At 70.3% G+C, this 57,250-nt stretch carries 43 protein-coding genes, 9 tRNA genes, 2 pseudogenes and 2 riboswitches (2 of these 56 cut by a window edge); of the genes and pseudogenes, 24 read left to right on the top strand and 30 right to left on the bottom strand.

The window, feature by feature from the left end:
- From ACFYP5_RS17125 to ACFYP5_RS17105, 5 genes are all read right to left on the bottom strand, one after another.
- On the bottom strand, positions 1-999 hold the 5' portion of the coding sequence (locus ACFYP5_RS17125) for a M23 family metallopeptidase (RefSeq protein WP_389036120.1). The gene continues 120 nt to the left of window position 1, outside the view; only the first 999 of its 1,119 coding nucleotides appear in the window; its start codon is at positions 997-999; its stop codon lies beyond the left edge, outside the window.
- A gap of 11 nt (positions 1,000-1,010) precedes the next feature.
- A riboswitch (cyclic di-AMP (ydaO/yuaA leader) is annotated at positions 1,011-1,163 on the bottom strand.
- A gap of 248 nt (positions 1,164-1,411) precedes the next feature.
- Positions 1,412-2,596: a PP2C family protein-serine/threonine phosphatase gene (locus tag ACFYP5_RS17120; protein WP_389036205.1), complete on the bottom strand. Its 1,185-nt coding sequence runs from the start codon at positions 2,594-2,596 to the stop codon at positions 1,412-1,414.
- 238 nt (positions 2,597-2,834) lie between these two features.
- A tRNA-Met gene (locus ACFYP5_RS17115) sits at positions 2,835-2,908 on the bottom strand.
- A gap of 117 nt (positions 2,909-3,025) precedes the next feature.
- On the bottom strand, positions 3,026-4,222 hold the full coding sequence (locus ACFYP5_RS17110) for an SPFH domain-containing protein (protein WP_389036117.1): 1,197 nt from the start codon (positions 4,220-4,222) through the stop codon (positions 3,026-3,028).
- A gap of 74 nt (positions 4,223-4,296) precedes the next feature.
- On the bottom strand, positions 4,297-4,518 hold the full coding sequence (locus ACFYP5_RS17105; RefSeq protein WP_313938095.1) for a hypothetical protein: 222 nt from the start codon (positions 4,516-4,518) through the stop codon (positions 4,297-4,299).
- 161 nt (positions 4,519-4,679) lie between these two features.
- Between ACFYP5_RS17105 and ACFYP5_RS17100 the strand changes: the two genes are divergently transcribed.
- On the top strand, positions 4,680-5,096 hold the full coding sequence (locus ACFYP5_RS17100; protein WP_389036114.1) for an SHOCT domain-containing protein: 417 nt from the start codon (positions 4,680-4,682) through the stop codon (positions 5,094-5,096).
- Positions 5,097-5,131: 35 nt separating this feature from the next.
- On the opposite strand, the gene ACFYP5_RS17095 is transcribed toward ACFYP5_RS17100, so the two are convergent.
- Positions 5,132-6,286: a sulfite oxidase gene (locus ACFYP5_RS17095; protein WP_389036111.1), complete on the bottom strand. Its 1,155-nt coding sequence runs from the start codon at positions 6,284-6,286 to the stop codon at positions 5,132-5,134.
- Between the two features lie 149 nt (positions 6,287-6,435).
- Between ACFYP5_RS17095 and ACFYP5_RS17090 the strand changes: the two genes are divergently transcribed.
- From ACFYP5_RS17090 to cobM, 4 genes are all read left to right on the top strand, one after another.
- On the top strand, positions 6,436-7,821 hold the full coding sequence (locus ACFYP5_RS17090; protein ID WP_389036109.1) for an FAD-binding oxidoreductase: 1,386 nt from the start codon (positions 6,436-6,438) through the stop codon (positions 7,819-7,821).
- Positions 7,822-8,006: 185 nt separating this feature from the next.
- Positions 8,007-8,414: an SSI family serine proteinase inhibitor gene (locus tag ACFYP5_RS17085; RefSeq protein ID WP_389036106.1), complete on the top strand. Its 408-nt coding sequence runs from the start codon at positions 8,007-8,009 to the stop codon at positions 8,412-8,414.
- 187 nt (positions 8,415-8,601) lie between these two features.
- The gene (gene cbiE, locus ACFYP5_RS17080) at positions 8,602-9,888 is read left to right on the top strand and encodes a precorrin-6y C5,15-methyltransferase (decarboxylating) subunit CbiE (protein ID WP_389036204.1); all 1,287 of its coding nucleotides are present in this window, start codon (positions 8,602-8,604) and stop codon (positions 9,886-9,888) included.
- Positions 9,885-10,634 carry a precorrin-4 C(11)-methyltransferase gene (cobM, locus tag ACFYP5_RS17075; RefSeq protein ID WP_389036102.1) on the top strand — a complete coding sequence of 250 codons (750 nt, stop codon included), beginning with the start codon at positions 9,885-9,887 and terminating at the stop codon, positions 10,632-10,634. Before cbiE ends, cobM begins: the two co-directional genes overlap by 4 nt.
- 112 nt (positions 10,635-10,746) lie before the next feature.
- Here the strand turns inward: cobM and ACFYP5_RS17070 are convergent, their stop codons facing one another.
- Positions 10,747-11,862 carry a cobalt-precorrin-5B (C(1))-methyltransferase gene (locus ACFYP5_RS17070; RefSeq protein WP_389036100.1) on the bottom strand — a complete coding sequence of 372 codons (1,116 nt, stop codon included), beginning with the start codon at positions 11,860-11,862 and terminating at the stop codon, positions 10,747-10,749.
- A 15-nt stretch (positions 11,863-11,877) separates the two neighbouring features.
- On the opposite strand from ACFYP5_RS17070, the gene ACFYP5_RS17065 reads away from it, so the two are divergent.
- A complete protein-coding gene (locus ACFYP5_RS17065; protein ID WP_389036097.1) occupies positions 11,878-12,624 on the top strand; it encodes a cobalt-precorrin-6A reductase in 747 nt (248 codons plus the stop codon).
- A 9-nt stretch (positions 12,625-12,633) separates the two neighbouring features.
- Here ACFYP5_RS17065 and ACFYP5_RS17060 read toward each other — a convergent pair whose 3' ends face one another.
- The 3 genes from ACFYP5_RS17060 to ACFYP5_RS17050 all read right to left on the bottom strand — a co-directional run bounded on the left by ACFYP5_RS17060 (position 12,634) and on the right by ACFYP5_RS17050 (position 16,160).
- Complete coding sequence (locus ACFYP5_RS17060) at positions 12,634-14,130, bottom strand: precorrin-2 C(20)-methyltransferase (RefSeq protein ID WP_389036201.1); 1,497 nt, start codon at positions 14,128-14,130, stop codon at positions 12,634-12,636.
- A gap of 17 nt (positions 14,131-14,147) precedes the next feature.
- Complete coding sequence (locus ACFYP5_RS17055; protein WP_389036094.1) at positions 14,148-14,774, bottom strand: precorrin-8X methylmutase; 627 nt, start codon at positions 14,772-14,774, stop codon at positions 14,148-14,150.
- A gap of 69 nt (positions 14,775-14,843) precedes the next feature.
- Positions 14,844-16,160 carry a cobalamin biosynthesis protein CobG gene (locus tag ACFYP5_RS17050; protein ID WP_389036198.1) on the bottom strand — a complete coding sequence of 439 codons (1,317 nt, stop codon included), beginning with the start codon at positions 16,158-16,160 and terminating at the stop codon, positions 14,844-14,846.
- 102 nt (positions 16,161-16,262) lie between these two features.
- Positions 16,263-16,338: riboswitch (cobalamin riboswitch) on the top strand.
- 92 nt (positions 16,339-16,430) lie between these two features.
- Between ACFYP5_RS17050 and cobN the strand changes: the two genes are divergently transcribed.
- On the top strand, positions 16,431-20,030 hold the full coding sequence (gene cobN / locus ACFYP5_RS17045) for a cobaltochelatase subunit CobN (RefSeq protein WP_389036092.1): 3,600 nt from the start codon (positions 16,431-16,433) through the stop codon (positions 20,028-20,030).
- Between the two features lie 35 nt (positions 20,031-20,065).
- On the opposite strand, the gene ACFYP5_RS17040 is transcribed toward cobN, so the two are convergent.
- Positions 20,066-21,187 carry a lipid II:glycine glycyltransferase FemX gene (locus ACFYP5_RS17040; RefSeq protein ID WP_389036089.1) on the bottom strand — a complete coding sequence of 374 codons (1,122 nt, stop codon included), beginning with the start codon at positions 21,185-21,187 and terminating at the stop codon, positions 20,066-20,068.
- A 182-nt stretch (positions 21,188-21,369) separates the two neighbouring features.
- On the opposite strand from ACFYP5_RS17040, the gene ACFYP5_RS17035 reads away from it, so the two are divergent.
- On the top strand, positions 21,370-23,016 hold the full coding sequence (locus ACFYP5_RS17035; RefSeq protein ID WP_389036086.1) for an adenosine deaminase: 1,647 nt from the start codon (positions 21,370-21,372) through the stop codon (positions 23,014-23,016).
- A 99-nt stretch (positions 23,017-23,115) separates the two neighbouring features.
- Here ACFYP5_RS17035 and ACFYP5_RS17030 read toward each other — a convergent pair.
- The 6 genes from ACFYP5_RS17030 to ACFYP5_RS17005 form a co-directional block, all read right to left on the bottom strand.
- A tRNA-Lys gene (locus tag ACFYP5_RS17030) sits at positions 23,116-23,188 on the bottom strand.
- A gap of 90 nt (positions 23,189-23,278) precedes the next feature.
- Positions 23,279-24,799 (bottom strand): amino acid permease, encoded by a 1,521-nt coding sequence (locus ACFYP5_RS17025; protein WP_389036083.1) that lies wholly within the window; start codon positions 24,797-24,799, stop codon positions 23,279-23,281.
- 139 nt (positions 24,800-24,938) lie between these two features.
- Positions 24,939-28,064, bottom strand: a complete 3,126-nt coding sequence (locus ACFYP5_RS17020) for an FG-GAP-like repeat-containing protein (protein WP_389036080.1) — start codon at positions 28,062-28,064, stop codon at positions 24,939-24,941.
- A 265-nt stretch (positions 28,065-28,329) separates the two neighbouring features.
- Complete coding sequence (locus ACFYP5_RS17015; RefSeq protein WP_389036078.1) at positions 28,330-30,582, bottom strand: DEAD/DEAH box helicase; 2,253 nt, start codon at positions 30,580-30,582, stop codon at positions 28,330-28,332.
- Between the two features lie 209 nt (positions 30,583-30,791).
- Complete coding sequence (locus ACFYP5_RS17010) at positions 30,792-31,403, bottom strand: hypothetical protein (RefSeq protein WP_389036077.1); 612 nt, start codon at positions 31,401-31,403, stop codon at positions 30,792-30,794.
- A 153-nt stretch (positions 31,404-31,556) separates the two neighbouring features.
- Positions 31,557-31,907: a metallopeptidase family protein gene (locus ACFYP5_RS17005; protein ID WP_030929660.1), complete on the bottom strand. Its 351-nt coding sequence runs from the start codon at positions 31,905-31,907 to the stop codon at positions 31,557-31,559.
- A 101-nt stretch (positions 31,908-32,008) separates the two neighbouring features.
- Between ACFYP5_RS17005 and ACFYP5_RS17000 the strand changes: the two genes are divergently transcribed.
- From ACFYP5_RS17000 to ACFYP5_RS16985, 4 genes are all read left to right on the top strand, one after another.
- The gene (locus tag ACFYP5_RS17000) at positions 32,009-33,589 is read left to right on the top strand and encodes a metallophosphoesterase (protein ID WP_389036075.1); all 1,581 of its coding nucleotides are present in this window, start codon (positions 32,009-32,011) and stop codon (positions 33,587-33,589) included.
- Between the two features lie 170 nt (positions 33,590-33,759).
- Positions 33,760-33,832: transfer RNA gene (locus ACFYP5_RS16995), tRNA-Glu, on the top strand.
- A gap of 38 nt (positions 33,833-33,870) precedes the next feature.
- A tRNA-Asp gene (locus tag ACFYP5_RS16990) sits at positions 33,871-33,945 on the top strand.
- A 22-nt stretch (positions 33,946-33,967) separates the two neighbouring features.
- A tRNA-Phe gene (locus tag ACFYP5_RS16985) sits at positions 33,968-34,041 on the top strand.
- A 41-nt stretch (positions 34,042-34,082) separates the two neighbouring features.
- On the opposite strand, the gene ACFYP5_RS16980 is transcribed toward ACFYP5_RS16985, so the two are convergent.
- Genes ACFYP5_RS16980 through ACFYP5_RS16970 form a run of 3 tightly spaced genes read right to left on the bottom strand, consistent with a single transcriptional unit; the run spans position 34,083 to position 36,082 of the window.
- Positions 34,083-34,931 carry a cytochrome c biogenesis CcdA family protein gene (locus tag ACFYP5_RS16980; RefSeq protein WP_389036073.1) on the bottom strand — a complete coding sequence of 283 codons (849 nt, stop codon included), beginning with the start codon at positions 34,929-34,931 and terminating at the stop codon, positions 34,083-34,085.
- The gene (locus ACFYP5_RS16975) at positions 34,928-35,689 is read right to left on the bottom strand and encodes a DsbA family protein (RefSeq protein ID WP_389036072.1); all 762 of its coding nucleotides are present in this window, start codon (positions 35,687-35,689) and stop codon (positions 34,928-34,930) included. Before ACFYP5_RS16975 ends, ACFYP5_RS16980 begins: the two co-directional genes overlap by 4 nt.
- A gap of 60 nt (positions 35,690-35,749) precedes the next feature.
- Positions 35,750-36,082 carry a hypothetical protein gene (locus tag ACFYP5_RS16970; RefSeq protein ID WP_389036070.1) on the bottom strand — a complete coding sequence of 111 codons (333 nt, stop codon included), beginning with the start codon at positions 36,080-36,082 and terminating at the stop codon, positions 35,750-35,752.
- A 152-nt stretch (positions 36,083-36,234) separates the two neighbouring features.
- Between ACFYP5_RS16970 and hrpA the strand changes: the two genes are divergently transcribed.
- The 3 genes and pseudogenes from hrpA to ACFYP5_RS16955 form a co-directional block, all read left to right on the top strand.
- Positions 36,235-40,167 (top strand): ATP-dependent RNA helicase HrpA, encoded by a 3,933-nt coding sequence (gene hrpA, locus ACFYP5_RS16965; RefSeq protein ID WP_389036068.1) that lies wholly within the window; start codon positions 36,235-36,237, stop codon positions 40,165-40,167.
- 115 nt (positions 40,168-40,282) lie between these two features.
- Positions 40,283-40,357 (top strand) — tRNA-Asp (locus ACFYP5_RS16960).
- 138 nt (positions 40,358-40,495) lie between these two features.
- A pseudogene (locus ACFYP5_RS16955) lies at positions 40,496-40,631 on the top strand (DUF6274 family protein); the annotation flags it as partial.
- Between the two features lie 667 nt (positions 40,632-41,298).
- Here ACFYP5_RS16955 and bldC read toward each other — a convergent pair.
- Together bldC and ACFYP5_RS16945 are read right to left on the bottom strand one after the other, a co-directional pair.
- Entirely contained in the window at positions 41,299-41,505 is a 207-nt protein-coding gene (bldC, locus tag ACFYP5_RS16950) for a developmental transcriptional regulator BldC (protein WP_003949541.1), read from the bottom strand.
- Positions 41,506-42,042: 537 nt separating this feature from the next.
- Positions 42,043-42,888, bottom strand: a complete 846-nt coding sequence (locus ACFYP5_RS16945) for a hypothetical protein (protein ID WP_389036065.1) — start codon at positions 42,886-42,888, stop codon at positions 42,043-42,045.
- A 175-nt stretch (positions 42,889-43,063) separates the two neighbouring features.
- On the opposite strand from ACFYP5_RS16945, the gene ACFYP5_RS16940 reads away from it, so the two are divergent.
- Positions 43,064-44,146 (top strand): Leu/Phe/Val dehydrogenase, encoded by a 1,083-nt coding sequence (locus tag ACFYP5_RS16940; protein ID WP_389036063.1) that lies wholly within the window; start codon positions 43,064-43,066, stop codon positions 44,144-44,146.
- Positions 44,147-44,482: 336 nt separating this feature from the next.
- Positions 44,483-44,740 (top strand): DUF3073 domain-containing protein, encoded by a 258-nt coding sequence (locus ACFYP5_RS16935; RefSeq protein WP_030929682.1) that lies wholly within the window; start codon positions 44,483-44,485, stop codon positions 44,738-44,740.
- Positions 44,741-44,905: 165 nt separating this feature from the next.
- Here ACFYP5_RS16935 and purM read toward each other — a convergent pair whose 3' ends face one another.
- Positions 44,906-45,979 (bottom strand): phosphoribosylformylglycinamidine cyclo-ligase, encoded by a 1,074-nt coding sequence (gene purM, locus ACFYP5_RS16930; protein ID WP_389036061.1) that lies wholly within the window; start codon positions 45,977-45,979, stop codon positions 44,906-44,908.
- Positions 45,980-46,039: 60 nt separating this feature from the next.
- Complete coding sequence (gene purF / locus ACFYP5_RS16925) at positions 46,040-47,566, bottom strand: amidophosphoribosyltransferase (RefSeq protein ID WP_389036058.1); 1,527 nt, start codon at positions 47,564-47,566, stop codon at positions 46,040-46,042.
- A 479-nt stretch (positions 47,567-48,045) separates the two neighbouring features.
- Between purF and ACFYP5_RS16920 the strand changes: the two genes are divergently transcribed.
- Positions 48,046-48,138 carry a putative leader peptide gene (locus ACFYP5_RS16920; protein WP_385032981.1) on the top strand — a complete coding sequence of 31 codons (93 nt, stop codon included), beginning with the start codon at positions 48,046-48,048 and terminating at the stop codon, positions 48,136-48,138.
- A gap of 232 nt (positions 48,139-48,370) precedes the next feature.
- A complete protein-coding gene (locus ACFYP5_RS16915) occupies positions 48,371-49,810 on the top strand; it encodes a sulfatase (protein ID WP_389036054.1) in 1,440 nt (479 codons plus the stop codon).
- A gap of 1 nt (position 49,811) precedes the next feature.
- Here ACFYP5_RS16915 and ACFYP5_RS16910 read toward each other — a convergent pair whose 3' ends face one another.
- The 5 genes from ACFYP5_RS16910 to purS all read right to left on the bottom strand — a co-directional run bounded on the left by ACFYP5_RS16910 (position 49,812) and on the right by purS (position 54,842).
- Complete coding sequence (locus ACFYP5_RS16910) at positions 49,812-50,600, bottom strand: META domain-containing protein (protein ID WP_389036051.1); 789 nt, start codon at positions 50,598-50,600, stop codon at positions 49,812-49,814.
- A gap of 61 nt (positions 50,601-50,661) precedes the next feature.
- On the bottom strand, positions 50,662-51,462 hold the full coding sequence (locus ACFYP5_RS16905; RefSeq protein ID WP_389036049.1) for a sterol carrier family protein: 801 nt from the start codon (positions 51,460-51,462) through the stop codon (positions 50,662-50,664).
- Between the two features lie 196 nt (positions 51,463-51,658).
- Positions 51,659-53,908: a phosphoribosylformylglycinamidine synthase subunit PurL gene (gene purL, locus ACFYP5_RS16900; RefSeq protein ID WP_389036046.1), complete on the bottom strand. Its 2,250-nt coding sequence runs from the start codon at positions 53,906-53,908 to the stop codon at positions 51,659-51,661.
- Positions 53,905-54,585 (bottom strand): phosphoribosylformylglycinamidine synthase subunit PurQ, encoded by a 681-nt coding sequence (gene purQ, locus ACFYP5_RS16895; protein WP_030929707.1) that lies wholly within the window; start codon positions 54,583-54,585, stop codon positions 53,905-53,907. Before purQ ends, purL begins: the two co-directional genes overlap by 4 nt.
- Positions 54,582-54,842, bottom strand: coding sequence for a phosphoribosylformylglycinamidine synthase subunit PurS (purS, locus tag ACFYP5_RS16890; protein WP_030929711.1), 261 nt, complete (start codon positions 54,840-54,842; stop codon positions 54,582-54,584). Before purS ends, purQ begins: the two co-directional genes overlap by 4 nt.
- Before the next feature lie 382 nt (positions 54,843-55,224).
- Here purS and ACFYP5_RS16885 point away from each other — a divergent pair, with 382 nt between their 5' ends.
- The 5 genes and pseudogenes from ACFYP5_RS16885 to ACFYP5_RS16865 all read left to right on the top strand — a co-directional run bounded on the left by ACFYP5_RS16885 (position 55,225) and on the right by ACFYP5_RS16865 (position 56,888).
- The gene (locus ACFYP5_RS16885; RefSeq protein WP_389036043.1) at positions 55,225-55,560 is read left to right on the top strand and encodes an Lsr2 family protein; all 336 of its coding nucleotides are present in this window, start codon (positions 55,225-55,227) and stop codon (positions 55,558-55,560) included.
- A 126-nt stretch (positions 55,561-55,686) separates the two neighbouring features.
- Positions 55,687-55,758, top strand: a tRNA-Gly gene (locus ACFYP5_RS16880).
- An 81-nt stretch (positions 55,759-55,839) separates the two neighbouring features.
- Positions 55,840-55,912, top strand: a tRNA-Gly gene (locus ACFYP5_RS16875).
- Between the two features lie 307 nt (positions 55,913-56,219).
- Positions 56,220-56,790 (top strand): annotated as a pseudogene (locus tag ACFYP5_RS16870) (DNA-binding response regulator).
- Between the two features lie 22 nt (positions 56,791-56,812).
- Positions 56,813-56,888, top strand: a tRNA-Gly gene (locus tag ACFYP5_RS16865).
- A 44-nt stretch (positions 56,889-56,932) separates the two neighbouring features.
- On the opposite strand, the gene ACFYP5_RS16860 is transcribed toward ACFYP5_RS16865, so the two are convergent.
- Positions 56,933-57,250, bottom strand: partial view of a phosphoribosylaminoimidazolesuccinocarboxamide synthase gene (locus ACFYP5_RS16860; protein ID WP_389036040.1) — the 3' portion only. It continues 582 nt past the right edge of the window; only the last 318 of its 900 coding nucleotides appear in the window; the start codon falls outside the window, past its right edge; its stop codon occupies positions 56,933-56,935.

Raw genomic sequence — 57,250 nt, 5'->3', positions numbered from 1 at the left:
GATGGTGTCACCGGTGGTGACCTTCTGGCCGACGCTGACGTCGATCGACGACTGGTGGCAGAACCACAGCTCCGTACCGTCCTCGAGCTCCAGGACCGTGCGGTAGCCGTACGAACCGGACCAGCCCGCCGACTTGATGGTGCCGGTGTGGATGGCCTTGATCGGGGTGCCGGTCGGCGCCGCGAAGTCGAGGCCGGTGTGGTAGCCGGAGGACCACATCGAACCGGCTTCACCGAAGGTCGAGGTGATCGTGTACGAGGAGGTGGGGATGGCGTAGGAGGCGGCGAGCTTGGCCAGCCGCGCGGCCTCGGCCTTCGCCTTCGCCGCTTCCTCCGCCTTCTTCTTCTCGGCGGCGGCCTTGGCCTCGGCGACGTCCTGCTTCGCCTTGGCCTCGGCGGCGGCCTTCTCCGCGGCGGCCTTCTCCTCAGCGGCCTTGATCTCCGCTTCGGCAGCGTTCTGCTGCTGCTCGGCCTGCTGAAGGATGCGGGCGCGCAGCGCCTCACCGGCGTCGGTGGTGCCCTGCTCGGCCTCGGCGGTGGTGATGCCGGCACTGGTGAGCGGGGCGGTGGCGGCCACGGACTTCGCCTGGTCGGTGGCGGACTCGTCGGAGAACAGGGCGCCCACGCCGGGAAGGGACTTGGCGTCGGGGAGGTTGTCCGCGAGGGAGTCGGGAAGGGAGATGGAGACCGGCGGCTTGCTCTGCGCGGTGGCCATGCCACCCGCACCTACGGCCGCGATGACGCCGACGCCGAGCACCGTGGAGCTGCGGGCGAGCCCGTTGCGCTGCTTGACGACGCGGTGTCTGCCGCGTACGGGGCGGACGGACTCCTCGGTCGGGTTCCATTCGTCCCACGCCCGGTCGGTCTCACCGAAACCGTCGGTCGCGAACTCAGTGGTGAACTCGGCGCCGAAATCGGTTCGCTGCTCGGTTCCGTACTCGGTCGTGAAGTCGGATCCGAACCGGGAGGGGGCTTCGGGGGCAGGCTTGTTGGACGCCACGGGGGCGCACTCCTTTCCTTCCTTCTCGCCTACCGGGTTAGCTGACGGGTTCGGAGCAGGAAGGTCTCCTACGGATCCCTCTGTCTCTCACGAGACACAGGTGTCCGATTCACCCCATGTAGGTGGTTCCCCGGTTCCCTTGCGGAATTCGGCGCTTGCGCACGGTGCCGCCACTGACGACGGCTGGGACAACCGCGCTGCGTTATCGAACGTTAATAGACGGACGGGTCCGATTCCAAGCCGTTCCCACTGATCGTTAACGGCTTTGGCCTGGACTTTCCGGGACACAATCGGGCGGAAACGGGCGAGTTGATCACCACTCAGCCCATACTCGTTTTCTGACGTTGCGTCAAATGTTATGCGGAGTGATGCCTTTCGATTACGCACGGTGGCATCGTCCTGCGAAGCCCCTTCACCGACTCGCCCCTGCCTCACTCACATCCCGGCCCACGATCTTCACAGTCCTGCGCCGCTTCGGCTGCCCCCGCGCGGGGCGTGCGACCGCGAGCAGCGCCATGTCGTCGGTGGACCTGCCACCGGTGTGCAGCCGTACGTCGTCGGCCAGCGCGGACAACAGCTCCTCGGGCTCGGGAAAGATCCGCCCACGCAGCCGGACCGCCGGATCGTAGAAGACGCCTTGGGCGTCGCGTGCCTCGGAGAGTCCGTCCGTGTATGCGAGCAGCGTCATCCCGGCGGCCAGCTCCCATGCATCGGCCCGGTCCGTCCACACCCCCAGGTCCATGCCGAGCGGCAGCGCGGGCACTGTCGGCACCAACACGTCCAGTGAGCCGTCGGGGTGGAGCAGCAGCGGCTCGGGGTGGCCGCGGTTGACGATCCGCACCTCGGCCGCGCCGGGCGGGATCTCGGCGAGCACGGCGGTGACGAACCCTTCGACCGGATCGATCCCGCCCCGCCTCGCCCCCTCCCGCGCCAGCGCCCGCTCGAGCCTCCGCGCCACGCCCTCCAGCGAGTCCTCCTGCTCGGCGGCCTCCCGGAACGCGCCGATGACCACCGCCACCGTCCCGACCGCTTCGAGCCCCTTGCCCCGCACGTCCCCGACCACGAGCCGTACCCCGTACGAGCTCTCCGCCACGGCGAACAGGTCACCACCGACGAATTCGTCCGCCTGGGCCGCCTCGTACCGCGCGGCGACATGGAGTCCCCCGATCCGCTCGGACGGAATCGGCAGCACGGCCCGCATGGCGGTCTCCGCGATGACCCGCGCCGAAGCCAGCTGCTCGTTGCCGCGGCGTACGACCTGGTTGATGACGACGGCGAGGGCCGAGACCGTGATCACGGTGGAGAGCTCGATGGACGGCACGACATCCCGCAGAGTGCCGCCGGACGTCCGCAGCACGACGATCGAGAGAATCGCGGCAACGCCGATACGGACGGTGCTGGCCAGCGAGAAGAACGGTGCGGCGATCAACGGAGCGGCCACGAACATCGGCACGGCGGTGAAGGGCGGTGGGCTGAGGTAGTCGAACACGAGCCCACCGACGATCATCAGGAACGGCAGCGCACGCACGAACCACCAGGCCCAGCCGCGCACCACGGCACGCCCCCGGGCCCGCCCCCCGCGCAGCTCCTTCGCCATCCCCACCTGTGGTCTCCTGCCCGGCGCGCCCTGTGCTGTCCTGGGCGGTGCGCCCTGTGGTCTCCTGCCCGTGCACGCACGGCTGTCCTGACCTGCACGCGCACGGCTGCGGACACGCGCCCCGCTTCCCAGGCTTGCCGCAGCGGCGTCGCGCGGCGACTCCTCGTCGGCCAAAGGGGGGACGGAAAACACGAATCAGGCCCGGCACGCTCAATGCGTGCCGGGCCTGATCCTTCAGTAGCGGGGACAGGATTTGAACCTGCGACCTCTGGGTTATGAGCCCAGCGAGCTACCGAGCTGCTCCACCCCGCGTCGGTGAACACAACTCTACGCCATCAGGAACGGACTGCTGACCACCAATGGAATGGCTGCCCGATCGAGCGGCCCGGGCGCCTTTCCCGCAGCGTTCCCGCCCCGGCCCCGCCCGGGTCAGTTCGAGTCGGTGATGTGTGGCGCCCGCTTCGCGTCGACCGCCGGTTTCCCCGCGCTCGCGCTGCGCTGGAGCGAGTGGAGAATGGCCAGCCCCTGGCCCACCACACCCGCCGCCATCTCATTGACCCCGCTGGTGCCGTTGAGCACGGTGAGGTCGGCCCCCTTCATCCCGCGGGCGGCCGCGTCGGCCAGCGCCGGCAGGTTCTCCACGATGCGGTTGGCCGCGATCAGTTCCTGGTTGCCGTCCCGGAGCGAGGCGGCGCGGGCGGTGTTGGCGTCGGCCTGCGCCTGGGCCAGGGTCCGTTCGGTGTACGCGTTGCCGTCGGCCTGGAACTTCGCCCGGTCACGGGCGGCCTCGGCGAGCGTGCGCTGCCGGTACGCCTCGGCGTCCGCCGGACGCCTGACCTCCGCCTCCAGCCGCTGTGCGGCCAGCCCGGCCTGCCGCTCGGCCAGAGCCGTCTGCTCCTCGATGACCTCCTGCGACGCCCTGGCCTGCGCCAGTGGTCCGGCCTGGGCGGCGCGGGCGTTGTACTGCTCGGTCTCGGCGAGGAAGCCGGCCCGCTTGATCGCGGTGTCCCGCTCGTACTCGGCCTTGAGCGCCGCGGCCTGCTGCTCGCGCTCGGCCGCTTCCTGGTCGGCCCTGGCCTGGGCGATCCGGGCCTGGCTGGCGACGGCTGCCGCGTGCGGGGCGGCGAGGTTGTTGATGTAGCCGGTGGCGTCGTCGATCTCCTGGATCTGTAGGGCGTCCACGACGATGCCGAGTTTCTCCATCTCGCCGTGGCTGCCCGCGATGACCTCCTGGGAGACCCGGTTCCGTTCCCGGATGATCTGTTCGACGGTCAGCCCGCCGATGATGGAACGCAGGTGACCGGCGAAGATCCGGCCGGCGAGTTCCTCCATCTGCTCCTGCTCCGACAGGAAGCGGCGGGCGGCGTTGGCGATGGAGACGGCGTCGTCACCGACCTTGAAGACGGCGACTGCGCGGACGTTGAGACGGATGCCCTGCTGGGTGACGCAGTCCTCGGTGATCTCGGCCTCGCGCAGCGCCAGGGAGAGCATGCGCGCCTTCTGCTTCACGGGTACGACGAAACTGCCGTGGCCGGTGACGATCCGGAACTGGGTGTCCTGCGTCTGCCGCTTCGATCCGGAGATGAGCATCGCCTCGTTGGGCGCGGGAACGTGCCAGAACAACATGAGCGAACTCCTGCCGTTAGGTCATTTCATCGGCGTTCGTCCCTGGCGTCGGGTCGCGGCTCCGCTTCCTGCCTTCAGGCCGGCAGCCGTTCGACCATCACGCTGCGCGCCGAGACCGAGTCGACGACGACCACACGTTCGTCCCGGTCGATCGACGTCGTCGACCATGCGGTGTATGCCTCCGACCCACCACGGACGGCCACCAGCACTTCGCCCGGGCCGTCCTGCGGGATCGGCACGGTCACGCGCCCGATCGCCCCGACCGGGCTCAGGGCGGACTCATCCACGGCTCTCATACGCCCTCGCCCACGCCTCCCTCATGATTCCAAGGTACTCCGCACCACCCCTTGAGGAACGGCCTCGAACGACGACGAGCAGGCGCCTATATGTGGTGGTATGACTGATTGAGAATTCAGACATTCGACGCTGCGCCACAGCGACGGCCAGGGAGCCGAACATGGACGACTACCCCCTGCTCAATCTGTTCTGGACCATGCTCTGGTTCTTCCTCTGGATCATGTGGCTGTTCCTCCTCTTCAGGGTCATCGCGGACATCTTCCGCAGCGACGACCTGGGGGGCTGGGCCAAAGCGGGCTGGCTCATCCTGGCCCTGGTGCTGCCGTATGTCGGTGTCCTGATCTATGTGATCGTGCGCGGCAGATCCATGGGGAAGCGCGACCTCAAGGAGGCCCAGGAGAGAGAGGCCGCCTTCAAGGCGTACGTGCGCGAGGCCGCAGTCGCCGGTGACACGGGCGGCGGCCCGCCGAAGGGCCGCGGCAGCGTCGAGGAGCTGGCGAAACTCGCCGACCTCAAGGACCGGGGCGCCATCACGGAAGAGGAGTACCGGCAGGCGAAGACGAAGCTCCTCATCTGAGCCGCGTCACCCCTCCGGCCCCTGGGCCGTACTCCTCATCCCAGCTGTCCCGGCCCGCAATGGACCGGGATCCGCTGGATGCGGTTGTTCCCGAAGCCGCCGCGGTTCCACGGCTGGGCCAGCGGCTGGACCCGGCCTGCCGCATCGGTGGCGCGGGCGGCCAGGACATGGTTTCCGGGCGTGGCCGTCCACGTCGACTGCCACCGCTGCCAGGCCCAGGGGTGCGCCCCGCCCCTGTCCGGCGGGGCGAGTTCGGCGTCGCACCAGGAGCGGCAGTCGTCCGTGGTCACCTCGACCCGGGTGACCGGCGGCCACCCCGACCAGGCCCTTCCCTCCAGCAGAACGCGGCCGGGGTGTACGAAACGGATCCTGGACATGAAGTCCGGGCACCCCGGCGGGACCATCAGCGCCCTGGGGGCCATCCGGGTGACGGGCCGGCCCGGATCACCGGGCTCCTGGCGGTAGCGGTAGGCCGTCGCCTGCTGGAATCCGGTGAACGGGGTGCCGGTGAGCCGGATCTCGCGCAGCCACTTCACATGCGCCATGCCGTACCACCCGGGCACCACCAGCCGGAGCGGATGGCCGTGCTGCGGCGGCAGCGGCCCACCGTTCATCCGGTACGCCACCAGCACTTCCGGGTCGTCTCCGGTCGCCACGTCCAGCGGCAGGCTCCGCCGGTAGTCCTGCTCGACGCCCCGCTCGACCCCGTGGTCGGCCCCGCCGAAGACGGCCTCGACGGCGTCCGGCTCGATTCCGGCCTCGGCGAGCAGCAGCCGCAGCGGCACGCCGGTCCACTCCGCCGTACCGACCGCCTCGACCAGCCACGGCTGGCTGACGGGGCGCGGTGCGAGCAGGGCCCGGCCGTTGCCCGCGCACTCCATCGTGACGCGCAGGGTGACGGCCGGGAACGACCTCAGGGCCGCCACGTCCAGCGCCAGCGGTCTGCGGACCCGGCCGTGCACGGTGAGCTGCCAGCGCGCGGCGGAGGCGTCGGGGACGTACGGGATGTCGTAGTGGACGAGTACGTAGTGCAGTCCGAGCGGGGTGAGGTCGTGGCGCAGTGCCTCCAGCGGCAGTCCGTGGTTGCGCGCCGCGAGGGCGAGTTCCTCCGGGCTGATGTCCTCGCCGGGCCCGGCGAGGCGCCCCGGTGGGCTGAGCTCGTCGGTAAAAGGCCCTGGGCCTTCGTCCATGGCTTCATGGTGCGCCCGCCGGCGTCCGGCGCCCACCGCTCACCTGCACCGCATGTCGCTCTTTGCGCGGCCCCGGGCGATTGCACGGCCCCCCGCCGGGCGGGAGCGTGGAGGCATCGGCGGTCCGCGCGCCCGGCAAGGAGACGACCATGGACGGCACCACTCTCGAAGCGATGCGAACCGCGCTGCGCGGCCCGGTCATCGGCCCGCGGGACCCGGAGTACCGCGAGGCCCGCACGGTCTACAACGCCATGATCGACCGGCGTCCGGCTGCCGTGGTGCGGTGCGCGGACGCGGCGGACGTCATGGCCGCGGTCGGCTTCGTCCGCGCCGAAGGTCTCGAACTCGCCGTCCGGGGCGGCGGACACAGCGGTGGCGGACTGTGCCTGGTGGACGACGGCGTCACCCTCGACCTGTCGCCCATGCGCTGGTCGCACATCGATCCGGGCACCCGTACCGCCCGCGTCGGCGGCGGCAGCAGGCTCGCCGACCTCGACCACGCCGCCCACGGCTTCGGGCTGGCCACCCCCGCCGGGATTCAGTCCACCACAGGCATCGGCGGCCTCACCCTCGGCGGCGGCCACGGCTATCTCACCCGCAGCTACGGCCTGACGGTGGACAACCTGCTCGCGGCGGACGTCGTACTGGCCGACGGCAGCTTCGTCACCGCGAACGAGAGCGAGAACGCCGATCTGTTCTGGGCGCTGCGGGGCGGCGGCGGGAACTTCGGCGTCGTCACCTCGTTCAGCTTCCGGCTGCACCCGGTGGACACCGTGGGTGTGGCGATCACCGTATGGCCGGTCGACCGGACCCGCGAAGTCCTGGAGTGGTACCGGGACTTCCTGCCGCAGGCGCCCGAAAAACTGAACGGCTTCTTCGCGGCGCTCAGCGTGCCACCCGGCCCGCCGTTCCCGGAGGAGCTGCACGGCCAGAAGATGTGCGGCGTCGTCTGGTGCTGGACCGGCGACCCCGATCTCCTCGAAGCGACCCTCGAGGTCGTGAACGAACCGGGCCCGCCGGCCTTCCACTTCACGGCACCGATGCCGTACCTCGCACTGCAGGGCATGTTCGACGACCTGCTCCCGGCCGGTCTGCAGTGGTACTGGCGCGGCAACCTCTTCGACCGGATCACGGACGGCGCCGTCGACGTACACACCAAGTACGCCGAGAACCTCCCCACCGATCTGTCGACAATGCATCTGTACCCGGTGGACGGAGCCGCCCACCGGCTGGGCCCCGACGACACGGCCTGGGCCTACCGGGACGCGGTCTGGTCCGGTGTCATCGCGGGCATCGACCCGGACCCGGACAGCGCCGAGAGACTCAGGCAGTGGTGCGTGGACTACTGGGAGGAGCTGCATCCGCACTCGATGGGCGGTACGTACGTGAACTTCATCGGCGCGGGTGAGACGCAGGACCGGGTGAAGGCCACCTACCGCGGTCACTACGACAGACTCGCGAAGATCAAGCAGGCCTACGACCCGGACAACTTCTTCCACGCCAACCAGAACATCCCGCCGGCCGGACAGCACTGACCGGCTCCGGCTCCTCGGTGGTGGAAAACCGACGATGTGCGCGGCCGGGTGCCCGGCGGAGTGCGGCAGCCCACGGACGGGGGCTGCCCCCGGACGCGTCGAACGCTATGCCGGAACCTTCCGTTCAACCCGCCTGGAAGGGACACCATTCGTGTCCTCGTGACCGGCGGCTCGTTACCCCCACTGTGATCGTCTCCACCGTCGCCCGGCGCCTGGCCGCCGCCTCGCTGACAGCAGCCGCCCTGGCCGCACCCCTGCTCATGTCCCCGACCGCGCACGCCGACTCCCGGGAGACCGTCCTTCTGCTGACCGTCTCCGGCAGCGAGAACACCTGGATCCGCGGCATCGCCCTCCAGTGTCCGGCCACCTCCCAGGGACACCACCCGAGGGCGGCGGAGGCGTGCGCCGCGCTGGACGGGGCCGGGGGCGACTTCGACAGGCTGCCCGGCGATCCGCACCTGTGCCCGCTGATCCACGACCCCGTCACGGTCACCGCGAAGGGAATGTACGACGGCGGCACGGTGGACTGGCAGCACACCTACCCGAACGCCTGTGCCATGGAGGCGGCCGCGGGACCCGTCTTCGCATTCTGATCCGGGCTTCGAGTCTCGAACGTCCTTGCCCTGCCCCACGCGTCGGGCAGGGGCGTAGCCCGTGTCCGACCCAGGGCTTTCCCGCGTATGTATGGCGATGCTCACCCGGCCGCAACGAGCTCGCCGGTCGGCGCGAACAGTAGAGTTTCGGCTGCGTCAGCCCCCGAACACCGAGGTATCGGCCGTGATCCCCGCAGAGCTCGCAATACCCCCGTCACCTGCGCCGACCGTGGTGGGGATCGGCGCCGACGGGTGGGCGGGGCTGCCGGAGAGCTCGCGTGCGGTGCTGCTCAACGCGCAGGCGGTGATCGGCGCTGCGCGGCAGCTGGATCTGCTGCCGCCGGTCTGTACGGGGCGCCGTGTGCCCTGGCCCTCTCCGCTGCGGCCCGCCGTGGCCGGTCTCCTTGCCGCACAGCGGGGGCTTCGGGTCGCCGTGCTGGCCAGTGGCGACCCCATGTTCTACGGCATCGGGCGCACGCTCTGCGAGGAGTTGGGTGCCGGGAACCTCCGCATCCTGCCGCATCCGTCGTCCGTCTCCTACGCCTGTGCCCGGCTCGGCTGGCCGCTGGAGGACACCGAGGTCGTCACGCTGGTGGGCAGACCCACCGCCCGGCTGGCCGCCGCCCTGCACGAGGGCCGGCGGCTGCTGGTGCTGAGCGCGGGTGCCGGAACGCCCGGTGAAGTGGCCGCGCTGCTGCGCGAACGCGGCTTCGGGCCCAGCCCGATGCGGGTGCTGGAACAACTCGGCGGCGAGGCCGAGGACTGTGTCACGGGGACGGCCGACGGGTGGGCGCATCCGGCCGGCGATCCGCTGAACGTCATCGCGGTCGAGTGCCGGCGGGCCCCGGACGCACTGCGGCTCGGCGCCGTACCCGGGCTGCCGGACGACGCGTACGAGCACGACGGACAGCTCACCAAGCGTCATGTCCGCGCCGCCACCCTCGGGGCGCTGGCCCCGGCGCCCGGCGAACTGCTGTGGGACATCGGCGGCGGTTCCGGATCGATCGCCGTCGAGTGGAGCCGTACGCACCCGTCCTGTCGTGCCGTCACCGTCGAGCGCGACCCGGTACGGGCCGGGCGCATCGCCCGTAACGCGGACCGGCTCGGCGTCCCCGCTCTGCGTGTGGTCACCGGCCGTGCCCCCGAGGCGCTCGCCGGACTGCCGGTGCCGGACGCCGTGTTCATCGGCGGCGGGCTGACCGTGCCGGGACTGCTCGACGCCTGCTGGGACGCGCTGCCGCCCGGCGGACGGCTGGTCGCCAACACCGTCACGCTGGAGTCCGAGGCGCTGCTCGCCGAGCGGTACCGGCGTCATGGCGGTGATCTGGTGCGGCTCGCGGTGGCGCACGCCGTGCCGGTCGGCGGCTTCACCGGCTGGCGGCAGGCCATGCCGGTCACGCAGTGGTCCGTGTGCAAGCCCGTCGGCACCTCCCCGGTACCGCCCTCACCGTCCTCATCAGGAGAGAACAGATGACCGTGTACTTCATCGGCGCCGGGCCCGGCGCCGCCGACCTGATAACGGTGCGCGGTGCCCGGACGCTCGCCGCCTGCCAGGTCTGTCTGTACGCGGGCAGCCTGGTCCCCCGCGAACTGCTCGCCGAATGTCCGCCGGACGCCCTCCTCGTCGACACCGCGCAGCTCAACCTCGACGAGATCACCTACGAGTTGGTACGCGCACACGAGGACGGGCACGACGTGGCCCGGCTGCACTCCGGCGACCCGTCCGTCTTCAGCGCGGTCGCCGAGCAGATGCGGCGTCTCGACGCGGCTGGTGTGCCGTACGAAGTGGTGCCCGGCGTCCCGGCGTTCGCGGCCGCCGCGGCGGCGCTGAAGCGGGAGCTGACCGTGCCGACCGTCGGCCAGACCGTCATCCTCACCCGGATCGCCCACCGCGCCACGGCCATGCCGGACGGCGAGGACCTGGCGACGCTCGGGCGCAGCGGTGCGCTGATCGTGCTGCACCTGGCCGCCCGGTACGTGGACCGGGTGGTCGAGGAGCTGCTGCCGCACTACGGGGCCGACTGCCCGGCCGCCGTGGTGGCCATGGCGTCCCGCCCGGACGAGCTGATCCTGCGCGGTTCGCTGAGCGACATCGCCGAACAGGTGAAGGCCTCCGGAGTGATCCGTACCGCCGTCATCATGGTCGGCCGCACGCTGGCCGCCGAGCAGTTCCGCGACAGCCACCTCTACTCGGCGGAGCGCGACCGGCACGTCTGCTGACCCCGAGGGATACCGCCCGGACGCCGGCCCTCACTCGCCGGCCAGGCTCGAACACCGAGCCCGTCCCGCGATCGAGGGCACCCGGGAGCAGGCAGGGTGGGAGACCGGGCGGTCAGTGGACTCCGCTGCGGCCGACGACCGCGCCCGCCCGGTCGATGCAGATGACGTCCACGGCCACCGGCGCCCCGCGCAGCACCGACAGCGCCTGGTCGCGCGCGGCCACCGCGACCAGGTCACCCAGCGGGACCCCGGCCGCCGCGCACAGCTGGAGGGCGGCCAGGCCCGTGTTGGCGTCCGCCACTTCGGCGGCCAGGGCCGCGTCCGCGCCGCCCTGCCGGGCGAGTTCGGCGAGGAACCCCTTGTCGACCTGGGAGCGGGCCGAGTGCAGGTCCAGATGGCCCGCAGCGAGCTTCGACAGCTTCGCGAACCCGCCGCAGACCGTCAGCCGCTCCACCGGGTGCCTGCGTACGTACTTGAGCACCGCTCCCGCGAAGTCCCCCATGTCGAGCAGGGCGATCTCCGGCAGTCCGTACTCGGCGACGACGGTCTTCTCCGAGGTCGACCCCGTGCACCCCGCCACATGCGTGTGCCCCGCCGCGCGGGCCACGTCCACGCCGCGGCGGATCGAGTCGATCCACGCCGAGCAGGAGTACGGGACGACGACCCCGGTCGTGCCGAGGATCGACAGACCGCCCAGGATGCCCAGCCGCGGGTTCCACGTGGAACGGGCGATCTCCTCGCCGTGATCGACGGACACGGTGACCTCGACGTCGCCGGTGGCCCCGTGGTCCGCGGCGATCCGCGCGATGTGGTCGCGCATCATCTGCCGCGGCATCGGATTGATCGCGGGCTCGCCGACGTCGAGCGGCAGACCTGGGCGGGTCACCGTGCCCACCCCGGGACCGGCCCGGAACACCACACCCGAACCGGGCGGCAGGCGGCGCACGGTGGCCCGCACCAGCGCGCCGTGCGTCACGTCCGGGTCGTCCCCCGCGTCCTTGACCACGCCGGCCGTCGCCCGCTCCCCGTCGAGCTCTTCCACCGCCAGCGCGAACGCCGGGGTCTGGCCCTTCGGCAGGGTGATGGCCACCGGGTCGGGGAAGTCGCCGGTCAGCAGGGCCGTGTACGCCGCGGTCGTGGCCGCGGTCGCACAGGCACCGGTCGTCCAGCCGGGCCGCAGGCCGGTGTGTTTGAGTTGGGCGCTGCGCCCGCCCTTCGCCTCACTCATGTCTGGACCGATCCCATGCACGTACTCGTCCTCGGTGGCACGACGGAGGCCCGCCGCCTCGCCGAGCGCCTGGCGGGGGCGCTCCCCGCCGGGGCCCGGGTCACCAGCTCGCTCGCCGGCCGGGTGGCCAGTCCGAAGCTGCCGCCCGGCGAGGTACGGGTCGGCGGGTTCGGCGGAGCCGACGGACTCGCCGAGTGGCTGCGTACGCACCGGGTCGACGCGCTCATCGATGCCACCCATCCTTTCGCCGGGACGATCAGTTTCCATGCGGCGTCGGCCGCCGCCGCCGCCCATGTTCCCCTGCTCGCGCTGCGCCGGCCCGGCTGGGTGCCCGTCGACGGCGACCGCTGGCATCCGGCCGGATCGCTGGACGAGGCGGCTGCCGTCCTGCCTGCGCTGGGCCGCCGCGTCTTCCTGACCACGGGCCGGATGGGCCTCGCCGCCTTCGCCGGCCTCGACTCCCTGTGGTTCCTGATGCGGTCCGTGGACGCCCCCGACGGCCCGTGCCCGGCGCGGATGGAGGTCCTGCTGGACCGGGGGCCCTTCACCCTCGACGGCGAGCGGGAGCTGATCCGCCGTCACCGCCTCGACGTCCTCGTCACGAAGGACAGCGGGGGCCACGCCACCGCACCGAAGCTGGCCGCCGCCCGGGAGGCCGGCATCCCGGTGGTGGTGGTCCGCCGGCCGCCGGTCCCGGCGGGCATACCCGTGGTCGGTACGCCGGAACTCGCCGTGGACTGGCTGGCCGGCCTGCGCGGCTGAGGCCGGACCTCAGACCTCCGGGTACCGCCGCGGCGTCCACACGATCTGCCGGCCGTCCCCCCTCAGCACCGACCGCGTCTGCGAGGAACCGACCAGCAGGATCGTCCGCATGTCGACCTCGGCCGGTTCCAGCTCGGCCAGGGTGACGATCCGTACGTTCTCCGAGGGGCCGCCCACATCCCGGCCCACCACCACCGGGGTGTCCGGCGAACGGAGCTCCAGCAGCAGGTCACGGGCCTTGCCGACCTGCTCGGTGCGGGTCCGCGAACCCGGGTTGTACAGCGCCAGCACCAGGTCCGCCGCCGCGGCCGCGCGCAGCCGGGCGGCGATCACCTCCCATGGCTTGAGCCGGTCGGAGAGCGAGATCGTGGCGTAGTCGTGGCCGAGCGGCGCGCCCGCACGGGCAGCGGCGGCGTTTGCCGCGGTCACGCCGGGCAGCACCCGCACGGGCACCTTGGCGTACGCGTCCTGCGAGGCCACCTCCAGCACGGCCGTCGCCATCGCGAAGATCCCCGGGTCGCCGCCCGACACCACGGCCACGCGGCGGCCGCGACGGGCCAGGTCGAGGGCGAACTCGGCGCGCTCCGACTCCACCTTGTTGTCTGAGCCGTGGCGGGCCTGCCCGGGGCGGACCGGGACGCGGTCCAGGTACGTGGTGTAGCCGACGAGGTCGTCGGCGGCGGCCAGCGCCCCGCGGGTCTCCGGGGTCAGCCACAGCGGTCCGGCGGGACCGGTACCCACGACCACGACCTCACCGGTGCCGGCCGCGTCCGCACCTTCCGGACGGGGTGCGTCGATCCGGCTGGGCAGCACCGCGACGGCGAAGTACGGCACGGAGTCCGGGTCGGTGTCCGCCAGATCGCCGGTACGCTCCCCGGCCATCGTGGCGCGCTCCACGTAGTGCGCCTCGTCCAGCCGCCCCGACGCCTCGAAGGCGCGGCGCACCGCGGGGAACGTACGCCCCAGCTTCATCACCACGGCGGCGTCGGTGGCGGCGAGCCTGGCCGTCAGCTCCTCCTCCGGCAGCGTGCCGGGCAGGATCGTCAGCACTTCTTCGCCCTCGGCGAGCGGGGTGCCGAGCCGGGCGGCGGCCGCGCTGACCGAAGTGACGCCGGGGATCACCTCGGTGGGGTAGCGGTCGGCGAGCCGCTTGTGCATGTGCATGTACGAGCCGTAGAACATCGGGTCGCCCTCGGCGAGCACCGCCACCGTCCGTCCGGCGTCCAGGTGCACCGCCAGCCGGGCCGCGGCCTCGCCGTAGAACTCCTCCATCGCACCCCGGTAGCCCCCGGGGTGGTCGGTGGTCTCCGTCGTGACCGGGTAGACCAGCTTCTCCTCGATGTGGTCCGCGCGGATGTGCTCGGCGGCGATGGAGCGTGCGATGGACCGCCCGTGGCGGGCGCTGTGATAGGCGATGACATCGGCCTCGGCGATGATCTGCACCGCTCGTACGGTCATCAGTGCCGGATCGCCGGGCCCGAGCCCCACCCCGTACAGCCGGCCCATGTTCTGTTCGCTCACTCTTACTCTTCCTCGCTGGCGATCGCATTGAGCGCGGCCGCGGCTATGGCGCTGCCGCCGCGACGGCCCCGTACGACCAGGTGTTCCAGACCGGACGGATGGTCGGCCAGGGCGTCCTTGGACTCGGCGGCTCCGACGAAGCCGACGGGCACACCGATGACCGCGGCCGGGCGGGGAGCGCCGTCCTCGATCATCTCGAGCAGCCGGAACAGCGCGGTCGGCGCGTTGCCCACGGCCACCACCGCCCCTTCCATGCGGTCCCGCCACAGCTCCATCGCGGCGGCGCTGCGGGTCGTACCCAGCTTCGCGGCGAGATCGGGGACCGCCGGGTCCGACAGGGTGCAGATGACCTCGTTGTCGGCGGGCAGCCGCTTGCGGGTGACGCCGCTGGCGACCATGGCCACGTCGCACAGGATCGGCGCGCCGGACCGCAGCGCCCGGCGGGCGCCGGCCACCACGCCCGGGGTGAAGTCGATGTCGCGTACGAGGTCGACCATGCCGCAGGCGTGGATCATGCGGACCGCGACCTGGCTGACGTCGGCGGGCAGCCCCGCGAGATCCGCCTCGGCGCGGATGGTGGCGAAGGACTGGCGGTAGATCGCCGGTCCGTCCTTCTCGTACTGGAACACGGTGGTTTCGCTCTCTCCGGTCGATGGGTGGGTCGGGCTGACGAACTGTGGGGCCCTGGGGCCGGTGGTTCAGCTGCAGGTGCCGCGGGCGGCCGTCACCGCGGCGGCCAGGGCGGACGGGCTGCCGTGGACCGTCGCCGGGGTGCCCCGCACGTCTCCGCGCACCCGGGACACCCGATGCCCGCCGGGGACTGCGACGACGTCGACCCAGCTGCCCTTGGGGTGGCCGCACCGGCGTTCGCAGCCGGACCAGTACACGGGGAGTCGCGCGACGCCCGGCTCCCCCGTCGTCACCGCGGCCTCCGCGTCCCCCCGTACATCGGCCAGGGACTTCGCGCAGCCCGGCCGGCCGATGCAGGCCCCGATGCCGGTCCACGCGGAGTCGGGGCCGGCCACCAGTCCGGCCGCGCCCCACTCGGCCAGCCGCGCCGCCGCCCCGCCGCGCGCCACACCTGTAACGACGACGCTCCGCCAGGGGGTCAGCCGCACCTCACCGCCCGCGCGGGTCAGGCTCTGCCACTGCGCACCGGTGAGGCGTCCGAACGGCACACCCACACAGAGCGCGGCCGGTCCGGAGGTGCCGACGAGTCCGTACTCGGGTTCCTGCGCCGCCGCCGGCGGCGGTACGTGCTCCACGTGGCGGGCCGCGTCAACCCCGGCCACACGCAGTGCCGTTCCCACTGCCTCCAGCAACTCATCGCCGACGAGCGGCAGTTCGCCGACCCGCCAGGCACCGGTCTCCCGCGCCGCGTCCACGAACGTCTCGGCGGCAATGAGTGCGGCACGGGGCGCATCCGCCCCGGAGACCCTCAGAACCGCCCCCGCGCTCCCGGTCCGCAGCAGCGCACTGCCGTCGCTCCGCCCCAGCAACGTCACATCCGCACCCAGGGCGTCCACGTCACCGCGGCCGTCGTCGAGCGCGAACAGGAAGCGGCCGGACAGCCCGGCCGCTTTGTCACTTCCGCACAACAGCGCGTCCAGCTCGGTCAGCCACGGCCGGACGTCCGACCGGCCCCGGCCGTCCAGCCCGGAGAGCGGGGAGGCCACCACGTTACGTATCCGCTCATGGCGCCGGGACGGCAGCAGCCCTGCCCCGCCGAGGAGTTCGGCGAGCCGTCCGCCGCACTCCTGGCCGAGCCCGCGCAGCTGGACATTGCCCCGCGAAGTGAGATGCAACTCACCGTCGCCCAACTCCCGCGCGGCCTCCAGGAGCACGTCCGCCTGCCGGATGCTCAGCACACCACCGGGGATCCGTACCCGCGCCAGCGCGCCGTCGTCCGCCCGGTGCAGCCGCAGCGACCCCGGGCAGGCATCACCACGGTCGCGGGACGGGGGCTCCCCCGTGGCCGACGGCGGAGTGGGCGAAGTGGACATGGCGGCGAGCATACCGACCATCATCCTGAGCTGTATGAATCCCATTGATGTATGACCCTTACTATGCCTAGCAGCGGGCCACCCGGCCCGGCATCGCCAGAGACGGCGACATGGGAGGAAGCCCGGTGCGAATCCGGCGCGGTCCCGCCACTGTGAGTCCGACTGCAACGGCCGGGCGAGTCAGGAACTCCCTTCCCCACGCTCTCGATCCCGTTCGAGCAGGGGAGACCTCATTCCGACACCGCCCGGGGCGTGGACACCCCGAGGAAGGCCCGACGCCGCATGATCCTGCTCCTGTCGACGTCCGACACCGACCTGCTCAGCGCCCGCGCCGCGGACGGTCCGGTGACCTACCGCTACGCCAATCCCTCGCGCCTGCCGCTCGACGACCTCCCGGCTCTCCTCGACGGCACCGACCTCGTCGTCGTACGCCTCCTCGGCGGTGTCCGTGCCTGGCAGGCGGGGCTCGACCAAGTCCTCGCCACCGGCAGGCCGGTTGTCGTCCTCACCGGCGAACAGGCACCCGACGCCCAGCTGATGGCCGCCTCCACCGTGCCGATCGGGATCGCCGCCGAGGCCCACGCCTACCTGGCGCACGGCGGCCCGGCCAACCTGGACCAGCTGGCCCGGTTCCTCTCCGACACGGTCCTGCTGACCGGCCACGGCTTCGAACCCCCGGCACCCGCCCCCTCCTGGGGCCCCCTGGAGCGCACCGCGCGCGCCACCGACGGCCCGACCATCGCGGTGCTCTACTACCGCGCCCACCACATGAGCGGGAACACCGCGTTCGTCGACACGCTCTGCCGGGCGGTCGAGGACGCGGGCGCCCGTGCCCTCCCCCTGTACGTCGCCTCGCTGCGTACCCCGGAACCCGAACTCATCGACGAACTGCGGGCCGCCGACGCCATCGTCACCACCGTCCTCGCCGCGGGCGGCACCCGGCCCGCCGAGGCGTCCGCCGGCGGTGACGACGAGTCCTGGGACGCGGGCGCGCTCACCGGTCTCGATGTACCGATCCTGCAGGCGCTCTGCCTGACCGGCTCGCGCAGCGACTGGGAGGACAACGACGAGGGCGTCTCCCCGCTCGACGCGGCCAGCCAGATCGCGGTCCCCGAGTTCGACGGCCGGCTGATCACCGTCCCGTTCTCCTTCAAGGAGATCGACGAGGACGGTCTGCCCGCATACGTCGCCGACACCGAGCGCGCCGCCCGGGTCGCCGGAATCGCCGTACGTCACGCGCGGCTGCGCCACATCCCGGCCGCGGACAAGCGCCTGGCGCTCGTCCTCTCCGCGTACCCGACGAAGCACTCCCGTATCGGCAACGCGGTCGGCCTCGACACCCCGGCCAGCGCCGTCGCCCTGCTGCGCCGGCTGCGCGCCGAGGGCTACGACTTCGGCGCCGAAGCCGACCTTCCCGGACTGGTGTCCGGCGACGGCGACGAGCTGATCTACGCCCTGATCGAGGCCGGCGGCCACGACCAGGAGTGGCTGACCGAGGAGCAGCTGGCCCGCAACCCGGTGCGGATCCCCGCCGCCGACTACCGGCGCTGGTACGCCACACTGCCGGAAGAACTCCGCGAGGCCGTCGAGCAGCACTGGGGCCCGCCCCCCGGCGAGATGTTCGTGGACCGCTCCCGCAACCCCGAAGGCGACATCGTGCTCGCCGCCCTGCGCCGCGGGAACCTCCTGATCCTCATCCAGCCGCCGCGCGGCTTCGGCGAGAACCCGATCGCGATCTACCACGACCCCGATCTGCCGCCCTCGCACCACTACTTGGCCGCATACCGCTGGATCGCGGCCGCCCAGGACGACGGTGGCTTCGGCGCCGACGCGATGATCCACCTCGGCAAGCACGGCAACCTGGAATGGCTGCCCGGCAAGAACGCGGGCCTGTCCGCCGCCTGCGGCCCGGACGCGGCACTGGGCGATCTCCCGCTCGTCTACCCCTTCCTGGTGAACGACCCGGGCGAGGGTACGCAGGCCAAGCGCCGCGTCCACGCCACCCTGATCGACCACCTCGTACCGCCGATGGCCCGCGCGGACAGCTACGGCGACATCGCACGCCTGGAGCAGCTCCTCGACGAACACGCCCAGATCGCCGCGATGGACCCGGCGAAGCTGCCCGCGGTCCGCGCCCAGATCTGGACCCTGATCCAGGCCGCGAAGCTCGACCACGACCTGGGGCTCGACGACCGCCCGGACGACGAGGGCTTCGACGAATTCATCATGCATCTGGACGGTTGGCTCTGCGAGATCAAGGACGCCCAGATCCGCGACGGGCTACACGTCCTGGGCGGCGCCCCGGCCGGTCCGGACCGGGTCAACCTGGTCCTCGCGATCCTGCGCGCCCGCCAGATCTGGGGCGGGACGGCGTCGCTGCCGGGCCTGCGCGAGGCACTGGGCCTCGACGAGTCCGCCGCCACCCGCACCACGGCGGACGAGGCCGAGGAGCAGGCTCGTGCCCTGGTCCAGGCGATGGAGGACGCGGACTGGAACCCGTCGGCGGTCGCGACCGTCGCGGCGGCCCACCCTCAGCCGGTCCGGGACATCCTCGACTTCGCAGCCCGCGAGGTGGTCCCCCGCCTCGCCGCCACCACGGCGGAACTGGACCACACCGTGCACGCCCTGAACGGGGGCTTCGTCCCCGCGGGCCCGTCCGGCTCCCCGCTGCGCGGCCTGGTCAACGTCCTGCCGACCGGCCGCAACTTCTACTCCGTGGATCCGAAGGCGGTCCCGTCACGGCTCGCCTGGGAGACCGGCCAAGCCCTGGCCGACTCGCTCCTGGAGCGCTACCGCACCGACAACGGCGCATGGCCCACCTCGGTCGGCCTCTCCCTGTGGGGCACCAGCGCGATGCGTACCTCGGGCGACGACGTCGCCGAGGCGCTGGCACTGCTCGGCATCCGCCCGGTCTGGGACGACGCCTCACGCCGCGTCACCGGCCTGGAACCGATCGACCTCGCCGACCTGGGCCGCCCGCGCATCGACGTGACCCTGCGCATCTCCGGCTTCTTCCGCGACGCGTTCCCGCACACCATCGGGCTGCTCGACGACGCGGTACGCCTCGCCGCGTCCCTCGACGAACCCGCCGACCACAACCACATCCGCGCCCACGCCCAGGCCGACCTCGCCGAACACGGCGACGAACGCCGCGCCACCACCCGTATCTTCGGCTCCCGCCCCGGTACGTACGGAGCGGGCCTCCTCCAGCTCATCGACAGCCGCGACTGGCGCACCGACGCCGACCTCGCCGAGGTCTACACGGTCTGGGGCGGCTACGCCTACGGCCGCGAACTCGACGGCCGGCCGGCCCGGGACGAGATGGAGACGGCCTACAAGCGGATCGCTGTGGCCGCCAAGAACACGGACACCCGCGAGCACGACATCGCGGACTCGGACGACTACTTCCAGTACCACGGCGGCATGGTGGCCACCGTCCGCGCCCTGCGCGGCACGGCCCCCGAGGCGTACATCGGCGACTCCACCCGCCCCGAGACGGTCCGGACCCGCACCCTGGTCGAGGAGACGTCCCGGGTCTTCCGCGCACGCGTGGTCAACCCCAAGTGGATCGAGGCGATGCGCCGCCACGGCTACAAGGGCGCCTTCGAACTGGCCGCGACGGTCGACTACCTCTTCGGCTACGACGCGACCACGGGCGTGGTCGCCGACTGGATGTACGACAAGCTCACCGAGACGTACGTCCTGGACCCGACCAACCGCGAGTTCCTCCAGCAGGCCAACCCGTGGGCCCTCCACGGCATCGCGGAACGCCTCCTGGAAGCCGAGTCCCGCGGCATGTGGTCCAAGCCCGACCCGACGGTCCTGGAGGCGCTGCGCCAGGTGTTCCTGGAGACGGAGGGGGACCTGGAGGGCGAGGACTGACCCCGACGGCGTGGTGGGACTTCCCGGCCCCGGCCTCAGCGGCGGGACATGTACAGGTCGAGTGCCTTGTGCAGGAACCTGTTGAGGGGGAAGTCCCATTCGCCGAGGTACTCCACGGCCTCGCCACCGGTGCCGACCTTGAAGCGGAGCAGGCCCAGCAGGTGGTTGTCCTCGTCCAGGGTGTCGGTGATGCCACGCAGGTCGTAGACGCTCGCACCGAGTTCGTGGGCGTCGGACATCATCTGCCACTGGATGGCGTTGTTGGGCTGGACCTCACGCTTGCGGTCGGTGGAGGCTCCGTACGAGTACCAGACGTGCTCGCCCACGGTCAGCATCGTCGCCGCCGCGAGGACCTCGCCCTCGTGATGGGCGAGATAGAGCCGCATCCGGTCCGGGTCCTCCGCCGTGAGTGCGGTCCACATCCGCTGGAAGTAGGCCGCAGGGCGGGGGATGAACCGGTCCCGCCGGGCGGTCTCGACGTAGAGCCGGTGGAAGGCGGGCAGGTCCTCGTAGCCGCCCCGGACGACTTTGACGCCGGCCTTCTCGGCCTTCTTGATGTTGCGACGCCACTGCTGGTTGAGGCCTCGCTGGACTTCTTCCAGCGACTTGCCCGCGAACGGGACCTGGAACACGTACCGCGGCTGACCGGCGGCGAAGCCGTCCTCGCTGCCGGGCTCGGTCTGCCGCCAGCCCATCGCGCGCAGCCGGTCGGCGATGTCGAAGGCCCGCGGCTCGCGGGCGGTGGCCTCGGCGTCCCCCAGCCGTCCGGCCCGCGGGTCGGCGATCGCGGCCTTGACGGCCTCCGCGCTCCAGCGGCGGGCGACGACTGGCGGGCCCATCTTCACCGAGAACACACCCTGCGCCTTCAGGTGGGCGAGCATCGGCCGCAGCCACCGGTCCAGATCCGGCGCGGACCAGTCGATGAGCGGCCCTTCGGGCAGATAGGCGAGGTATCGCCTGAGCTTCGGCAGCGGCCTGAGCAGCACCAGCCCCACGCCGACGAGCCGGTCGCTCCCGTCGAACCAGCCCAGGCTCCGCGCCCGCCAGTCCGGCTTCACATCCCCCCACGAGGGAAGCTGCATGTGGCTCACGGAGGGCCGGTCCCTGACGAAGGCCAGGTGCTCCTCGCGGGTGATCGCCTTCAGGCGCAGACTCATGCGCAGTGCTCCTTCGTCCGGGCGCATCAGCCTACTGAGATGCACCGCACATCGACGGCAACCGGCTCGCCGCCGCGGAGAAGAGGCAGCAGGACGCAGGTGTGATCACTCGGCCGGGTGGACCCGGCCGGGCGAGGGCCGGTCGCGCGCCGGACGTCGGAGGTACTCGGGATCATGCGCAGGTGATCTTCGTGAACCGCCGCTCCGCGCGCCGCCCGCGCGGCCCCCTGGCCCCGATCGGTCTCGGGGCCCTCGCCGTCCTGTCCCTGCTGCCGGGCACGCTGCCCGCCGCCGCGCAGTCGGTGGCCGCCGCTCAACCCCCTGCCGCCGCGCCCCTGCCGCCACCCACCCGCGGGGAGTACCTGGCCTCCGCGCGGCTCGCCGCGATCCGGAACGATCCGGCCGCGCTGAGTGCCTTCTTCACGGCACTGCCGAAGGGAGGGGACCTGCACAACCACCTTTCGGGCGCCGTCTCGACCGAGTACCTGATCTCGCTCGCCGCGGACGACGGTCTGTGCATCGACGAGCAGACGCTGACTGCGGTGCCGCCGCCGTGCGGTCCGGGCCGACGACCGGCGTCCGACGCCCTGACCGATGCCGCTTTTCGCCGCGCGGTGCTGCGGGCGTGGTCCATGCAGGACTTCCCGCCGGGCCAGTCGGGGCACGACCACTTCTTCGACACGTTCGGGAAGTTCGGCGAGGTCACCTGGCGCCACCGGGGCAAGCTGCTCGCCGACGTGGCCGACACCGTCGCGCGGCAGAACCAGTTCTATCTGGAGACGATGGTGACCCCGGCGTCCGACGGCGCGCGGATCCTGGCCGACTCGGTCGGCTGGGACGAGGACCTTACGAAGCTGCACAGCAAACTGCTGGTCGGCGGCAAGCTGGACGAGCTGGTCGCGGAGGCGAGCCGGGAGGCGGACGAGTCCGACGCCGAGTTCCGCACGGTGGCACGGTGCGGCACGCCCCGTGCGGAGGCCGGCTGCCGGGTGCCGGTGCGGTGGATCTCCCAGGTGTCGCGCGGCAGTTCACCCGAGCGGGTCTTCACCCAGATGGCCCTGGGACTGCGCCTTGCCGAACGGGACAAGCGGTTCGTCGCCGTGAATCTGGTGCAGCCGGAGGACTGGGACAGCTCGCTGCGGAACTACAGCCTCCAGATGCGGATGCTCGACCACCTGCACCGCGTGTATCCCAAGGCGCACATCACCCTGCACGCGGGCGAGTTGTGGCCCGGTCTCGTCAAGCCCGAGGACCTGGCCTTCCATATCGGTGAGGCCGTGAACGTCGGCCACGCCGAACGCATCGGCCACGGCGTCGATCTGGTCCACGAGGACGACTGGCAGCGGCTCGCCCGCACCATGGCCGACCGGGAGATCGCGGTCGAGGTGCCGTTCACCAGCAACGCGCAGATTCTCGGGGTCAAGGGCGCCGACCACCCGTTCACCACCTACCGCGCCTACGGCGTGCCCGTCGTGCTGGCCACCGATGATCCCGGTGTCTCCCGGACCGACATCAGCCACGAGTACCGGTACGCCGCCAGGACGTACCACCTCGGCTACCGCGAGTTGAAGGACCTCGCGCGAGCCTCCCTGGAGTACGCCTTCCTGCCGGGTGCCGGCCTCTGGCGGGGCAACCCGACCCGTGACGGCTACCGTCCCGCCGGCCCCTGCAGCGACACCGGCCCCGGTGCGGACAACCCCCCGCGGCGGTGCCGGCGGCTCCTGAACACCAGCACCAAGGCTCAGGTCCAGTGGCGCCAGGAGGCCGCGTTCGTGGCCTTCGAGCGGCGTTTCGCCACCACCAGGGCAGACCGACGGGCCCGGTCGTGACACCACGGGCGTCTGCCGACGACGGAGCGCCCCGCCCGGTCGGAACCGGGCGGGGCGCTCCCTTGCAGGTCAGAGGTCGAAACCTCGCCCCGCGACACGTAGGCCGTGTGGGACTCGAACCCACAACCAACGGATTAAAAGTCCGCTGCTCTGCCAATTGAGCTAACGGCCCTCGGCGAATCACCACTGAGCATAGCCCGCCGCGGCCCGGCCGCCGATCGGGTATCGGCCGCCGGGCCCGTCGGGCCCTCATCGGAGGTCGTCAGTCCGCCGGCATGTCCGCGCTCGTGCGTTTGTGATCCGGTTCGAGGAACCAGTGGCGCGCCGACGCGAACCACCACGTCGCCGCGAACCCCAGAACCACCAGGACCGCGATCGGGGCGTAGTTGAACGTCTCCCAGGTGACCGGGTACAGCTGCGGCAGCATGAAGAGGACTGTGATGACGACCACCCACACCACCGCGACGATCCCGATGGGCCGGGACCAGCGACCGAGATGCCAGGGCCCCGGGGTGAACTCGTCGCCGCGCAGGAGACGGAGCAGAGTAGGGATGACGTACGCGATGTAGAGGCCGATCACCGCGATCGAGGTCACCGCGGCGTAAGCGGTGACGTTGATCAGGTACGGGAGCCCGAGGACCAGGGCGCCGGTCGCGGCCAGCCAGACCGCGGCGACGGGGGTTCGGGTGCGGGGGCTGACCGTGTGCCAGACGCGGGAGAACGGGAGTGCGCCGTCCCGGGAGAACGCGTAGATCATGCGGCTGTTGGCGGTCACCGACGCCATCCCGCAGAACAGCTGCGCACCGATGACGACCAGCAGCAGGAGCTTGCCGGTGGTGGCGCCGAGGGCGTCCAGGAGGATCTGGGCCGGCGGGGCGCCGGTCGGGGAGTTCAGGGCTCCGTCGTACGACCGGATGGCGAAGGTGAAGCCGAGGAGGAGGACGAAGCCGGCGATCCAGGAGGTCCAGATCGACTGGACGATGCCCCGCGGGCCCGCCGTAGCCGCGTCGTGTGTCTCCTCCGTCATGTGGGCGGACGCGTCGTAGCCGGTGAAGGTGTACTGGGCCATCAGGAGCCCGATCATCACGACGTAGAAGCCGCTGCCCCAGCCGGTGTTGTTCACGAACTCGGTGAAGACGAACGAGGCCGACTGATGGGAGTCCGGTACGAAGGTCAGCGCGCCGACGATGACGGCGACCCCCAGCACGTGCCACCACACGCTCACACTGTTCAGGATCGCGACGATGCGGACGCCGAACGTGTTCAGGAGTCCGTGCAGCAGCAGGATCGCGGCGAACAGCACGATCGTGCGGCCGGGCGTCACCTGGAAGTCGAACTGGAGGTTCAGATAGGCCCCGAGGAAGGACGCCGCCCCGAAGTCGATCCCGGCGGTGACGGCGACCTGGCCGAGAACGTTGAACCAGCCTGTGAACCAGGCCCAGGCCGCCGCCGAGCGCGGCGGGGCCAGCCGGTGCGCCCAGAAGTAGAGGCCCGCGGAGGTCGGGTACGCCGAACAGATCTCCGCCATCGCCAGCCCGACGAACAGCGTCATCAGGCCGACGCCGACCCAGCCCCAGGTGATGACGGCCGGACCGCCGGTGTTCATGCCGAACAGATACAGCGTCAGGCAGCCGGAGAGCACCGAGATGATCGTGAACGAGACGGCGTAGTTGGAGAAGGCGGACATACGCCGGGCGAGCGTCTGCGTGTACCCGAGCTGCGCCAGACGCTCCTCGTCGGAAACGCCCGGTGGCGGCTTGTCCTCGCTGATGTCTGTTGTCATGACCCCAGCGATGCCCTGGCCCCGGCGTACGCATGCCGCCGTCGTGGTCACGACTGGGAAAACATGCCGTACGACGCAAGGGCGCGGCCCGGAGGCCGCGCCCTTGCGCCAGGAGGTCGTCTCCGAAGAGGTGGGTACGTCAGGAGAGCCTGGAGTACATCTGCCAGCCCGGCCCGACCTTCGCCCGCGCAGCGAAGAGACCCTTGCCGTCACCGCGGTAGGTCCACAGCACCCCGGAGGTGTCACGGGCCACGAGATCGGCCTTGCCGTCACCGCTCGCGTCACCCACACCTACGAGCGAGTTGTAGATCTGCCAGCCCACGCCGACCTTCACGCGGGTCGCGAGCTTGCCGGTACCGGTCCCGGCGTAGCGCCACAGCACCCCGGCCGTGTCACGCGCCAGCAGATCACCCTTGCCGTCACCGTTCAGATCACCCGCACCGGCCAGGAGGTAGCCCTTCCACCCCGTACCGATCTTCACCCGCGACTTGAAGACCCCGGCACCCTTGCTCTCGTACAGGTAGAGGTAGCCGGTCGACGTCTCCCGGCCGAGCAGATCCGCCCGGCCGTCCCCGGTCAGGTCACCCGGCGAGGTCAGCACGTCGTACACATTCCAGCCCGCACCGACCTTCGTGTACGCAGTCGAGGACTTCAGCGCCCCACCGCACGAAGGCTTGTACGCCCGCAGCTCACCGCTCTTCACACGCACCAGCACGTCATTGCACCGGTCACCGTTCACATCGTCGAACGGCACCGCCCGCGTCACCGTGTTGGCACCCGTCCAACCCGACCCCGACACCTTCGAACTGACCGTGCCGGTCCCATTGCCCGTACCACCCCGGAAATCAGCTCCACCCGCCGACGTGAACCCCAGCAGATCACCGAACCCGTCGTTCCCGACGAAGTCACGACGGACAGCCGTACCACCCGTCAGCTTCACCGAACCCGACGCCGCGAGAGCCGCACCCTCGCCGTCGGCCGGCTTCGCCGACAGCGTCCAGGTGTACGCACCGTTCGGCAGCAGTCCGCCATCGGCGGCGTGCCCGTCCCACGAGGTGGCAACGGAGTAGGTGGCGGCTTCGCCGGAGCGGGTGGCCACCACCTTTCCGGTGATCTTGCTCCGGAATGTGACCGTCCACGACTCCGCCGGCTCGGACAGCCACCACTCGCCGCGCCAGGCAGCGGGCGTGCTGTCCGTGTCGGCCGTCGTCGTCACCACGCTGTAGGGCGAGGTGAGGGAAGCGGCGGGCAAGCCGGCGCGCAGGACGCGGATGCTGGTCTCCGACGGCATGGCGATGTCACCGGTCCGCGGGTCCAGCGAGGGGTTCACGCCGCCGAGCGGCTGCCCGACGGCCGTACCACTGTGCACGTCGTAGCGGGTGGCCTGAGCACCGTTGGTCACGACGACCCCGTTGCCGAGCTGCGCCGTACCGATGTCGTTCAGTGGCGTGTTCGTACGGGTGCTCAGGTTGTACACACCGGCTGCCCGGTACGGACTGGCTGCGGTGTTGCACTTCCAGTACAGCCACTCTCCGACGGCCTGGAGGTCGTTCGGCGAGGTGCAGCCCGACCCGACGGTCGCGGTCGTCAGCTTCGCTCCCGTGCGTGCGTCCTTGGCCGTGGCGGTCAGCCTCCCCGCGACAGCCGTCCCGGACGACGTCCACAGGGTGTTGCCCCAGAGCGCGCTGACCGCGAACGGCTCCTTGCGCACCACCGCGCCCTTGCCGATGTCGATCACGCGCAGCTCGCGCGCACCGCCGCTCGGCGTACCGATGACGAGCACGAGGTTCCCGGACGCCGCGCGGACGACCGTGCCGTAGTAACCGTCCTCGTCCCACCCGCCACTGAAGCCCGTCTTCCACTGGACCCCGGGAAACGCACCGCCCTTGCCCACCACGGAGAGGGCGCCCTCCTGCTCAGGGGTGACGCTCCGGTAGACGGTCCGGCCGTCCCCGGTGGCGACGAGTTCGGGGCAGAAGGACTCGGTGGTGTCGCCGCAGTTCTGCAACGGCCTCTGGAGGCTGCCCCGGTCGGTCCGTAGGCCGTAGCCCGGCGACGCCGCGGTGAGGTCACGCGTGTACACAGCGGTACGGTCGTCGCCGTACTCCACCGTGCTGACCTGTCCGTTGTCCATCAGCAGACGCCGGGTGGTCATCGGCACGGGCGCGATCGGATGCAGCGGCACTGCATGCGCTTCACCGGTGCCGTCCGCCGTGATGGCGGTGAATCCGAAGTCCAGGGCGGACGCACCACCCGTGATCACCAGACCCCCGTCCGGCCCGACCGCCACGTCCTCAAGGTTCGCGCGGGCCAGGAGTTCACGTTCCGTCGACCCGTCGAAGGGGAGGGCGAAAACGCGCCACTGGGCGGCGTACTGCCGTCTGGGGCCGTATGCGGGGTCGTACCGCCCGACGATGAGCGAGTCGCCGACCACACCGATGATCTTCTCGGCGACGAAGGAGGCGGGCAGATCCCGCACGGGAGCATCGAACTTCCCCTGCTCATAGATACGCAGGCCCGTCGCCGTACGCACGATGATATGGCGGTCCGTCACCGTGGGCACGCCGTAGTACCCCTGCGGCAGCAGCGTGAATTCCGCTGTGCCGAGATCCACCCAGCCGTACTGCGGGGTCGTGGTGCCGGGTTCCCTGATGGCCCTGAGGAATCCCCGCGCGGTCCCCCTCCCGCCGAGAACGAACGTTGCGCCCTCCGGCAGTCCGGTCACCTTCCGGTCGACCGTGGTGCCGTTGTCGTTGCGCAGCAGATGCGTGTCGGACCAGGAACCGTCGGCGGCGGACGGCCCGTGTGCGACCACGGTGTTCCCGAGCGTCGTGTAGTACCGCTCGCCTGCGGGGACGGTGACGGTCGACGACATCCCACTGGCCATGTCCCGCAGAACGACGTCTCCCACGCCGCTCTCGGGCGGCAGCGCCACAAAGTCCGAGTCGGCACCATAGTGCTCGATCGGGGAGTACGACCCCTTGCCGTCACCGCCCTCGACCCTGCGGGTGACCCCGTCGTACGTCGTCCAGTCCAGGCCGTAGTCGCCCGGAGTGGTGCTGGTGTGCAGGAAACCTGTGGTCCCGACACTCACTGCGGTGCCGTGGCCCGGTGTCGTGCGCAGCGTCGCCGGAATCGTGATGTCGGTGACCAGGTCGTCGGCGTGTGCCGGCACCGTCCCGAGTCCGGCCGCGAGCACAGTGAGAGCAGCCAGTGCCGCGCGGCTGCGCCTGGCGGTCCCGCCGTGTACAGAAGCATGGTGCACGAAAAGGGCCCCTCCCCGAAAAGCCTGAAAAGGCATGACCGGCATAGGGATTCGACGGCGGCATGCCGCAAATGGAATGAATCGAGCGGAGCCCCCCGGCCGCACTCCCCCCATGCAAGTCGCCGGATGCTAACAGCCGCTCCACATGTGGGGGAAGGGAAAATAAAGGCGGCCCATTCATAAACAAGAGCGGGCCCAACTCCTAAGGAGCGGGCCCGCTTTCAGTTCATCGATTGTTCAGTTGTTTTTGGCTTGCGCGCGAATGTCAGCCGTTGCGCTTCCAGCGCGGCTTGTCGTCGCGGCGGCCGAAGGAACCGGTGTTGGTGCCGGTGCCCGTGCCACCACGGTGGTCGTCGCGGCGGCCGGTCGGGCGGTCGCTGCCACCGGAGCGGAAGCCACCGGACGGACGGTCGTCACGACGGTCGCGGTTGAACGGACGGTCGCTGCCACCGGAGCGGAAGCCACCGGACGGACGCTCGTCACGACGGTCGCGGTTGAACGACGGGCGGTCGTTGTCGCGGTTGAAGGACGGGCGGTCGTTGTCACGGCGGAAGCCACCGGACGGACGGTCGTCACGACGCTGGAACCCACCACGGTCGCCGCCACGGTCGTCACGACGGTCGCGGTTGAAGGACGGGCGGTCGTTGTCACGGCGGAAGCCACCCGACGGACGGTCGTCACGACGCTGGAACCCACCACGGTCACCACCACGGTCGTCACGACGGTCGCGGTTGAACGACGGACGGTCGTTGTCACGGCGGAAGCCACCGGACGAACGGTCGTCACGACGCTGGAACCCACCACGGTCACCACCACGGTCGCCGCCGCGGTACCCACCACGGTCGCCGCCCCGGTCGTCACGACGGTCGCCACCGCGGTTGTCGCGGCGGTCGAAGTTGCCGCGGTCGTCGCGACGGTCGTCGCGCGCTGCGGGCTGCTCCGGTACGGAGACGGCGGCCTCGATCGCGGCCTCCGCCTCGGCGGCCGCCTCGGCCACCGCTGCCTCGGGGTCGTCGCCCCGCTCGCGCGCGGCACGGGCGACCAGACGGTCGGCCTCCTCGCGGAGCTCACCGGCGCGGCGCTGGACGCGCTCCAGCTGCTTGGTCAGGTCGGCGACCTCGCGCTCCGCCTGCTTGGCGGCGTTGTTGGCGGAGTCGGCCTGGACCTCGGTCAGCGAACGGGCGCCGGTGATCTCGGCGACCTCCGGCTCGAAGACGCCCGCGCCCTGCACGATGTGCCGGGAGGCGTCGACGCCCGCGTCCTCCATCAGGCGGAAGATCTGGCGGCGCTGGTGCGGCAGCGCCAGCGAGACGACGACACCGGACTTGCCGGCCCGGGCGGTACGGCCGGAACGGTGCAGGTAGTCCTTGTGGTCACCGGCCGGGTCCACGTTCAGGACCAGGTCGATGCCGTCGACGTGGATACCGCGGGCGGCGACGTCGGTCGCGACGAGCGCGTTGACGTAACCCTTCTTGAAGTCCTCGAGAACGCGGGTACGGGCGCCCTGCGTCATACCGCCGTGCAGCGCGTCCGCCTTCACGCCCGACTCGATGAGCTGCTCGGCGATGCGGTCCGCTCCCAGCTGGGTACGGACGAAGATGATGGTGCGGCCCTTGCGCGCGGCGATGGCGGAGGTGACCGGCGCCTTGTCCTTCGGCTTCACGACGAGGACGTGGTGCGACATGGTCGTGACGTTGCCCTGGGCGCTGTCGACCTCGTGGCTCACCGGGTTGTCCAGGTAGCGCTTGACCAGCGTGCCGATCTCGTTCTCCATCGTGGCGGAGAAGAGCATGCGCTGACCGCCGACCGGAACCTGGTCGAGCAGTTCGGTGACCTCGGGCAGGAAGCCCAGGTCGGACATCTGGTCGGCCTCGTCGAGGACGGCGACCTGGACGTTTTCCAGGGAGCAGGCACCCCGGTTGATGATGTCGCGCAGCCGGCCCGGGGTGGCGACGAGGACGTCGACACCGCGCTCCAGCGCGTAGATCTGGTTGCCCATCGACGTACCGCCGCAGACGACCTTCATCTTCAGGCCGAGCACGTCGCCGTAAGGCTGCAGCGCGTCCGCGACCTGCATGGCGAGCTCACGGGTCGGGGTGAGGATGACCGCGCGGGGCTTCTTCTTCTCGGTGTGGCCGCCGGCCAGCGTGGCCAGGGTCGGCAGACCGAAGGAGAGCGTCTTGCCGGAGCCGGTACGGCCACGGCCCAGGATGTCCTTGCCGGCCAGGGCGTCCGGAATGGTCGCGGCCTGGATCGGGAAGGGCGCGGTCACACCGTTCTGAGCGAGCTTGCGGACGATGCCCTCGGGCAGGCCCAGGTCCCCGAAGGTGACGGTCGGCTCGGCGTCGTCGGCATCGGCGGAGGCGTCCGCGGAAGCGGTGTCGGTGGTGGCCTCGGTGGAGTCGACGGTCTCGGTCGACTCGGACACCTCGGCGGCCTCGGCCACTACGGCCTCGGCTGCGGTGACAATCTCGTCGTTCTCGGGCATGACGGTGTTGTCAGAGCTGAAATTGGACATGCGAAATGCGAAACCTTCCGGAGTCTCGGCACGCGCCCATAACTCCGTGATTCGCAATTTCGACCGCCTCAATGCGGTCCAGCCACGGCAAGGGAGAGTACGCGCCACACGGCGCTCTTCTGTGTCGGCGCCGGGCAATGGGATCAAACGATCTACTACCATACGCACCCCCACCCACATTGCGCAAACCGCGCGTCCCGAACCGCCCGCTACACCGGCCCCACCTGCGGTGACACCTCGGGCGTCCGCATGACCTCCAGCCCGTCCGGCACGCTCATCGCGTCGCTGCGGAGCTGCGCGGCCGGCGACTCGGACGGCCCCGGAGGCGGATCCGACGGCTCCGGATCGGGCGTGTCCGACGGCTCAGGGGTGGCCGGCCCGGACGGTTCGGAAGGCCCCGACGGCTCCGACGGCTCCGACGACGGCCCCGGCGGCTGCTGCGGCCCGCCGGACCCCGGCGGCGAGGGCATCGGCAGGTGCCCTCCCCGCGTCGGCAGCGGACCACCGGTCCCGACGGTGGCCTGCCCGCCGCCGGGATCCGCCGAGGCGCCCACGGAGGCACTCGGGTCCGGCGACTCGGGGGCCTCCCGGTCGGAGTGCGCCTCCGCGCCGCTTCCGGGACGGACCCGTCCCGTACCGGCCACCGTGGAGCCGTCCGGTTCACTCACCGAGCCCTTCGGCCGGGCCGACTGCGACGGGACCGGCTTCCCCTCGTCGTCGCTGACGCTCATGCAGCCGGTGGACGCGGCGATCGTCACCGCGGTGACGGCTGCCCATCGAACAGGGACGGACAAGGCGGGCGACTGGCGCACGGGCGGCACCTCCGGGGCGGGAGCGAAGCGGGGCGGGAACGGACGGGAGGGGGCGCTGTGCCCAACTCCGGTTCCCCCGCAAGGGACACGCCCCGAGCCCCGATCCCGGACGCCCCTGCGCCCCGCCGGACCCGAACGGCCGCTCCCTGTCCGCCCGTCGGCTCAGCCGTACCCCAGCGCGTGCAGCCGCTCGTCGTCGATGCCGAAATGGTGGGCGATCTCGTGGACGACCGTGATTTCGGTCTCGGCGACCACATCCTCGCGCGACTCGCACATCCGCAGCGTCGGCCCCCGGTAGATCGTGATCCGGTCCGGCAGCACCCCGGCGTACCACTCACCGCGATCGGTCAGCGGCGTGCCCTCGTACAGCCCGAGCAGCTCCGGATCGCCGGGGTCCGGTTCGTCCTCGACGAACACCGCGACGTTGTCCATCAGCCGCGTCAGCTCCGGCGGAATGCGATCCAGGGCCTCGGCGACCAGTTCCTCGAACTCTTCGCGCGTCATCTCCAGCACCCCGCCATTGTCACGTAACCCCGGCCGTGCGGCCCCCGGCCGCCGCGCCCCACCACCCCTCGTCCCGCATGGCCGCCGCGCTCCCCGGGCATACGCGCCCAATGCACCGCGATCCGTTCCGCGCAGCAGCAGCCGTCCTGGCCGGAGTGACCGCAGCAGCCGGCGCGATGGTCCGCACCCTGCGCCACCACCGCTTCCGTCCTGCCGCCCCCGGCGACACCACCGCACTCGCGCCGTCCCTCGGCAGCGCCCGGCACCCCTACGCCCGCGCGCTGGGACTGGTCGCCGTCGTCGTGTTTGGTGCCTGGCTGGGGCTGCTGATCGTCGGCAGTGTCCGTACGCCCGTCGGGCCCATGGACACCACCATGACCCTGCGCCCCTCCCTCACCGGCGGCACGAAGATCAACGTGGCCCCGCTCGGCGCCCTGGAGCTGGACTCCCACATAGCCCCGGTCCGTCTCGATGTCGATGTCGACCGCCTCGACCCGGTGCGCTCCGAGGCTCTGGTCCAGCACCCCGAACGGCTCTCCGGTCTCCAGCAGGAGGTCACCGACGACGTCTCCACCGGCGCCCGCGATCTCGCTCTGCGCTCCTGCACAGCCGTCGTCTCCGGCGCCACCGCGCTCGGCCTCGCCGTCTACCGCCGCCCGCGCCGCGCCCTGGCCGCCGGAGGGCTCGCGCTGGCGCTCCTGGCCGCGTCCGGCGTCAGCGCGTACGCCACCTGGAACCCGAAGTCCGTGCTGGAGCCCAAGTTCTCCGGGCTGCTCTCCAGCGCTCCGTCGGTGGTCGGTGACGCCCGCTCGATCGTCACCGACTTCGACGTCTACCAGCGCGAACTGGCCCGGCTCGTCACCAATGTGACCAAGTTGTACGACGCGACGTCGACGCTTCCCGTCTACCGGCCGGACCCCGCCACCCTCCGCGTCCTGCATGTCTCCGACATCCACCTCAACCCCGCGTCCTGGCAGATCATCGGCTCGCTGGTCCGGCAGTACGACATCGACGTGATCATCGACTCGGGCGACACGATGGACCACGGCTCCGCGGTCGAGAACGGCTTCCTGGACCCGATCCGCGATCTCGGCGCGCCCTACGTCTGGGTCCGCGGGAATCACGACTCGCGCATCACCCAGATGTATCTGGAGCGGCTCAAGAACGTGCACGTGCTGGACGACGGCCGGGCGGTGGACGTCGGCGGGCTGCGGGTGGCCGGTATGGGGGACCCGCAGTTCACCCCGGACCGCTCGCAGCCTGCCCAGGGCGCGGCCGCCGAGCGGTTGGCGGGTACGCGGCTCGCCTCCGCGCTGCGCGCCCAGGAGCAGGCCGGCACGCCGGTCGACATCGCCGTCACCCATGAGCCGGACGCGGCCCGCGAGACGGACGGCACGGTTCCGCTGGTTCTCGCCGGCCATGTGCACCACCGGCAGAACGAGCTGATGCGATTCGGCACCCGGCTCAAGGTCGAAGGCTCCACGGGCGGCGGCGGGCTGCGCGCCCTGCAGAACAAGAAGCCGGAAAAGGTGCGCGCCTCGGTGCTGTATCTGGACCGCACGACCCGCCGTCTGCAGGCCTGGGACGAGATCACGCTCGGCGGGCTCGGCCTGACAACGGCCGAGGTCAGCCGCCATCTGCCGGAGGGGAATCAACCCGGAGCAACGCCTTCGCCTATTCGGTTTGGCTGACACCGAAACGCCGTAGTACAGTCTCCGACGTGCCCAAGGGCGCCGGTCAGGGCTTGACCGTTCCGATACCCCAGAGGTTGAAGAAGAAGCGGAACCTCTTGAGGGGAAGCGGAGTCAGATGCTTCTCACGTCCCTCTTCGGGGGGCGATAGACGCAGAAGTAGCAGTTCTGCCCTCATCGTCTAGTGGCCCAGGACGCCGCCCTTTCAAGGCGGTAGCACGGGTTCGAATCCCGTTGGGGGCACGCACCACCTTGTGCGACACTTAGTCGCACAAAAGCTTGGTCCTGTGGAGCAGTTTGGAGTGCTCGCCACCCTGTCAAGGTGGAGGCCGCGGGTTCAAATCCCGTCAGGACCGCTGCAGCTCGCAAGCGCTGCGTGGCTGGGTAGCTCAGTTGGTACGAGCGATCGCCTGAAAAGCGATAGGTCGCCGGTTCGATCCCGGCCCCAGCCACCTCTCGAAGGCTCCATCCATCGGATGGGGCCTTCGTCGTGTCAGACCTCTTCCCGGTCAGCGGAGTTCACGTCCCGGCGGCGCCACGCCCGTACCCCGAGAACCAGCAGCACCACCGCGACCGCGGTCACCAGCGCGATAGCGTCCGGTACCTGCTCGCCGATGCGCCCGGCCCACTGTTCGACGGCGAACGAATCGTCCACATCCAGCAGTCCGGGCAGCGCGGTCGTCCCGTCGTAGGCCAGGAACAGCGCGCCGAGCCCGATGAAGAACAGCCCCGACAGCAGGGTCGTGGTGTGCAGTTCGAAGTGGCCGAGCCGGAGGGTCCGACCGCGCAGCCACACCCGGCGACCGAGGTCGAAGCGTTCCCAGAGCAGCGCGAGCAGAAACAGCGGGACGGCCATGCCCAAGGCGTAGACGGCGAGCAGCAGTCCGCCGTAGACGGGGCTGCCGCTGACCGCCGCCACCGTCAGGACGCTGCCGAGGATCGGCCCGGCGCAGAAGCCGGCCAGGCCGTAGACGGCGCCGAGGGCGTAGACCGACACGGCGGTCGTCGGCCTGATCCGGCCGCTGAGCGCGGTGATCCGGCGCGGGGCGAAGCCGAGGCCGACGATCTGCGCCGCGCCGAGGACGACGATCAGCCAGCCGGCGCCGAGGACGAGCTGGTCGCGGTGGCTGTAGAAGAGCCGTCCGGCATACGAACCGGCGGCGCCGAGCGGCACGAGGGTGGTGGCCAGACCGGCGTAGAAGATGCCGGTACGGGCCAGCAGCCGGGCGGCGGAGTCGATGGAGTAGGCGAAGAACGCGGGCAGCAGGAGGGCGCTGCACGGGCTGACCAGAGCCAGCAGACCGCCGAGCAGGGCGGCGAAGTAGCCGATGTCCGGGGTCACTTGTCGGCACCCTTGGCGTCCTTGGTTCGGTCTGCCGCCGCGTCGATCGCCTGGGTGAAGACCTCCACCGACTGGGCGCCGGCGATCGGGCGGCCGTTGATCAGGAACGACGGGGTGGAGGTGGCACCGATCCCGTATCCCTCCTCCTGGTCCTTGCTCACCGCGGCGGACGCGGCGGAACCGTCGGCGTCGCGGGCGAACCGGTCGAGGTCCGCCACTCCCGCCTGCTGGGCGAGGGCCTTCAGCCGGGCCTTGCCGAAGCCCTTCTCCTTGACGCCTTCGGCGTACGCGGCGGCGTGGAACTGCCAGAAGCGGCCTTGCTGCCCTGCCGCCCAGGCGGCGCGCGCTACTGCCTCGGACTCGGCGCCGAAGATCGGGAAGTTGCGCCATTCGATGCGCAGGGTGCCGTTGTCGACGTACTTCTTCACCAGAGCGGATTCGGTGTCGCGGGCGAACTTGCCGCAGTAGCCGCACTTGAAGTCGGCGTACTCGATGAGGACGACGGGCGCGTCCGCCCGGCCCTGCGCCAGCTTGTCGCCGGGGTCGCGGCGGGCGAGCTTCGCCAGTTCGGGGTAGACGCCGGCATCCGGGTCGGCGGTGACCTCGGCGACGTACGAGGAATCGGCAGCCGAGTGGTCCGGGGCGGTGGCCCGGTAGGAGGCGTAGCCGAGCAGCGCGGCGGTGAGGACGACGCCGGTGCCGTAGAGCAGCGGCTTCCTGGCGGACGGCTTCGGCGAGGGCGCTTTGAACGTGGGCATGGCAAGCTCCGTGCTCGTGATGCGGGGTGGTGAGGGGACGGCCGGGTGAGGCGGGGCCGTCTAGACCCGCAGTACGGAGAGTTCCACCGGGTTGGGCGCGGCAGGCCCGGGTCCCCGCGACCCGACTCGTACGGGCGGCCCGGCCGACCCCTGTCCGGCGGGCCGGGGCGCCTGCCCGTGCACCACGCGGGCCCGGACCGGGACGCCCGGCTCGATGCGGTCGCGCGTCGCACCCCTGCCGCGGCCGGGCACCCGCAGACCGTCGGCGGCCGGCGCCGCCACCGCGCCGCCCTGCTGCGACGCCCCGCCGCCCGCCGCCGTCGCGGCCCCGCGGAACAACCCCGGTACGACTGCGAGCGCCCCCGCCGGGCGGCACCATTGCGCACGGGACACGGGGACCAGCTTTCGACTGCGGTACGAAGATCGGTTGCCCGAAATGGTACGTGCTGTGATCCCGGGCTTCCCCACGGTCACCACGGTCGTGACGCAGACCGCGCAAAATATGTTCGCCGTTCCTCGGGCCCGGGTGCGATCCTGGGACCCGTATGTCTACTTCCTTCGTCGATCTCCAGTCCCAGCTCGGACAGCTCTCGCTTCGCGACGCGCACCGGCTCGGCCGCCGCCTCGAAGGGGCGCGCCGGATCCGTAAGCCCGAGGCCCAGCAGGCCGTGCTGGACGAGATCGCCACCCAGGCTGGGAAGGCAGCCGAGCGGCTCTCAGGGCGCGCCGCGCGGGTGCCCGCTCTCTCGTACCCGGAAGAGCTTCCGGTCAGTCAGAAGAAGGACGAGATCCTGGAGGCGATACGCGACCACCAGGTCGTGATCGTCGCCGGTGAGACCGGGTCCGGCAAGACCACGCAGATCCCCAAGATCTGCATGGAGCTGGGGCGCGGCGTCCGGGGCATGATCGGGCACACCCAACCACGCCGGATCGCGGCCCGTACGGTCGCCGAGCGCGTCGCCGACGAGCTGAAGACCCCGCTCGGCGAGGCGGTCGGCTGGAAGGTCCGCTTCACCGACCAGGTGAACCCGGACGCCACGTACCTGAAGCTGATGACGGACGGCATCCTGCTGGCGGAGATCCAGACGGACCGCGAGCTGCTCGCCTACGACACGATCATCATCGACGAGGCCCACGAGCGGTCGCTGAACATCGACTTCCTGCTCGGCTATCTGGCCAGGCTGCTGCCCAAACGCCCCGATCTGAAGGTCGTCATCACCTCGGCGACCATCGACCCCGAGCGCTTCGCCCGGCACTTCGGTGACGCGCCGATCGTCGAGGTCAGCGGGCGTACGTATCCGGTCGAGGTGCGTTACCGGCCGCTCCTCGAAGAAGAGGGCGACGACTCCGACCGCGACCAGATCACCGCGATCTGCGACGCCGTCGACGAGCTCCAGGCGGCGGGCCCCGGTGATGTCCTGGTCTTCCTCTCCGGCGAGCGCGAGATCCGCGACACCGCGGACGCCCTGAACAAGAAGAACCTCCGCCACACCGAGGTGCTCCCGCTCTACGCGCGCCTGTCGCACGCCGAGCAGCACCGGGTGTTCCAGCGCCACACCGGCCGCAGGATCGTTCTGGCGACGAACGTCGCCGAGACCTCGCTGACCGTCCCCGGCATCAAGTACGTCATCGACCCGGGCAACGCCCGGATCTCCCGTTACAGCCACCGCACCAAGGTCCAGCGGCTGCCGATCGAGCGGATCTCGCAGGCCAGCGCCAACCAGCGCAAGGGCCGCTGCGGCCGTACCTCGGACGGCATCTGCATCCGGCTGTACTCCGAGGACGACTTCCTGACCCGCCCGGAGTTCACGGACGCGGAGATCCTCCGCACGAACCTGGCGTCCGTCATCCTCCAGATGACCGCGGCCGGCCTCGGCGACATCGAGAAGTTCCCCTTCATCGACCCGCCGGACCACCGCAACATCCGTGACGGTGTGCAGCTTCTCCAGGAGCTCGGCGCACTGGACCCGGACGAGAAGGATCCGAAGAAGCGGCTGACGCAGCTGGGGCGGAAGCTCGCGCAGCTGCCCGTCGACCCGCGCCTCGCCCGCATGGTCATCGAGGCCGACCGCAACGGCTGCACGCGCGAGGTCATGGTGATCGCCGCCGCGCTCTCCATCCAGGACCCGCGCGAGCGGCCCTCGGACAAGCAGACGCAGGCCGATCAGCACCACGCCCGCTTCAAGGACGAGACGTCGGACTTCCTGGCGTTCCTGAATCTGTGGCGGTACATCCGCGAGCAGCAGAAGGAGCGCGGCTCGTCCAGCTTCCGCCGGATGTGCAAGCAGGAGTACCTGAACTTCCTGCGCATCCGCGAATGGCAGGACATCTATGCGCAGCTGCGCTCGGTCGCCAAGCAGATGGGCATGCAGCTCGAGGAGCCCTCGGCGGACCTGGCCGCGCCCGAGCAGGCGGTGCACACCTCGCTGCTCGCCGGGCTGCTGTCGCACATCGGGCTGAAGGACACCGAGAAGAACGAGTACCTGGGTGCGCGCAACGCCAAGTTCGCGGTCTTCCCCGGTTCGGCGCTCTTCAAGAAGCAGCCGCGGTTCGTGATGTCGGCCGAGCTGGTCGAGACGTCCCGGCTGTGGGCGCGGGTCAATGCCAAGGTCGAGCCGGAGTGGATCGAACCGCTGGCCCAGCACCTGCTGAAACGCACGTACAGCGAGCCGCACTGGGAGAAGGACCAGGCGGCGGTGATGGCGTACGAGCGGGTCACGCTGTACGGCGTACCGATCGTGGCCCAGCGCAAGATCAATTTCGGCCGGATCGACGCGGAGACGTCCCGCGATCTCTTCATCCGGAACGCACTGGTCGAGGGCGACTGGCGGACGCACCATCAGTTCTTCCACGACAACCGCAAACTCCTCGGCGAGGTCGAGGAGTTGGAGCACCGGGCTCGCCGCCGCGACATCCTCGTGGACGACGAGACGCTCTTCGACTTCTACGACCAGCGGATTCCCGAGCACGTCGTCTCCGGCGCGCACTTCGACTCCTGGTGGAAGCACAAGCGCCGCGACGAGCCCGACGCGCTCGACTTCGAGCGCTCGATGCTCATCAACGAAAAGGCCGGGGCCGTCACCAAGGACGACTATCCGGACTCCTGGCGGCAGGGGAAGCTGAAATTCAAGGTGACCTACCAGTTCGAGCCCGGCGCGGACGCGGACGGTGTGACCGTCCATGTCCCGCTCCAGGTGCTCAACCAGGTCACCTCGGAGGGCTTCGACTGGCAGATCCCGGGTCTGCGCGAAGAGGTGGTCACCGAGCTGATCAGGTCGCTGCCCAAGCCGATCCGCCGGCACTACGTGCCCGCGCCGAACTACGCGGGCAAGTTCCTGGACAGGGCCGTGCCGCTGCAGGAGCCGCTGCCGGCCACACTCGCGCGTGAGCTCCAGCGGATGGTCGGCGTCCCGGTCTCCGCCGACGACTTCGACCTGTCCCGGATCCCGGACCACCTGAAGATCACGTTCCGGATCGTCGACGAGCGGCGCCGCAAGGTGGCCGAGGACAAGGACCTGGAGGCGCTGAAGCTCCAGCTGCGCCCCAAGGCCCGTCAGGCCCTCTCCAAGGCCGCTGCGGCCACCGCGGGCCCGTCGGGCGAGTCCATCGAGCGGTCGGGCCTCACGGACTGGACGATCGGCACCCTGAACCGGGTCTTCGAGACCCGGCGGGCCGGGCAGCCGGTCAAGGCGTACCCGGCGCTGGTCGACCAGGGCGAGACCGTGGCCGTACGGCTCTTCGACACCGAGGCCGAGCAGCTGCAGTCCATGTGGCGGGGCACCCGGAAGCTGATCCTGCTGAACATCCCGGTGAACCCGGCCAAGTTCGCCTCGGACAAGCTGACGAACCAGCAGAAGCTGGCCCTGTCCCGCAACCCGCACGGCTCCATCCAGGCGCTGTTCGAGGACTGCGCGACGGCGGCCGCGGACCGGCTCATCGGCGCCCACGGCGGTCCGGCCTGGGACGAGGAGTCGTTCCGGAAGCTGTACGACAAGGTCCGCGCCGATCTCGTCGCACTGACCGAGCACACCGTCGCCCAGGTGCAGCAGGTGCTGGCCGCCTGGCAGGCCTGCGAGCGGCGCCTGAAGGCCACCAACAGCCTCGTCCTGGTCAACAACGTCACCGATGTGCGGAACCAGCTCGCGGCCCTCGTCCCGCCGGGTTTCGTCACGAAGACCGGGCTGCGCAGGCTGTCCGACCTGATGCGCTATCTGGTCGCCGCGGACCGCCGGCTGCAGCAGATGCCGACGGCCGTCCAGCGCGACACCACGCGCATGGAGAAGGTCCACGAGATGCAGGACGAGTACGCCTGGCTGCTCGAACAGATGCCACAGGGCAGGCCCGTTCCGCAGGAGGTCCTGGACATCCGCTGGATGATCGAGGAGCTCCGGGTCAGCTATTTCGCGCACGCCCTGGGCACCGCGTACCCCGTCTCCGACAAGCGGATCGTGAAGGCGATCGACGCCGCGGCGCCGTGACCCGGGCGGCCTCGGCGCCGTGACCGAGCCGCCACCAGGAGTGAGGTCGACCAGACCCTCCAACCTCCTGTACAGTCTGTTTTCGCAGGCAGCCGCAAGGCCGCCGCGAAAACCTGGTCCTGTGGAGCAGTTTGGAGTGCTCGCCACCCTGTCAAGGTGGAGGCCGCGGGTTCAAATCCCGTCAGGACCGCAGTAACGAAAGCCCGGATCCTCAAGGATCCGGGCTTTCGCGTGTCTTGACTCCGGCAACTGCCAACGAGTACTCAGACAAGAGGGACTGCCCCTGTTCCACGGCGCGGGGCAGCGCGTTCCACCGGGGGTGGCGCGGATGGCTGCATCCACGGCGAGGCACGAGACCCGCGCACTGCTGCGCGCCCACCTGGCGGCCGCCTCCGGCTATCGGCATCTCACCCGGCACTGCCCGATCTGCCATCGCCTCCTGCGGCTCGCCATGGAGCCCGGCGCCGACTCCATGGAACCCCTCACGGCCTTCCTCGGGTACGTGACGGCCTCCGGGTCCACGCGCCCCCCTGAACCCCACGACCTGCCCGGCGGGGCGTCAGCGGCCGTTCCGGACACCGCCGGACCCGCCCACGCCTCCGACGCGTCGGCCGACGAGGCGACGGCCGACGAGGAAAGCCTGTCGCCCCATGACCAAGGGCGAGGAATTCCCTTTCTCAGCAGTGGCGGTCGCGATCCTGGCAAGACTCGGACCATGTGATGGGAGTCACTGTATGAGTTTTGAGAAAGGGTGACTTTACACCCTTCCTACAACTGGCGAATTTAATATGTGCAATTGCACTACTCGGACGGGGTCATCGAGGGGCTGCCGAAAGAGCCTCCGCAGGACCGTCCAGCAGGGCCGGCAGGCAGGCCGCAGAGCCGGCACCGGGCCGGAGCCGGAGCCGCCGCACGGTCGATCCCGGATCGCCCCGCAGGGCGACCACCCGCCGTGCGGGCAAAAAAAAGATCGCGCTGGACCCGGCGGAGTCCAGCGCGATCGAACGACGCACCCGTATGACATAGGTATGGCGCCCGTTGGGGCGGACGCCCGTCGTGTGGAGCTATGGGTGGGCAAACACGGGTTGGGGGACCCGGGCAGCCCGGTTGTGGCGCGGCGACAGGGGTGTGTCAGGCCTCGCTGCGCTGCTGCGGAATACCCGCAAGCAGTGCGCGGACCTCTGCCTCGCGGTACCGGCGATGTCCACCGAGCGTGCGGATGGACGTGAGCTTGCCTGCCTTGGCCCAACGGGTGACCGTCTTCGGGTCCACGCGGAACATCGTGGCAACCTCAGCCGGGGTCAGCAGCGGCTCGGCATCAGGGGTGCGAGCGGTCATGAGCGGCCTCCTCGGGAGAACCGAACCATCTCGGTTCTTTCCTCTAAATTCTGCACCTTGACCCACGTTGCCCGAAATGGCGGACGCGGGCCGAGTCGGTTATAGGACGAACGGCTTGTCCTCGGCACTACAACTACACCATCCGTCCAGCCACGTCGGCCAAACCGATGGAATTGCCCTCCCAGGTGTTCATCAGCGACGGAAGCCGATGGACCATGCCATAGCGGACAGTCACACCACCGTGACGATCAGTCACAGAGCGATCAGGGGTCACCAGACCCCCCATAGCGTGCAATGCTGAGTATTCCGCCCATACTTGGGCGGAAGGAGTCCTCCCCGGACTCCTTGTCCTATTTTGGCACGAGGAGTAGGGAAGGGCGCAAGGGCCCAGTTAGTGCTATCCGTCACCCTTGAGGCAAAGGCCCGGTTCAGGACGTAGGTCCTGGAGTCACTGGAGTGCGTTCCCACCCCTTCGCCCTCACCGCTCTCACGAGTCACACGGGACAACGGTTCAAGGCCTGCACGGATCGGCCGGGATCAGTTTGCGAACTGACGGTCCCTCACGGCTCGCCAGCGCTCGGCCAGCCGCCCGTACGCCTCGCCGGCGCCCTCGGAGTCACCGGCCTGCAGCGCCGCGATGCCCTCGGCGACATCCAGGGCCGACCGGTCCTCGGCGAGCTGCTTCGCCGACAGCGCGTGCACCAGGCCGCCGTAGTCCAGCTCGACCAGCGCACGCGGATGGAACTCCTCCAGCCAGCGCCCGACGTCCACCAGCCCCTCGGTCAGCGGGCCCTCGTCGACGCTCTCACGCAGCGTCCTCAGCGCCCGGGCCAGCCGGCGCCGCGCCTGCACCATCGGGGTCCGGTAGCGCAGCACCGGCGCTCCCCCGTCCGCGTCCGCCCCGGTGTGCTCGCGCTCCTCGTCGGCGAAGAGGACGAACCACCGCACCGGGACCTGCCATACCGCGGTTCGAATCCACGGCCGGGCGTCCGGATTGCGCTCCGCCCACCGCTCGTGGTCCGCGACCGCCTGCCCGCGCACCACCGGCGGCAGCACCGCGTCGAGCACCGGAGCCGGGAACATCTCCGCCAGCTCCCCCAGTGCCAGCCAGCCGCGCAGCCGGGTCCGCCACGGACAGACACAGACCACGCCGTTCACCTCGGCGACGAACGCGTCCCCGCTCTCGTGAACCGGCACCCCGACCGGCGGAGTGGCCGCCAGATCCGCCAGCGAACGGCGCAGTTCGTCCTGGGCCGTGGGGGTACGGGCGCGCCCCGCATACCGGGCCCAGTGGGTGCGTTCCGGCTCCGGGAAGGCGGCCAGCGGTTCGTACACCCGTAGGTAGGACGCGTAAGGGACGAGCACCGAAGACACCACCGACATGCAGCAAATCGTGTCACGCCCGTACTCCGCCGGGGGGTGATCCTCGGCACTGGACCAGATCTACGTCCGCGCAGGACTTACGCTCTTGCCCAGTCGGACCGGCCGTGCCGGTCGGTCCGGGGCCCTCCCCACCTTCAGGAGGGTCTCCGCCGCTTCGTACTTGGGAGTCACCACAGTGACCGATGTGACCGACGGCGTCCTGCACACCCTGTTCCAGTCGGATCAGGGGGGCCACGAGCAAGTCGTGCTCTGCCAGGACCGTGCCAGCGGCCTCAAGGCCGTCATCGCCATCCACTCCACCGCCCTGGGCCCGGCCCTCGGCGGCACCCGCTTCTATCCGTACGCCTCCGAGGAGGAGGCCGTCGCGGATGCGCTGAACCTGGCGCGCGGCATGTCGTACAAGAACGCCATGGCCGGTCTCGACCACGGCGGCGGCAAGGCCGTCATCATCGGTGACCCCGAGAAGATCAAGACCGAGGAACTGCTGCTGGCCTACGGCCGGTTCGTGGCCTCGCTCGGCGGGCGTTACGTGACCGCGTGCGACGTCGGCACCTACGTCGCCGACATGGACGCCGTCGCCCGTGAGTGCCGGTGGACCACCGGCCGCTCCCCGGAGAACGGCGGCGCCGGCGACTCCTCCGTCCTCACCGCATTCGGTGTCTTCCAGGGCATGCGGGCCTCGGCCCAGCACCTCTGGGGCGACCCGACGCTGCGTGGCCGGAAAGTGGGGGTCGCGGGCGTCGGCAAGGTCGGCCGCAACCTCGTCGAGCATCTGCTGAAGGACGGCGCCGAGGTCGTCGTCACGGACGTACGCGACGAGTCGGTACGCCGGATCACCGAGCTCCACCCCGAGGTCGCCGTCGCCGCCGACACCGCCGCGCTGATCCGCACCGAGGGCCTCGACATCTACGCCCCTTGCGCGCTCGGCGGCGCGCTGAACGACGACACCGTTCCGGTGCTCACGGCCAAGGTGGTGTGCGGGGCGGCCAACAACCAGCTCGCGCACCCGGGTGTCGAGAAGGACCTGGCGGACCGCTCGATCCTCTACGCCCCCGACTACGTGGTGAACGCGGGCGGTGTCATCCAGGTCGCCGACGAGCTGCACGGCTTCGACTTCGACCGGTGCAAGGCGAAGGCGTCGAAGATCTTCGACACCACGCTCGCCATATTCGCACGTGCGAAGGATGATGGCATTCCGCCGGCCGCTGCGGCTGACCGGATCGCCGAGCAGCGGATGGCCGAGGCCCGCCGCCGCTGACATCCGTCACCGACGGTCGCAGGTGCGTCACCAGGCGTCTTCCCTGCACCTCGGCGCTTCACGGCCCACCGATCCGCCGACCGGCGAGACAAGACTCACGCCGGTCGGCGGGTCGCATGCCAAGAAGAGGTTAAAATCGCAGTTGACCAGCGAGGACAGGGCTTCTTGCTGGTCCTGTTCCGGGGCCTGTGATGCGGGCGGCGTACCGTATGGCCACGGAAGCAGGTACCGTTAAAGCCCTACGGGCACGGTCTCTCTGCCGAGAGTCCGTCCTGAAACATGAACGCGTGTCAAGACTCTGGGGCCGTCGAGCCCCGTCACCGAGGGGGTCGAGCCATGGGGCGCGGCCGGGCAAAGGCCAAGCAGACAAAGGTCGCCCGCCAGCTGAAGTACAGCAGCGGCGGGACTGACCTGTCGCGTCTGGCCAATGAGCTGGGCGCATCGCCTTCGAGTCAACCACCGAACGCAGAGCCGTTCGAGGACGACGACGAGGAAGATGACCCGTACGCACAGTACGCGGATCTGTACAACGACGATGAGGACGAGGACGAGGACGATCAGTCCGGTCCGTCGTCACAGCGCCGCGGCGCTTGACCTCGCGCTGACACAACAACCCGGTTCGGGCTCGCCCGGACCGGGTTTTGTGCTGCCCGGATCCGGCTGACCGTGCCGTCCCGGGAATGCGGACATTCCCGGGACGCCCGGCGATGGAGGGCAGAACCGCGCCGGACGGTTCCGGTGCGTCCTGCCCGGCCCCGCCTACCGCGCGTAGGAACCCGTGAGCTCGGCACCCGTCGCGTGCGTGCCGCGATCCGTGATCTCACCGGCGACCCAGGAGTCGACTCCGCGGTCGGCCAGCGTCGTCAGCGCGACGTCCACCGATTCCGCGGGGACGATCGCGATCATGCCGACACCCATGTTGAGCGTCTTCTCCAGCTCCAGCTGCTCGACCTGACCGGCCTTGCCGACCAGGTCGAAGACCGCGCCGGGCGTCCAGGTGGAGCGGTCGACCGTGGCGTGCAGCCCGTCCGGGATGACCCGGGCGAGGTTGTTGGCGAGGCCGCCGCCGGTGACGTGGCTGAAGCCGTGCACCTCGGTCGTGCGGGTCAGCGCCAGGCAGTCCAGCGAGTAGATCTTGGTGGGCTCCAGGAGCTCCTCGCCCAGCGTGCGGCCGAACTCCTCGACGTCACGGTCCAGCGCCCAGCCGGCCCGGTCGAAGACCACGTGGCGGACGAGCGAGTACCCGTTGGAGTGAAGTCCGGACGACGCCATCGCGATGACCGCGTCACCCTTACGGATACGGTCCGGGCCGAGCAGCCGGTCGGCCTCGACCACGCCCGTACCGGCGCCGGCGACGTCGAAGTCATCGGGGCCGAGCAGGCCCGGGTGCTCGGCGGTCTCGCCACCCACCAGGGCGCAGCCGGCCAGGACACAGCCCTCGGCGATGCCCTTCACGATGGACGCGACACGCTCGGGGTGCACCTTGCCGACGCAGATGTAGTCGGTCATGAAGAGCGGCTCGGCGCCGCACACGACCAGGTCGTCGACGACCATGCCGACGAGGTCGTGGCCGATGGTGTCGTACACACCCATCCGGCGGGCGAGGTCGACCTTCGTACCGACGCCGTCGGTGGCGGAGGCGAGGAGCGGACGCTCGTAACGCTTGAGCGCCGAGGCGTCGAAGAGGCCGGCGAAACCGCCCAGGCCGCCAAGGCCCGCGACTTCGGCGCGCTGCGTCTTCTTCACCCACTCCTTCATCAGCTCGACGGCACGGTCGCCGGCCTCGATGTCGACGCCCGCTGCCGCGTAGGAAGCACCTGTTGTCTCAGACATTGCCTGGGATCTTTCGTGTGGAAATACGGGGCTGATGGCAGGGCTGGTGTGCCTGGCCGGTCACGGACGACGCAGCGCGTCGGCCGCGGCGGTGGCCGCGGGGCCCGCCGCCAGCTCGGTCTCCAGCAGCTGCTTGCCGAGCAGCTCCGGGTCCGGGAGCTCCATCGGGTACTCACCGTCGAAGCAGGCGCGGCACAGGTTCGGCTTGGCGATCGTCGTCGCCTCGACCATCGCGTCGAGCGAGATGTACGCGAGCGAGTCGGCACCCATCGACGTGCAGATCTCGTCGACCGTCATGCCGTTGGCGATCAGCTCCGCGCGGGTCGCGAAGTCGATACCGAAGAAGCAGGGCCACTTCACCGGCGGGGAGGAGATCCGGATGTGGATCTCGGCGGCGCCGGCCTCACGGAGCATCCGGACGAGTGCGCGCTGGGTGTTGCCGCGGACGATCGAGTCGTCGACGACCACCAGACGCTTGCCCTTGATGACTTCCTTGAGCGGGTTCAGCTTGAGGCGGATACCCAGCTGGCGAATGGTCTGGGACGGCTGGATGAAGGTCCGGCCGACGTACGCGTTCTTGACCAGACCGGCACCGAACGGGATGCCGCTGGCCTCCGCGTAACCGATGGCGGCGGGAGTGCCGGACTCCGGAGTCGCTATGACCAGATCGGCCTCGACCGGGGCCTCGGCGGCCAGCTTGCGGCCCATCTCCACGCGGGAGAGGTACACGTTGCGCCCGGCGATGTCGGTGTCGGGGCGGGCCAGGTAGACGTACTCGAAGACACAGCCCTTGGGCTTCGCTTCCGCGAACCGTGAAGTGCGCAGGCCGTTCTCGTCGATGGCGACGAGTTCGCCCGGCTCGATCTCACGGACGAAGCTGGCGCCGCAGATGTCGAGGGCGGCGGATTCCGATGCCACCACCCAGCCCCGCTCCAGCCGGCCGAGGACCAGCGGGCGGATGCCCTGCGGGTCACGGGCTGCGTAGAGGGTGTGCTCGTCCATGAAGACGAGCGAGAAGGCGCCCTTCACATCGGGAAGCACCTTCGCGGCGGCCTCCTCGATGGTGAGCGGCTTGCCGTCGTCGTCGGTCTGGCCGGCGAGCAGGGCGGTCACCAGGTCGGTGTCGTTCGTCGCGGCGACCTGGGTGGCGCGGCCGTCCTTGCGGGGAAGGTCGGCGACCATCTCGGCGAGCTGGGCCGTATTGACCAGGTTGCCGTTGTGACCCAGGGCGATCGAGCCGTGCGCGGTCGCACGGAACGTCGGCTGCGCGTTCTCCCACACCGAGGCACCGGTGGTGGAGTAGCGGGCATGACCGACCGCGATATGGCCCTGGAGAGATCCCAGAGAAGTTTCGTCGAAGACCTGCGAGACCAGTCCCATGTCCTTGAAGACCAGGATCTGGGACCCGTTGCTCACTGCGATGCCCGCGGACTCCTGTCCACGGTGCTGCAGGGCATACAGTCCGAAATAGGTGAGCTTGGCGACCTCTTCACCCGGAGCCCAGACACCGAAGACGCCACAAGCGTCCTGGGGGCCTTTCTCTCCGGGGAGCAGGTCGTGGTTGAGTCGTCCATCACCACGGGGCACGCCACCGAGTGTAGGCGAGATCGACCACTGGTCCGAATTGGGGACGCCTCGCCGGAGCACCTGGGAAGAGCGTCGCAACGCCGTTCCCGGGGTCGATCAAGGAGTCACGGACAGTGATGACTCTCGGCTGGGGGCGGGCTGCGGAGGCAGGGGAGGGGCCGCGGGGCGGTCGAGGCCCGGCCTGGCGGCGGGTTGCCGACCAGTTCCGGCCATGAGGCCGTCACGGGGCTGCAGGGCCTGGTGCGCGCTCGGCGAGTCGGTCGACGGGTCCGGGAAGGCGCTGGCCGAACGCTCGTTTCGTGGTGAGCCTCACACCGGACGAAGGGCCGACAGGACGGTATGCGGCCTTCTCCGCCACCACGCCGCGGTTCCCGGATCGCACGAGTCCGGGTTTCGGATCTCTGCTCCACGGCGCGTCGGCGTCCGGAGTACGAGACCGGCGTTGACAGGCGCATGCCCTTTCGGCAGGCTCCTGCACCATGCAGCCCCTCGGTGACCGTTCGGTCACGCTCGTGGAGCGCCGCCACGTCGATCTGGCACGTGTCGCGAGCGCCATCTGTCGCTGCGTCTGACTCCCGCGACGCGTACCGCGTCGCGTGCGCCTGCTGACGGCGCCGGACCCGCCCCCTCGTCGGCGCCCTCCGTTTCCGCTCTCCCTCACTCGTACCCGCGTGCGCGTCCACATGTCCGCATGTGACGCCTGACGGGTCCGCCCAGGCTCTTCCTCGACCTCCCGCCGCGCCCTGCCCTGGAGCAGTCATGCCTTCTCGCGACCCTAGAAGCTCGAACGAAAGTGCGGATTCGATGCCGCTGACCCGGCGCGCCTTCGGAACCGCCGTCGGCGCGACCGCCGCGACCGCCGCGGTCGGAATCCCGGCCGCCGCCACGCCCGCCTCCGCCGCCACGCCTGTCTCAGCGGCTGTGGCCGCTCCCGCCGGGGCTGTCAGTGAGCGCCCCTTCCGGGCCGCCCGCGGCAAGCACTCCCGGCGGCCCAACATCCTCTTCATCCTGGGCGACGATCTCGGCTGGGCCGACCTCTCCTCATACGGCTCCCCGCACATCCACACCCCGAACCTGGACCGTCTCGGCCGCCAGGGCGTGCGGTTCACGGACGCCTACTCCGGCTCCGCGACCTGCTCCCCCACCCGGTTCAGCCTCTACACCGGGCGCTATCCGGGCCGTACGAAGGGCGGTCTCGCCGAGCCCATCGCGGACCGGTCGGTGGGTCTCGAACCCACGCACCCGACGCTCGCCTCACTGCTGCGCGGAGTCGGGTACGCCACCGCACTGATCGGCAAGTGGCACTGCGGCTATCTGCCGGACTACAGCCCCACCAGGTCCGGCTGGGACGAGTTCTTCGGGAACTTCGGCGGGGCGCTGGAGTACTACTCCAAGCTCGGCCTCGGCGGCGAGTACGACTTGTTCGAGGGCGACGCCGAGTACAAGGACCTGCGCTACTACACGCGGATCCTGACCGAGCGGGCGAGCGCGTACGTACAACGCGGCCACGACAGGCCGTGGCTGCTCAATCTGAACTTCACCACCCCGCACTGGCCGTGGATCGCGGAGGGCGACACAGCCGAGAGCGCCGAGATCGTCCGCAGGATCAGGGCCGGAGGCCTGGCGGGGCTGTTCCACGCGGACGGGGGTTCGGTGGAGAAGTACAAGCAGATGGTCGAGGACCTGGACCGCTCGGTCGGCGAGGTGCTGAAGGCACTGGAGCGGTCCGGCCAGGAGGAGGACACCCTGGTCTTCTTCGCCAGCGACAACGGCGGCGAACGGTTCTCGTACCAGTGGCCTCTCTCCGGCAACAAGTCCTCGCTGCAGGAGGGCGGGATCCGGGTTCCGGCACTGCTTCGCTGGCCGGCCAGGATCGACCCGCACCAGGTGAGCGGTCTGCCGGTGTTCTCGCCGGACTGGACCGCGACGCTGCTGGAGGTCGGCGGCGCGCGACCGGACCCCGCGTACCCGCTGGACGGCATCAGCCTGGCCGGCCACCTGCTGAGGGGCGAGGAGCCCAAGGAGCGGGATCTGTTCTGGCGGGTACGCGGGGAGCGGGCGCTGCGGCGCGGCGACTGGAAGTACTACCGGGGCAAGGGCGGCACCGACCAGCTGTTCCAGCTCGCCCATGACCAGCGGGAACAGGCGGACCGGGCGCAGGCCGAACCGGAGCTGCTGGCCGAGCTGCGGGCTTCCTGGGAGAGGACGGACGCCGGCCTGCTGCCGTACTCGGCGGGGGCCTGACTCACTTCCCCGGCGTGGGCGCCGTGGCGCTGAAACCCTCACCGTTCGCCGCGGTGAGGGTCAGCGTGCGGTGATCGATCCTGTACGTCGTCCGCCCGTCCAGGATCGCGAGCAGTGCGCGCTCCACCTTCATCTGCGGATCGGGGCACATCATCTTCGTGCCGTTGATCCGGCCGAACGTGATGGCGGAACCGGAGACCGTCGCGGTGCCGCGGATCCGGTTGCATCCCGGGCTGCCCTGCACGGAGTCGTCCTTGCCGAAGCTCAGTTGCGCCTTCTTCCCCGCACCGGCGGGCAGCGCCGAGACGGCCGAACCGGAAACCAGAGCGGTGACGGTCCAGGTGGTGCCGATGAGCGGGGCGGCAGGCTCTGAGGTGAAGGCGATGGAGTCGCCCTTCGCCGTGGTCAGGGTCAGGCTCTTCTCCGTCGCAGCAGCGGTGAGTCTGCCGCTGAACGTGCTGGACAGGGCCCGCTCGAACTGCTGAAGATCCTTCTCGCAGCGCATCTCGGTGGTCGTGGCCGGCTTCACGGTGACCGTGTCGCCGTCCACGCGGACCGGGGCGGTGAAGTGGTTGCAGCCGAAGTTCCCGGTGGCCCTGCCGTCGGGCGTGATCGTGACGTGGGCGCCGTCCGGGGCCGCGGTCCTCTTCCCTCCGACCGTCACCGAATCGACGTTCCAGTGGACGCCGGTGACGGACGGGCCGGTCCGTACGGTGCCACTGCCGTCGCCGGACCCCGACTCCGTACCGCACGCGGCGAGGGTGAGGAGAGCCAGGACGCTGACAGTCATTCGTTGTCCGAACATGGCCATGTGACGGTACGAGGGTCCGATCCGGTTCCCCCGCCTTCGGTCAGCCGAGCAGTGGCAGCAGGTCGCTCAGGTCGGCCCGCTCACCGCTCGCGCTGACTTTCGCCTCGTCGAGCGCCCGGGACCACTGCGTTCGCCCGGTGGCGAGCCGGATCCAGGTCAGCGGATCGGTCTCGACGACATTGGGCGGCGTACCGCGGGTGTGCTTCGGACCCTGGACACATTGGACGACCGAGAACGGCGGGACGCGCACCTCGACCGAACCGCCGGGCGCCTTCTCCGCGAGGGCGTCCGTGAGCAGCCGGGTGCAGGCGGCGAGGGCCTGCCGGTCGTACGGGATGTCCAGCCCGGCCGCCGCGTTCAGGTCGTCCGTGTGCACGACCAGTTCGACCGTGCGGGTGACGAGGAAGTCGCCCAGCCGCATCACTCCCACCCGGGTGGGCAGCAACCGGTCCTCCCCCACGCCCGGCACCACCGCCTCGAACCGGTCGGCGACCTCCGCGTACAGCGCGTCGAGATCGGGGCGGTCCGCGGCGAGCGCCTTGGTGTCGTCGGTGATCCGGCCGGCCCGCTCGGCGGTCGAGAACGGCCACTCCAGCAGCGTGAGCTCGGGCTTCTCGCCCGGCGGCTCCGGCAGCTCCAGGTTCCGGCAGACGTTCGAGACAGCCATTGTCAGATGGGCGGCGAGCTCGCGCACCGTCCAGTCCCCGAGCCGCGTCGGGAGCGCCAGCTGATCCGGCGTCAGGGTGCCGACCGCCGCCTGGACATGGGCGAACTGCGCCTGCACGGCGGCGCGGGTCCGGACGAGGTCGTAGCGGCGGGCGCGCTTCTGTGACGGCGGCATGGCAGCGAGCCTACGGGCAGTCGGCAGGCACCGTGCCCCGGTCGGCCTCGGGCGTGAAGGAGCCCGGGCGGCAATCCGAGCCACAGTGACGCGCCGCCCACCACCGTTGGACCGGCACCGGTACGCACGCGATGACGAAGCCCCCGCCCGGTGGACCGGACGGGGGCTTCGCTCAAAGCGCTGACACGGAACCGGTTCAGGCGAGCAGACCCGGAATCGTCGCCTCGTGCGCCGTGCGGAGCTCGCTCAGCGGAATGCTGAACTCGCCCTGGACCTCGATCTCCTCGCCGTCCACGACACCGATCCGGGTGACGGGCAGACCGCGCGCCCCGCACATGTCGTTGAAGCGGAGCTCCTCGCTGCGCGGAATCGAGACGACCGCGCGGCCCGCCGACTCCGAGAAGAGGAAGGTGAACGCGTCCAGACCGTCCGGCACGACCAGCCGGGCACCCTTGCCGCCACGGAGGCACGACTCGGTGACCGCCTGGATCAGACCGCCGTCGGAGAGGTCGTGCGCCGCGTCGATCATGCCGTCGCGGGACGCCGAGATCAGGATCTCGCCGAGCAGCTTCTCGCGCCCCAGGTCGACCTTGGGCGGCAGACCACCGAGGTGGTTGTGGACGACCTCGGACCAGGCCGAGCCGCCGAACTCCTCACGCGTGTCGCCGAGCAGGTAGAGGAGCTGGCCCTCGTCCTTGAAGGCGACCGGCGTACGCCGGGTCACGTCGTCGATCACACCGAGCACGGCCACGACCGGCGTCGGGTGGATCGCCGTCTCCCCGGTCTGGTTGTACAGCGACACGTTGCCGCCGGTGACCGGGGTGCCGAGCTCCAGGCAGCCGTCCGCGAGACCACGGGTGGCCTCGGCGAACTGCCACATGACGTCCGGGTCCTCGGGCGAACCGAAGTTCAGGCAGTCCGAGATGGCGAGCGGCTTGGCGCCGGAGGTGGCGACATTGCGGTACGCCTCCGCCAGTGCGAGCTGTGCGCCGGTGTACGGGTCGAGCTTCGCGTACCGGCCGTTGCCGTCGGTCGCCATGGCCACGCCCAGGTTCGACTTCTCGTCGATCCGGACCATGCCGGCGTCCTCGGGCATCGCGAGCACGGTGTTGCCCTGCACGAACCGGTCGTACTGGTCCGTGATCCACGCCTTGGAGGCCTGGTTCGGAGAAGCGACCAGCTTGAGTACCTGCTCGCGCAGCTCGGCGGCGCTCGCCGGGCGGGCCAGCTTGTTCGCGTCGTCGGCCTGCAGCGCGTCCTGCCAGGACGGACGGGCGAACGGACGGTGGTACGTCGGGCCCTCGTGGGCGACGGACCGCGGCGGCACGTCGACGATCTGCTCGCCGTGCCAGAAGATCTCGAGCTGCGAGCCCTCGGTCACCTCACCGATGACGGTGGCGATGACGTCCCACTTCTCGCAGATCTCCATGAAGCGGTCGACCTTGTCCGGCTCGACGATCGCGCACATGCGCTCCTGCGACTCGCTCATGAGGATTTCCTCGGGCGAGAGGGAGGAGTCGCGCAGCGGAACGGTGTCCAGCTCGACGCGCATACCGCCGGAGCCCGCGGACGCCAGCTCCGAGGTGGCGCAGGAAAGGCCCGCACCGCCGAGGTCCTGGATACCGGCGACGAGCTTCTCGCCGAAGATCTCCAGGGTGCACTCGATCAGGAGCTTCTCCTGGAACGGGTCGCCGACCTGGACGGCCGGACGCTTCGCCGGGCCGGTCGACTCGAAGGTCTCCGAGGCCAGGACCGAGACGCCGCCGATGCCGTCGCCGCCGGTGCGGGCGCCGTACAGGATCACCTTGTTGCCGGGGCCGGAGGCCTTGGCGAGGTGGATGTCCTCGTGCTTCATCACGCCGATGCAGCCGGCGTTGACGAGCGGGTTGCCCTGGTAGCAGGCGTCGAAGACGACCTCGCCGCCGATGTTCGGCAGACCGAGGCAGTTGCCGTACCCGCCGATGCCCGCGACGACTCCGGGCAGTACCCGCTTGGTGTCGGGGTGGTCGGCCGCGCCGAACCGCAGCGGGTCGACGACCGCGACGGGGCGGGCACCCATGGCGAGGATGTCGCGGACGATGCCGCCGACGCCGGTGGCCGCTCCCTGGTAGGGCTCGATGTACGAGGGGTGGTTGTGCGACTCGACCTTGAAGGTGACCGCGTAACCCTGACCGACGTCGACCACACCGGCGTTCTCGCCGATGCCGACGAGCATCGCGTCGTTGGCGGGGACCTTCTCGCCGAACTGCTTGAGGTGGACCTTGCTGCTCTTGTACGAGCAGTGCTCGGACCACATCACGGAGTACATGGCGAGCTCGGCGCCGGTGGGACGACGGCCCAGGATCTCGCGGATCCGGGCGTACTCGTCCTCCTTGAGGCCGAGCTCCTTCCAGGGCTGCGCGACGTCCGGGGTCTCGGCCGCGTGCTTGACCGTATCCAGGCTCATGCGTTGACCAGCTTCTTGATGATCGAGGTGAAGAAACCGAGGCCGTCGGTGCGACCGGTTCCGATCAGCGGCTCGACGGCGTGCTCCGGGTGCGGCATCAGACCGACGACGTTGCCCGCGGCATTGGTGATGCCGGCGATGTCGCGCAGCGAACCGTTGGGGTTGACGTCCAGGTAACGGAAGGCGACACGGCCCTCCGCCTCCAGCTCGTCGAGGACGCGCTCGTCGGCGACGTAACGCCCGTCCATGTTCTTCAGCGGTACGGAGATTTCCTGGCCCGCGGAGTAGTCCGAGGTCCAGGCGGTCTCCGCGTTCTCGACGCGCAGCTTCTGGTCGCGGCAGATGAAGTGCAGGTGGTTGTTGCGCAGCATCGCGCCGGGCAGCAGATGTGCCTCGGTCAGAATCTGGAAGCCGTTGCAGATACCGAGGACCGGCATTCCGGCCTTCGCCTGCTCGATGACGGTCTCCATGACCGGCGAGAACCGGGAGATGGCTCCGGCCCTCAGATAGTCGCCGTAGGAGAAACCGCCCGCCAGGATGACCGCGTCGACCTGGTGCAGGTCCTTGTCGCGGTGCCACAGCGATACGGGTTCGGCGCCCGCGACGCGTACGGCCCTCAGGCTGTCCTGGTCGTCGAGCGTGCCGGGAAAGGTGACGACTCCGATACGAGCAGTCACTTCGACTCCTCGGCCTTCTCCACCTTCACGGTGAAGTCCTCGATGACGGTGTTGGCGAGGAACGTCTCGGCCATCTCATGAATGCGGGTGAGGGCGGCGTCGTCGACCGGCCCCTCGACCTCGAGCTCGAAACGCTTTCCCTGACGTACGTCCGCGATTCCCTCGAAGCCGAGACGGGGCAGTGCACGCTGCACCGCCTGTCCCTGCGGGTCGAGGATCTCGGGCTTGAGCATGACGTCGACTACGACGCGTGCCACTGGCACTCCCGGTGGTGGTGTGGTGCGGCTGTTTCTCCGGGGGGCTCCCCAGACCCCCGCAGGTGACCTCAGCCTACCTGGCCAGAAATTCTACGCGGGTAGATATCGCCAGGCCCTGATCACGCGGAGATATCGACCGTGACAACGTGCGGGAAAAGTCCCGCGAAAAAAATCCTCACAGGATCACGCATAGAAGGCGGACACGCGCAGCTAATTGGCTGGGCTTCACAATGCGGTGCCTACCGCTGTACAAATGATTAGCAGGGAAAGCAGTATTGCCTCTAAACAGTCGACACATGTCGGCCCCCATCCGCCCAGCAGCCGGAAGGCCGGCATCGGCGCATGTCAGACGCGCCGATGCCGCAGGAAAGGACCAATATCCGTGGCTCAGCGCGTGGTGGTCATGCTCTCCGACGACATCGACGGGGGAGAAGCGGCGGAAACGGTTGCCTTCGCCCTGGACGGGAAGTCGTACGAGATCGACCTGAATCCGTCCAATGCAAAGAAACTGCGCAAGGCCCTGGCCCCGTACATGGCAGCCGGCCGTAAGCAGACAAATGCCGGCAAGCACGGCAAGACCCCCGTGTCGTACCGGCACACCTCGCTCGCACCCGACCCGGCGGCCGTTCGCGCCTGGGCCCGGTCCCACCGAATGGACGTACCGGCCCGCGGCCGGATCCCCAAGAAGGTCTACGAGGCCTTCCGCGAGGCGAGTTGAGGGGGACCGGAACGCACCCTGCGACGACACCCCGCAGGCACCGACTTGCGCGACACCCCATCAGGTCGGCTAGAGTCTGGAGCACGCCGAGGGGCAAGGCCGAAAAGGCCGAACCTCACGCAGCGTGCGGGTGTAGTTCAGTAGCAGAACATCCCCCTTCCAGGGGGAAGGCGCAGTGTGCAATTCCTGTCACCCGCTCTGCATCACTCTTATGGACCACTGCGGTGGATCAGGTAGAGTGGTGTTCGCACCGCCCAGTGAAAGCTGAGCGGCAGCAATGCGGACGTGGCTCAGTTGGTAGAGCATCACCTTGCCAAGGTGAGGGTCGCGAGTTCGAATCTCGTCGTCCGCTCTTGATCGTGTTGTTCGAAGGCCCTGGTCGATATCGACCAGGGCCTTCGTCGTATTCCGAAGCGCTGCTCCATGACCGCTCATGACGTTTGTCATGGGCGGTGATGACGGCTCGCACTGCTCGCGGCCGCCATCCGGCGGAAATCTGAACGCACCACCAGCGATGAATGTGTGATCGAGGCGGACGGGATCGGGCGACGCTACGCCGGCGGCTGAGCGGTGATGGATCTCCTTCTGCGTGGCGCGCGGCATGATCTTCGCGCTGCTCGGGACGAACGGGGCGGGCAAGCAACCCCGACGACGAGCATCTGATCCAGGGGCGCTCGCCGCGCTGCGCGCGCCGGAGGACGACCTCGTGGCGGTCGCGGAGGCTGCGACCGGCCCGGAGGCCCTCGCCGTGGCGCGGGCCCACCATCCCGATGCGGCGGTCCTCGATCTGCAGACGCCGGGGGCGGACGGTGTGAGGGTGGCCACATCGCTGCGGGCCGAACCGCCCGGCTGCCGGACCATGATCGTGACCGGCCGCTGCCGCTCCGGACATCCGAAGCGGGCACTCGCGGCGGGCGTGCGGGCCTTTGTACCCAAGACGGTCAGCGCCCGGCAACTGGCCGGCATCATCCGTACCGTGCACGCCGGAAACCTTGCGTGGACCCGGAGTTGGCAGCCGACGCGCTCTCCGCCGGAGACTCCCCGCCGGCCGTGCGCGAGGCCGGGGTACTGGAACTGGCGGCGGACGGAGCGCCGGTGGCGGAGATCGCGGAGCGGGCGTCCCGGTCGCAGGGGACCGTACGGAACTCCCTCTCCGCGGCCGCCTCGAAGCTCGGCGCGGAGAACCGCCACGCGGCAGTGCGTCTCGCACGGGAGCGAGGATGGGTATAGTGGTCTTCGCGCTTCGGCGCATGCGAACGTAGCTCAGCTGGTAGAGCGCAACCTTGCCAAGGTTGAGGTCGCGAGTTCGAACCTCGTCGTTCGCTCCACGCAAGAAGGCCCCGGTCCTCAGGACCGGGGCCTTCTTCGTGTCCTACTGCCAGGTGTTGCCGGTGAGGAGTTCGTACGCCTCCAGGTACTTCGACCGGGTCGCGTCGACGATCTCCTGCGGCAGTGCCGGCGGCGGCTGTTCGCTCTTGCGGTCCCAGCCGGAGGCCGGCGAGGTCAGCCAGTCCCGTACGAACTGCTTGTCGTACGAGGGCTGGGCCTTGCCCGGCTCCCAGGCGGCGGCCGGCCAGAAACGGGACGAGTCCGGCGTCAGCACCTCGTCCGCGATGATCAGCTCGTCACCGTCGAAGCCGAACTCGAACTTCGTGTCCGCGAGGATGATGCCGCGCTCACGGGCGATGTC

Source organism: Streptomyces sp. NPDC005262 (assembly GCF_042872425.1).
Classification (GTDB): Bacteria; Actinomycetota; Actinomycetes; order Streptomycetales; family Streptomycetaceae; genus Streptomyces.
This window is presented reverse-complemented; position numbering and strand designations above follow the sequence as displayed.

What these genes read in the sequence shown, in the direction of transcription:
- ACFYP5_RS17110 (WP_389036117.1), bottom strand. Translation starts at nt 4,222, where the DNA reads ATGTTGTTCTGGCACGTTCCCGCGCCCAACGAGGCGATGCTCATCTCC.
- ACFYP5_RS16945 (WP_389036065.1), bottom strand. Translation starts at nt 42,888, where the DNA reads ATGTCGGTGGTGTCTTCGGTGCTCGTCCCTTACGCGTCCTACCTACGG.
- ACFYP5_RS17025 (WP_389036083.1), bottom strand. Translation starts at nt 24,799, where the DNA reads ATGACAACAGACATCAGCGAGGACAAGCCGCCACCGGGCGTTTCCGAC.
- cobM (WP_389036102.1), top strand. Translation starts at nt 9,885, where the DNA reads ATGACCGTGTACTTCATCGGCGCCGGGCCCGGCGCCGCCGACCTGATA.
- ACFYP5_RS17050 (WP_389036198.1), bottom strand. Translation starts at nt 16,160, where the DNA reads ATGCTCGCCGCCATGTCCACTTCGCCCACTCCGCCGTCGGCCACGGGG.
- ACFYP5_RS17060 (WP_389036201.1), bottom strand. Translation starts at nt 14,130, where the DNA reads ATGGGCCGGCTGTACGGGGTGGGGCTCGGGCCCGGCGATCCGGCACTG.
- ACFYP5_RS17100 (WP_389036114.1), top strand. Translation starts at nt 4,680, where the DNA reads ATGGACGACTACCCCCTGCTCAATCTGTTCTGGACCATGCTCTGGTTC.
- purM (WP_389036061.1), bottom strand. Translation starts at nt 45,979, where the DNA reads ATGTCTGAGACAACAGGTGCTTCCTACGCGGCAGCGGGCGTCGACATC.
- ACFYP5_RS17015 (WP_389036078.1), bottom strand. Translation starts at nt 30,582, where the DNA reads ATGTCCAATTTCAGCTCTGACAACACCGTCATGCCCGAGAACGACGAG.
- ACFYP5_RS16905 (WP_389036049.1), bottom strand. Translation starts at nt 51,462, where the DNA reads ATGCCGCCGTCACAGAAGCGCGCCCGCCGCTACGACCTCGTCCGGACC.
- ACFYP5_RS17070 (WP_389036100.1), bottom strand. Translation starts at nt 11,862, where the DNA reads ATGAGTGAGGCGAAGGGCGGGCGCAGCGCCCAACTCAAACACACCGGC.
- ACFYP5_RS17065 (WP_389036097.1), top strand. Translation starts at nt 11,878, where the DNA reads ATGCACGTACTCGTCCTCGGTGGCACGACGGAGGCCCGCCGCCTCGCC.
- ACFYP5_RS17105 (WP_313938095.1), bottom strand. Translation starts at nt 4,518, where the DNA reads ATGAGAGCCGTGGATGAGTCCGCCCTGAGCCCGGTCGGGGCGATCGGG.
- bldC (WP_003949541.1), bottom strand. Translation starts at nt 41,505, where the DNA reads ATGACCGCTCGCACCCCTGATGCCGAGCCGCTGCTGACCCCGGCTGAG.
- ACFYP5_RS17040 (WP_389036089.1), bottom strand. Translation starts at nt 21,187, where the DNA reads ATGAGTCTGCGCCTGAAGGCGATCACCCGCGAGGAGCACCTGGCCTTC.
- ACFYP5_RS17095 (WP_389036111.1), bottom strand. Translation starts at nt 6,286, where the DNA reads ATGGACGAAGGCCCAGGGCCTTTTACCGACGAGCTCAGCCCACCGGGG.
- ACFYP5_RS16975 (WP_389036072.1), bottom strand. Translation starts at nt 35,689, where the DNA reads ATGCCCACGTTCAAAGCGCCCTCGCCGAAGCCGTCCGCCAGGAAGCCG.
- ACFYP5_RS17000 (WP_389036075.1), top strand. Translation starts at nt 32,009, where the DNA reads ATGCACCGCGATCCGTTCCGCGCAGCAGCAGCCGTCCTGGCCGGAGTG.
- purL (WP_389036046.1), bottom strand. Translation starts at nt 53,908, where the DNA reads ATGAGCCTGGATACGGTCAAGCACGCGGCCGAGACCCCGGACGTCGCG.
- ACFYP5_RS16915 (WP_389036054.1), top strand. Translation starts at nt 48,371, where the DNA reads ATGCCGCTGACCCGGCGCGCCTTCGGAACCGCCGTCGGCGCGACCGCC.
- ACFYP5_RS17090 (WP_389036109.1), top strand. Translation starts at nt 6,436, where the DNA reads ATGGACGGCACCACTCTCGAAGCGATGCGAACCGCGCTGCGCGGCCCG.
- cobN (WP_389036092.1), top strand. Translation starts at nt 16,431, where the DNA reads ATGATCCTGCTCCTGTCGACGTCCGACACCGACCTGCTCAGCGCCCGC.
- hrpA (WP_389036068.1), top strand. Translation starts at nt 36,235, where the DNA reads ATGTCTACTTCCTTCGTCGATCTCCAGTCCCAGCTCGGACAGCTCTCG.
- ACFYP5_RS16935 (WP_030929682.1), top strand. Translation starts at nt 44,483, where the DNA reads ATGGGGCGCGGCCGGGCAAAGGCCAAGCAGACAAAGGTCGCCCGCCAG.
- ACFYP5_RS16910 (WP_389036051.1), bottom strand. Translation starts at nt 50,600, where the DNA reads ATGACTGTCAGCGTCCTGGCTCTCCTCACCCTCGCCGCGTGCGGTACG.
- ACFYP5_RS17120 (WP_389036205.1), bottom strand. Translation starts at nt 2,596, where the DNA reads ATGGCGAAGGAGCTGCGCGGGGGGCGGGCCCGGGGGCGTGCCGTGGTG.
- ACFYP5_RS16920 (WP_385032981.1), top strand. Translation starts at nt 48,046, where the DNA reads ATGCAGCCCCTCGGTGACCGTTCGGTCACGCTCGTGGAGCGCCGCCAC.